58 protein-coding genes (1 of these 58 cut by a window edge) are annotated in these 55618 nt (G+C 71.5%); 24 read left to right on the top strand and 34 right to left on the bottom strand.

The window, feature by feature from the left end; all coding sequences use genetic code 11:
- From HYV93_06105 to HYV93_06085, 5 genes are all read left to right on the top strand, one after another.
- Positions 1-354 carry the end of an ABC transporter permease subunit gene (locus HYV93_06105; GenBank protein ID MBI2525538.1) on the top strand. 414 nt of this gene lie to the left of the window's left edge, so only the last 354 of its 768 coding nucleotides appear in the window; its start codon lies beyond the left edge, outside the window; its stop codon occupies positions 352-354.
- A 4-nt stretch (positions 355-358) separates the two neighbouring features.
- The gene (locus HYV93_06100; GenBank protein MBI2525537.1) at positions 359-1966 is read left to right on the top strand and encodes a GldG family protein; all 1608 of its coding nucleotides are present in this window, start codon (positions 359-361) and stop codon (positions 1964-1966) included.
- Between the two features lie 16 nt (positions 1967-1982).
- Positions 1983-3758, top strand: coding sequence for a DUF4340 domain-containing protein (locus HYV93_06095; protein ID MBI2525536.1), 1776 nt, complete (start codon positions 1983-1985; stop codon positions 3756-3758).
- 65 nt (positions 3759-3823) lie between these two features.
- Entirely contained in the window at positions 3824-4261 is a 438-nt protein-coding gene (locus tag HYV93_06090) for a hypothetical protein (protein ID MBI2525535.1), read from the top strand.
- A gap of 27 nt (positions 4262-4288) precedes the next feature.
- Positions 4289-4957 (top strand): MBL fold metallo-hydrolase, encoded by a 669-nt coding sequence (locus tag HYV93_06085; GenBank protein ID MBI2525534.1) that lies wholly within the window; start codon positions 4289-4291, stop codon positions 4955-4957.
- 329 nt (positions 4958-5286) lie between these two features.
- Here the strand turns inward: HYV93_06085 and HYV93_06080 are convergent, their stop codons facing one another.
- Positions 5287-6045 (bottom strand): SDR family oxidoreductase, encoded by a 759-nt coding sequence (locus HYV93_06080; protein ID MBI2525533.1) that lies wholly within the window; start codon positions 6043-6045, stop codon positions 5287-5289.
- A 9-nt stretch (positions 6046-6054) separates the two neighbouring features.
- Here HYV93_06080 and HYV93_06075 point away from each other — a divergent pair, with 9 nt between their 5' ends.
- On the top strand, positions 6055-6666 hold the full coding sequence (locus HYV93_06075; protein ID MBI2525532.1) for a DUF502 domain-containing protein: 612 nt from the start codon (positions 6055-6057) through the stop codon (positions 6664-6666).
- A 117-nt stretch (positions 6667-6783) separates the two neighbouring features.
- The gene (locus tag HYV93_06070; protein MBI2525531.1) at positions 6784-7317 is read left to right on the top strand and encodes a zf-HC2 domain-containing protein; all 534 of its coding nucleotides are present in this window, start codon (positions 6784-6786) and stop codon (positions 7315-7317) included.
- On the opposite strand, the gene HYV93_06065 is transcribed toward HYV93_06070, so the two are convergent.
- The 6 genes from HYV93_06065 to tolQ are packed head-to-tail and all read right to left on the bottom strand — an operon-like array spanning position 7307 to position 12232.
- Positions 7307-8182, bottom strand: a complete 876-nt coding sequence (locus HYV93_06065) for a tetratricopeptide repeat protein (GenBank protein MBI2525530.1) — start codon at positions 8180-8182, stop codon at positions 7307-7309. The genes HYV93_06070 and HYV93_06065 overlap by 11 nt on opposite strands.
- Positions 8183-8199: 17 nt before the next feature.
- Positions 8200-8811 carry a peptidoglycan-associated lipoprotein Pal gene (pal, locus tag HYV93_06060; protein ID MBI2525529.1) on the bottom strand — a complete coding sequence of 204 codons (612 nt, stop codon included), beginning with the start codon at positions 8809-8811 and terminating at the stop codon, positions 8200-8202.
- Positions 8812-8870: 59 nt separating this feature from the next.
- The gene (gene tolB / locus HYV93_06055) at positions 8871-10202 is read right to left on the bottom strand and encodes a Tol-Pal system beta propeller repeat protein TolB (protein ID MBI2525528.1); all 1332 of its coding nucleotides are present in this window, start codon (positions 10200-10202) and stop codon (positions 8871-8873) included.
- Positions 10203-10204: 2 nt separating this feature from the next.
- Positions 10205-11053 (bottom strand): TonB family protein, encoded by an 849-nt coding sequence (locus tag HYV93_06050; GenBank protein MBI2525527.1) that lies wholly within the window; start codon positions 11051-11053, stop codon positions 10205-10207.
- Positions 11054-11082: 29 nt separating this feature from the next.
- On the bottom strand, positions 11083-11520 hold the full coding sequence (locus HYV93_06045; protein MBI2525526.1) for a biopolymer transporter ExbD: 438 nt from the start codon (positions 11518-11520) through the stop codon (positions 11083-11085).
- Positions 11510-12232, bottom strand: a complete 723-nt coding sequence (gene tolQ / locus HYV93_06040) for a protein TolQ (GenBank protein ID MBI2525525.1) — start codon at positions 12230-12232, stop codon at positions 11510-11512. Before tolQ ends, HYV93_06045 begins: the two co-directional genes overlap by 11 nt.
- Positions 12233-12454: 222 nt before the next feature.
- Here tolQ and HYV93_06035 point away from each other — a divergent pair, with 222 nt between their 5' ends.
- The 4 genes from HYV93_06035 to HYV93_06020 are packed head-to-tail and all read left to right on the top strand — an operon-like array spanning position 12455 to position 15441.
- Positions 12455-13240, top strand: a complete 786-nt coding sequence (locus HYV93_06035; protein MBI2525524.1) for a prolipoprotein diacylglyceryl transferase — start codon at positions 12455-12457, stop codon at positions 13238-13240.
- Between the two features lie 7 nt (positions 13241-13247).
- Positions 13248-14021: an MBL fold metallo-hydrolase gene (locus HYV93_06030; GenBank protein ID MBI2525523.1), complete on the top strand. Its 774-nt coding sequence runs from the start codon at positions 13248-13250 to the stop codon at positions 14019-14021.
- Between the two features lie 14 nt (positions 14022-14035).
- A complete protein-coding gene (locus HYV93_06025) occupies positions 14036-14707 on the top strand; it encodes an endonuclease V (GenBank protein ID MBI2525522.1) in 672 nt (223 codons plus the stop codon).
- Positions 14704-15441 carry a site-specific DNA-methyltransferase gene (locus HYV93_06020; GenBank protein ID MBI2525521.1) on the top strand — a complete coding sequence of 246 codons (738 nt, stop codon included), beginning with the start codon at positions 14704-14706 and terminating at the stop codon, positions 15439-15441. The genes HYV93_06025 and HYV93_06020 overlap by 4 nt, the downstream gene beginning before the upstream one ends.
- On the opposite strand, the gene HYV93_06015 is transcribed toward HYV93_06020, so the two are convergent.
- The 8 genes from HYV93_06015 to HYV93_05980 form a co-directional block, all read right to left on the bottom strand.
- Complete coding sequence (locus HYV93_06015) at positions 15383-15979, bottom strand: ABC transporter substrate-binding protein (GenBank protein ID MBI2525520.1); 597 nt, start codon at positions 15977-15979, stop codon at positions 15383-15385. The genes HYV93_06020 and HYV93_06015 overlap by 59 nt on opposite strands.
- Positions 15980-16338: 359 nt before the next feature.
- Entirely contained in the window at positions 16339-17574 is a 1236-nt protein-coding gene (gene thrC / locus HYV93_06010; GenBank protein ID MBI2525519.1) for a threonine synthase, read from the bottom strand.
- 216 nt (positions 17575-17790) lie between these two features.
- A complete protein-coding gene (locus HYV93_06005; protein ID MBI2525518.1) occupies positions 17791-18783 on the bottom strand; it encodes a glycosyltransferase in 993 nt (330 codons plus the stop codon).
- Positions 18784-18804: 21 nt separating this feature from the next.
- Positions 18805-19062 (bottom strand): type II toxin-antitoxin system RelE/ParE family toxin, encoded by a 258-nt coding sequence (locus HYV93_06000; GenBank protein MBI2525517.1) that lies wholly within the window; start codon positions 19060-19062, stop codon positions 18805-18807.
- Positions 19059-19271, bottom strand: coding sequence for a hypothetical protein (locus tag HYV93_05995; protein MBI2525516.1), 213 nt, complete (start codon positions 19269-19271; stop codon positions 19059-19061). Before HYV93_05995 ends, HYV93_06000 begins: the two co-directional genes overlap by 4 nt.
- Positions 19272-19492: 221 nt before the next feature.
- Positions 19493-20536 carry a hypothetical protein gene (locus tag HYV93_05990; protein ID MBI2525515.1) on the bottom strand — a complete coding sequence of 348 codons (1044 nt, stop codon included), beginning with the start codon at positions 20534-20536 and terminating at the stop codon, positions 19493-19495.
- The gene (locus HYV93_05985) at positions 20533-20967 is read right to left on the bottom strand and encodes a hypothetical protein (protein ID MBI2525514.1); all 435 of its coding nucleotides are present in this window, start codon (positions 20965-20967) and stop codon (positions 20533-20535) included. Before HYV93_05985 ends, HYV93_05990 begins: the two co-directional genes overlap by 4 nt.
- Positions 20968-20975: 8 nt before the next feature.
- Positions 20976-21965 carry an LLM class flavin-dependent oxidoreductase gene (locus HYV93_05980; GenBank protein MBI2525513.1) on the bottom strand — a complete coding sequence of 330 codons (990 nt, stop codon included), beginning with the start codon at positions 21963-21965 and terminating at the stop codon, positions 20976-20978.
- A gap of 361 nt (positions 21966-22326) precedes the next feature.
- Between HYV93_05980 and HYV93_05975 the strand changes: the two genes are divergently transcribed.
- From HYV93_05975 to HYV93_05965, 3 genes are read left to right on the top strand one after another with little or no spacing between them, the layout of a single operon-like run.
- Positions 22327-22719, top strand: coding sequence for a HEPN domain-containing protein (locus HYV93_05975; protein MBI2525512.1), 393 nt, complete (start codon positions 22327-22329; stop codon positions 22717-22719).
- The gene (locus HYV93_05970; protein ID MBI2525511.1) at positions 22700-23026 is read left to right on the top strand and encodes a nucleotidyltransferase domain-containing protein; all 327 of its coding nucleotides are present in this window, start codon (positions 22700-22702) and stop codon (positions 23024-23026) included. Before HYV93_05975 ends, HYV93_05970 begins: the two co-directional genes overlap by 20 nt.
- Before the next feature lie 6 nt (positions 23027-23032).
- Entirely contained in the window at positions 23033-23206 is a 174-nt protein-coding gene (locus tag HYV93_05965) for a hypothetical protein (GenBank protein ID MBI2525510.1), read from the top strand.
- A 419-nt stretch (positions 23207-23625) separates the two neighbouring features.
- Here HYV93_05965 and HYV93_05960 read toward each other — a convergent pair whose 3' ends face one another.
- The 4 genes from HYV93_05960 to HYV93_05945 form a co-directional block, all read right to left on the bottom strand.
- A complete protein-coding gene (locus tag HYV93_05960) occupies positions 23626-24300 on the bottom strand; it encodes a response regulator transcription factor (GenBank protein MBI2525509.1) in 675 nt (224 codons plus the stop codon).
- On the bottom strand, positions 24297-28853 hold the full coding sequence (locus HYV93_05955) for a GAF domain-containing protein (protein ID MBI2525508.1): 4557 nt from the start codon (positions 28851-28853) through the stop codon (positions 24297-24299). The genes HYV93_05960 and HYV93_05955 overlap by 4 nt, the downstream gene beginning before the upstream one ends.
- A gap of 75 nt (positions 28854-28928) precedes the next feature.
- Entirely contained in the window at positions 28929-29852 is a 924-nt protein-coding gene (locus tag HYV93_05950; GenBank protein MBI2525507.1) for a dihydrodipicolinate synthase family protein, read from the bottom strand.
- 18 nt (positions 29853-29870) lie between these two features.
- A complete protein-coding gene (locus HYV93_05945) occupies positions 29871-30194 on the bottom strand; it encodes a lipoprotein (protein MBI2525506.1) in 324 nt (107 codons plus the stop codon).
- Between the two features lie 124 nt (positions 30195-30318).
- Here HYV93_05945 and HYV93_05940 point away from each other — a divergent pair, with 124 nt between their 5' ends.
- The 5 genes from HYV93_05940 (at position 30319) to HYV93_05920 (ending at position 33691) form a co-directional block, all read left to right on the top strand.
- On the top strand, positions 30319-30687 hold the full coding sequence (locus HYV93_05940; GenBank protein MBI2525505.1) for a cupin domain-containing protein: 369 nt from the start codon (positions 30319-30321) through the stop codon (positions 30685-30687).
- A 4-nt stretch (positions 30688-30691) separates the two neighbouring features.
- Entirely contained in the window at positions 30692-32281 is a 1590-nt protein-coding gene (locus HYV93_05935) for an FAD-dependent thymidylate synthase (protein MBI2525504.1), read from the top strand.
- Entirely contained in the window at positions 32278-32856 is a 579-nt protein-coding gene (locus tag HYV93_05930) for a hypothetical protein (protein MBI2525503.1), read from the top strand. The genes HYV93_05935 and HYV93_05930 overlap by 4 nt, the downstream gene beginning before the upstream one ends.
- 197 nt (positions 32857-33053) lie before the next feature.
- Positions 33054-33299 (top strand): type II toxin-antitoxin system PrlF family antitoxin, encoded by a 246-nt coding sequence (locus HYV93_05925; GenBank protein ID MBI2525502.1) that lies wholly within the window; start codon positions 33054-33056, stop codon positions 33297-33299.
- Positions 33296-33691 (top strand): type II toxin-antitoxin system VapC family toxin, encoded by a 396-nt coding sequence (locus HYV93_05920; protein MBI2525501.1) that lies wholly within the window; start codon positions 33296-33298, stop codon positions 33689-33691. The genes HYV93_05925 and HYV93_05920 overlap by 4 nt, the downstream gene beginning before the upstream one ends.
- A 36-nt stretch (positions 33692-33727) precedes the next feature.
- Here the strand turns inward: HYV93_05920 and HYV93_05915 are convergent, their stop codons facing one another.
- The 5 genes from HYV93_05915 to HYV93_05895 all read right to left on the bottom strand — a co-directional run bounded on the left by HYV93_05915 (position 33728) and on the right by HYV93_05895 (position 39023).
- The gene (locus HYV93_05915) at positions 33728-34930 is read right to left on the bottom strand and encodes a M20 family metallopeptidase (GenBank protein MBI2525500.1); all 1203 of its coding nucleotides are present in this window, start codon (positions 34928-34930) and stop codon (positions 33728-33730) included.
- A 59-nt stretch (positions 34931-34989) separates the two neighbouring features.
- A complete protein-coding gene (locus HYV93_05910; protein ID MBI2525499.1) occupies positions 34990-35139 on the bottom strand; it encodes a hypothetical protein in 150 nt (49 codons plus the stop codon).
- Positions 35136-36302 carry a M20 family metallopeptidase gene (locus tag HYV93_05905; GenBank protein MBI2525498.1) on the bottom strand — a complete coding sequence of 389 codons (1167 nt, stop codon included), beginning with the start codon at positions 36300-36302 and terminating at the stop codon, positions 35136-35138. The genes HYV93_05910 and HYV93_05905 overlap by 4 nt, the downstream gene beginning before the upstream one ends.
- Before the next feature lie 156 nt (positions 36303-36458).
- A complete protein-coding gene (locus HYV93_05900; GenBank protein ID MBI2525497.1) occupies positions 36459-37778 on the bottom strand; it encodes a GAF domain-containing protein in 1320 nt (439 codons plus the stop codon).
- Between the two features lie 138 nt (positions 37779-37916).
- Positions 37917-39023 carry a M48 family metallopeptidase gene (locus HYV93_05895; GenBank protein MBI2525496.1) on the bottom strand — a complete coding sequence of 369 codons (1107 nt, stop codon included), beginning with the start codon at positions 39021-39023 and terminating at the stop codon, positions 37917-37919.
- Positions 39024-39087: 64 nt separating this feature from the next.
- Between HYV93_05895 and HYV93_05890 the strand changes: the two genes are divergently transcribed.
- The 4 genes from HYV93_05890 (at position 39088) to HYV93_05875 (ending at position 42868) form a co-directional block, all read left to right on the top strand.
- Positions 39088-40002 carry a MoxR family ATPase gene (locus HYV93_05890; GenBank protein MBI2525495.1) on the top strand — a complete coding sequence of 305 codons (915 nt, stop codon included), beginning with the start codon at positions 39088-39090 and terminating at the stop codon, positions 40000-40002.
- A gap of 18 nt (positions 40003-40020) precedes the next feature.
- Positions 40021-40575, top strand: a complete 555-nt coding sequence (locus tag HYV93_05885) for a hypothetical protein (protein ID MBI2525494.1) — start codon at positions 40021-40023, stop codon at positions 40573-40575.
- 188 nt (positions 40576-40763) lie between these two features.
- Positions 40764-42173 carry a VWA domain-containing protein gene (locus HYV93_05880; protein MBI2525493.1) on the top strand — a complete coding sequence of 470 codons (1410 nt, stop codon included), beginning with the start codon at positions 40764-40766 and terminating at the stop codon, positions 42171-42173.
- Entirely contained in the window at positions 42152-42868 is a 717-nt protein-coding gene (locus HYV93_05875) for a DUF3047 domain-containing protein (protein ID MBI2525492.1), read from the top strand. The genes HYV93_05880 and HYV93_05875 overlap by 22 nt, the downstream gene beginning before the upstream one ends.
- 62 nt (positions 42869-42930) lie before the next feature.
- Here HYV93_05875 and HYV93_05870 read toward each other — a convergent pair whose 3' ends face one another.
- From HYV93_05870 to uvrA, 5 genes are all read right to left on the bottom strand, one after another.
- Complete coding sequence (locus tag HYV93_05870) at positions 42931-43434, bottom strand: OB-fold domain-containing protein (GenBank protein ID MBI2525491.1); 504 nt, start codon at positions 43432-43434, stop codon at positions 42931-42933.
- A gap of 25 nt (positions 43435-43459) precedes the next feature.
- Positions 43460-44674: a hypothetical protein gene (locus HYV93_05865; protein MBI2525490.1), complete on the bottom strand. Its 1215-nt coding sequence runs from the start codon at positions 44672-44674 to the stop codon at positions 43460-43462.
- A gap of 65 nt (positions 44675-44739) precedes the next feature.
- Entirely contained in the window at positions 44740-45954 is a 1215-nt protein-coding gene (locus tag HYV93_05860; protein ID MBI2525489.1) for an MFS transporter, read from the bottom strand.
- A 44-nt stretch (positions 45955-45998) separates the two neighbouring features.
- Complete coding sequence (locus HYV93_05855) at positions 45999-46286, bottom strand: hypothetical protein (protein MBI2525488.1); 288 nt, start codon at positions 46284-46286, stop codon at positions 45999-46001.
- A complete protein-coding gene (gene uvrA, locus HYV93_05850) occupies positions 46283-49093 on the bottom strand; it encodes an excinuclease ABC subunit UvrA (GenBank protein MBI2525487.1) in 2811 nt (936 codons plus the stop codon). The genes HYV93_05855 and uvrA overlap by 4 nt, the downstream gene beginning before the upstream one ends.
- A gap of 124 nt (positions 49094-49217) precedes the next feature.
- Between uvrA and HYV93_05845 the strand changes: the two genes are divergently transcribed.
- Complete coding sequence (locus HYV93_05845) at positions 49218-49622, top strand: hypothetical protein (GenBank protein MBI2525486.1); 405 nt, start codon at positions 49218-49220, stop codon at positions 49620-49622.
- A gap of 77 nt (positions 49623-49699) precedes the next feature.
- On the opposite strand, the gene HYV93_05840 is transcribed toward HYV93_05845, so the two are convergent.
- The 5 genes from HYV93_05840 to HYV93_05820 all read right to left on the bottom strand — a co-directional run.
- A complete protein-coding gene (locus HYV93_05840; GenBank protein ID MBI2525485.1) occupies positions 49700-50401 on the bottom strand; it encodes a urate hydroxylase PuuD in 702 nt (233 codons plus the stop codon).
- 39 nt (positions 50402-50440) lie between these two features.
- A complete protein-coding gene (locus HYV93_05835) occupies positions 50441-50662 on the bottom strand; it encodes a hypothetical protein (GenBank protein ID MBI2525484.1) in 222 nt (73 codons plus the stop codon).
- Positions 50663-50806: 144 nt separating this feature from the next.
- Entirely contained in the window at positions 50807-54820 is a 4014-nt protein-coding gene (locus HYV93_05830; GenBank protein ID MBI2525483.1) for a S8 family serine peptidase, read from the bottom strand.
- Positions 54821-54827: 7 nt separating this feature from the next.
- Positions 54828-55268: a hypothetical protein gene (locus HYV93_05825; protein MBI2525482.1), complete on the bottom strand. Its 441-nt coding sequence runs from the start codon at positions 55266-55268 to the stop codon at positions 54828-54830.
- Between the two features lie 103 nt (positions 55269-55371).
- A partial coding sequence (locus HYV93_05820) for a hypothetical protein (protein MBI2525481.1) occupies positions 55372-55618 on the bottom strand: 247 nt, incomplete at its 5' end.

The following is a 55618-nucleotide window of genomic DNA, read 5'->3' as shown; positions in this document are numbered from 1 at the left end:
CACTTCGCGCGGGTGGAGTGGGGGGCGGTCCTCACCGGCTACCTCGGGCTCCTGCTGCTGGGCGGGACCTTCCTCTCCATCGGCCTCCTGCTGTCGTCGATGACCGAAAACCAGATCGTCGCCGGGTTCGCGACCTTCGGCATCCTGCTCGCGCTGTGGGTCGTCGGCTGGGGGGCGGACTTCGCGGGCGGCACCCTCAGGACCGTGCTGCAGTACGTGGCGATCACCGACCACATGGACAGCTTCAGCAAGGGCGTGCTTGACACGAAAGACGTCGTGTACTACCTGACGGCCACGGCCTTGGCCCTCTTCCTGGCGCTCCGCTCCCTGGAAGCCAAGCGGTGGAACGGATGACGGCATGAGCGTCCTGCGTCGCTGGGCCGCAACCGTCGCCGTCCTCTGCCTCCTCGGGGCGGGCGGGGCGGCCCTGTTCGTGCCGGGGCTCGAGCGGCTCCGGTGGGCCCTCGTGATCGCGGGGGCGGCGTTGCTGCTGCTTTCCCTCGCCCTCAACGCCGGGCAGGTGGGCCGCGCCCTCGGCCACCGCTCCGCCCGCTACGGCGCGGGGCTGGGCGCCATGGTGCTGCTGGCGCTCGGCATCGTCGTGGTCGCCAATGCCCTGTCCATCAAGCACAGCGCGCGCTGGGACCTCACCGAGAACAAGCGTCACAGCGTGTCGCCCCAGACCATCAAGGTGCTGCAAACACTCAAGCTGCCGGTGGAGGCCATCGCCTTCTTCCGCTCGGACACCCCGGGCAAGCGTACCGCCGAGGATCTGTTCAAGCAGTATGCGGCCTACTCCGGCGGGAAGTTCACCTGGCGCATGGAAGACCCCGACCGGGCACCTGGGCTGGCGCGCCGGTACGGGGTCGAGACCTACGGCACCGTCGTGCTGGAGCGCGGCGGCAAGGGGCAGGCCAAGTCGGAGAAGGTCCTGGACGCCGAGGAGGAGAAACTCACCAACGGCCTCGTGAAGGTCACCCGGGACGGCAAGCGCGTGGTCTATGTCGTCAAGGGGCACGGGGAGGCCGACATCGCCAGCGGCGATCGCCCGGGGCTCAGCCAGGCCAGGGAACAGATGGAGAAGGCCAACTACGAGGTCAAGGAGCTGGTCCTCGCCCGCGATCCGAAGATCCCGCAGGACGCGGCCCTGCTCCTGGTCCCGGGGCCGCGCACCGATCTCTTCCCGCAGGAGCTGGAGGCCCTGGACGGCTACATCGGCCGCGGCGGCAAGGTCTTCTTCATGGCCGCGCCCTTCCAGGCGGAGGGGCTGCGGACGTACCTCGCGAAGTACGGCTTCGACCTCGGCGACGACCTCGTCGTCGAGATGAATCCTATCGGCCGGCTCTTCGGCGTGGGTCCCGAGGTCCCCGTCGTCAACCAGTATGACAGCCACCCGATCACGCGGGACCTGGGCGGCGTCATGACCCTGTTCCCGCTCACCCGCTCGGTCGCCGCGGCGAAGACGCCGCCGAAGGGTGTGCAAGTGCAGACCCTCGCGCACTCGAGCGCCCAGTCCTGGGGGGAGACCGACAAGACAGCGCTGCAGCGCGGCGAGGCCAAGCCCGATCCCCAGGACCGGAAGGGGCCGCTCCCGGTGGCCGCCGTCGCGACCATCGAGACACAGCCGGACGCCAAGGCTGGTCCCACGCCCGCGGCGCCGACGGGGGGCGCGGCCGAGGAGCCCAGGCCCGCGCGGGCCCGCCTCGTCGTGGTCGGCACCGCCAACCTGGCCTCCAACCAGTTCCTCGGGACCCAGGGCAACCGCGACTTCTTCCTCAACGTCGTCTCCTGGCTGGCCGAGGAAGAGGACCTGATCTCGGTGCGCGCGAAGGATGTCCGCCAGATCCCCATCATCCTGACCTCCTCGCAGTCCCAGGCCGTTCTGTGGCTGCCGGTCATCGTGCTGCCAGGGGCCGTGATGGTCTGCGGGATCGTCACCGTCGTTCGCCGGCGCCGCTCCAGGTAGTCCGGCGGCTCGGGCCATGAACTGGAAATCCCTCGTCGTCCTGGTCCTGCTCGCCGCCGGCCTCGGCGGCTTCTACTACTACGACACCTACAGGCTGGCACCGGCCCGCGAGAAGGCGGAGAGCGCCAAGGGGCGCCTCTGGCAGGTGGAGCCCAAGGACATCGAGGCGCTCACGCTCAAGCGCAAGGCCGACACGGTCAAGCTCAAGCGCGCGGGGGACGCGGGCTGGGAGATGCTCGAGCCCGTGAAGACCCGCGGCGACCGGAGCACCGTGGACGGGCTGGTGACCACGCTCGCGACGATCCGGGTGGACCGGGAGATCGATTCGGACCCCGGCAAGCTCGGCGAGTTCGGAATCGAGCCGCCCGAGGCCCAGGTCACTCTCGAGGTCAAGGGGCGCTCCGAGCCGCTCGTGCTGCTGGTCGGCGGCAAGAGCCCGACCGGGGCCTGGGTGTACGGCAAGCAGGCGAGCAAGCCCGCGGTGCTCGCCCTGTCGGAGATCGTGGGCCGCGACGTGGCCCGTCCCGTCGCCGACCTGCGCGACAAGACGGTTCTCTCCTTCGAGCGACAGAAGCTGACCGCCGTGGAGCTCGAAGTGGCCGGCGACCGCATGACCGTGGAGGCCCGGGACGCCGGCCAGTGGCAGATCACCAAGCCGCGGGCCCTCAAGGCCGACGCCGACCTGATGGCCGACTTCCTGGACAAGCTGGGCGGGGCCCGCGCCAAGGAGTTCGTGGACGAGGCGCCGAAGTCGCTCCGCCCCTACGGGCTGGACCGACCCGCGACCGTCACGCTCTGGCTCGGGAAGGACAAGGAGCGGTCCTCGAGGACACTTCTCCTCGGCCGGCAGGACAAGGACAAGAAGGGCGTCTACGTGATGCGGCAGGGCGAGCCGGGCGTCCTCCTGGTGGGTGAGGAGCTGTGGACGGCCGTGCCCAAGACGGTGGGCGTCCTGCGCGACAAGGTCGTGGTCGCCTACGCGTACGACAAGGTGGCGAAGGTCTCGCTGGAGCACGCCGGGGACCGGGTCACCATCGAGCGAGAGGGCAGCCAGTGGAAGCTCACGAGCCCCGAGCCGCTCAAGGCCGACCCCGGCGCGGTCAACAGCCTCCTCTGGCGGATCCGTGACCTGCGCGCCAGCGGCTTCCTGGCCGAGGAGGCGAAGGAGATCCCTCGCTATCTCGCCAGGCCGGATGTGACGGTGCGCCTCTGGGAGGACGGGGCGAAGGAGCCCAAGGTGCTGCTCCTGGCCGCCTCGCGCGAGGTCCGCGGCGGGCGCCCGGCCGCCGTCGCTGCGGTGGCCGGGCAGGGGCCGGTGATGCTCGTGGAGGGCAAGGTGCTCGAGGACCTCGCCCGCACCAGCTCCGACCTGCGGGACAAGAGCCTCCTGCCGGCCTTCGAGCTCGCCGACGTCAAGCGGGCGCGGGTGGCGGGCGGCGGCAAGTCGCTCCTGGTGGAACGGAAGGGCGAGGGGGAGTGGAAGGCGCTGGAGCCGTCGAAGGGGGCGGCGAAGGAGGCGCGTGTCTCGGATCTCCTGCTGGCGCTCAAGGCGCTCCGCTGGAAAGAGATTGCCTCCGCCAAGGGAGATGATGCTGCGCGCTACGGGCTGGGCCGGCCCGAGCTCGAGGTGACGCTCTCCGGGGCAAGCGGCGCCGAGATCGCCACGCTCCTCCTGGGGAAGGAGGAGGGCGAGCGCACCTACGCTCGCGTGAAGACATCCCCCGTCATCTACGTCATAGACAGCAAGCTGGCCCGCGACCTCCGCAAGGCCCCGTCAGACATCCCGGGCTGATCGGAACCTCGATCGGGGGCTCCGGGTTCCCAGCTCCGGAGGCTTCCGAGAAGTGGAGGTGCCCCATGCTCAAGCACGCGAGATCAGGAGCCCTTCTCGTCGCCGCGGCGCTGCTGCCGGCCGTGAGCATGGCTCCGACGCCGGCCCCGGCAGACGGGGTCAAGATCATCGAGGGAAGCGGGCACCGGCCTGGCCCGCCGCCGGGCTGGCGCCACGAGCACCGACGGCGTCACACGAGGGGGATCGTCAAGGATCCCCGCCACAGGGTCATCGTCGTCCCGAGGAACTACTACTACGCCCCGAGCTACGTGGCGCCCGTCTATCCCCGCTGGGTGCCCGGATACTGGAGCTACCACTGGGTGCCCCGGTTCTCCACCTCCTACCTCTATGTGCCGGGATTCTACACGGCTGAGGGCGTGTGGGTGGAGAGCCACTACACGCCCCAGGTGACCCAGACAGGTCAGTACCAGCCGGTCTGGGTGGAGGGCTACTGGGCACCCTGAGCCTCCGGGGGATGGTAGGATGAGGGCATGAGCGACACTCTCTACCTCAAGCAGATGGAGCTCGGCCCCATGCAGAACTTCGTCTACCTGGTCGGAGACCCCGTCACGCGCGAATGCGTGGCGGTGGATCCGGCCTGGGAGATCGACGCCGTCCTCGACCGGATGCAGGCCGACGACATGCGGCTCGCGGGCGTGCTCGTGACCCACACCCACCAGGACCACGTGGGAGGCCATCTCTTCGGCCACGATATCCCGGGCGTCGAGCAACTGCTGGCCAAGGCCGCTGTGAAGGTATACGTGCACCGGTCGGAGCGCGAGTTCCTCAAGGGCTTCGGCTCGGACCTCGTGAAGGTGGACGCTGGCGACACGCTGCCGGTGGGCCGCTTCACGCTCACCTTCGTCCACACGCCGGGGCACACACCCGGATCGCAGTGCTTCCTCGTGGACGGGCGGCTCATCTCCGGCGACACACTGTTCATCCGTTCCTGTGGGCGGACGGACCTGCCCGGGAGCGATCCGAAAGAGATGTACTACTCGCTCACCCAGCGGCTGGGGGCGCTGCCAGACGCGACGGTGGTGCTGCCTGGCCACAACTACGGCGGCTCGGCCACGACGATCGGCGACGAGAAACGCCACAACCCGCTGATGCGCTTCTCATCGGTGGCGGAGTTCCTGCGCGTCATGGGCGCCGGCTGATTCTGGCGGGGCCCAGATAGGCGCGCTTCCGCTCGTCATCGTCAACCCCTCGGCCGGAGGAGGCCGCACCGGCGGCCTCTGGCCCGCCCTCCGCGACCGGCTGACTCGCCAGGGCCTCCGCTTCGATCACGCCGAGACCCGCTACTGGGGCGGGCACCTGAGAAACCCAAAGGTCCGGATGCGTCGGACTCACACCGTCGCCGTCGACAGCCCGGAGGCGGTGCCGCTCGAGCTCGACGGCGAGCCCTGGGGCGGCGTGCCGTTCGAGGTCTCCGTGTGCCCTGGCGCGCTCAGGCTCCGCGGCTGAGGCGCGGCGCCCGCATCTGCTGTCAGATCGCGGTGGCGCCGCCGTCCACGAAGAGGACCTGGCCGGTGATGTAGCCAGGGCAGGTGGCGAAGAAGCAGACGGCCGCCGCCACGTCGTCTGGATGGCCGCGGCGGCGCATCGGGATGCGGGCGGTGAGCCGCTCCCGGGGCCCTGCCCGCACGCCCTCGGGGAGGAGCACGACGCCCGGGCCCACCGCGTTGACCTGGATCCGCGGCGCCAGCGCCGCCGCCAGCCCCTTCGTGAGCATCAGGAGGCCTGCCTTGGACACGCCGTAGGGGATGTAGGCCGGCCAGCCGCGCACCGCGCCCACATCCGCGATGTTGACGATGCGCCCGCCCCGGCGCCCCATCGCGCGGGCCGCCGCCTGAGCGCAGAAGAACGCCCCCCTGAGGTTCACCCCGAGGAGCCGCTCCCACTGGGCCGGCGTGGTGTCGGCGAAGGGCGTCCGCACGAAGACGGCCGCGTTGTTGACGAGCAGGTCGAGCCGACCCAGCTGCCGCGCTGCGTCCGTCACGAGGCGCCGGGCCTCGGCGGGCCTGGCGATGTCGGCACGCAGGGCCGCCGCCTGCACCCCGAGGGCATGCAGCTCCGCGACCGTCGCGCGGGCCGCCGGTGCCGATCGGTGGTAGCCGATCGCGACGTCGGCGCCCTGGCGTGCCAGGCCGAGGGCGATGGCGCGGCCCACGCGCACGGCGCCGCCCGTGACGAGCGCCACGGTGCCGGTCAGTTCCTTGACTTGCCCGGACCCCTGTGGTGTCATCAGGCGGAGATGGCCGGCAGCTTCCGCAAGTGGGCCAAGGTCCGGTTCATCACCGGCTTCTTCGTCACCGTTCCCGTCATCGCCACTTCGTCGCTCCTCTACCTGTTCTGGGACGCGATCGACGACTTCTTCTCGCCCGGGTACGCGCGCATGTTCGGCAGGCGCATCCCAGGGCTCGGCTTCCTCACGGCCGTGGTGCTCATCTTCGTCGTGGGAACCGTGGCCACCAACGTGGTCGGGCGGCGCATCCTCATCCGTGTGGAGGGGCTGCTCACGCGCGTCCCGATCTTCCGCCACATCTACCCGACCATCAAGGAGCTGCTCGAGTCCTTCTCGCCGGCCAAGCGCAGCTCGTTCAAGGAAGTGGTGCTGGCCGAGCACCCTCGCAAGGGTGAGTTCGTCTTCGGCTTCGTGACCTCCGAGGTGCTCGTGAACGGTCCCGAGGGCGAGCGGGCGATGGTGACGGTATTCGTGCCCACCAACAACCTCTACCTCGGCGACGTGATCCTGGTGCCGAGGGGCGAGGCACTCACGACCGGGCTCACCATCGAGGAGGGCATCCGCATCATCCTCTCGGCGGGTACCGCGACGCCGGAGCGCCTCCCCCGGGAGCGCCCCTGATCACGCCGGGCCCAGCGGAAGGCCCACGCCCCGTGCCGCTTCCCCTGACCTTAGTTGCGGGGGCGGGAATATGCAAGGGCGGCTGACCGTCTGAGATAGCGAGGTACACTGTCGGTGATGCCCACCCTCGGCTGTCTCTGGTACCGGTCCCGTCTCGAGGCCCATGCGGACGGCGCCCTCCAAGGCCGTGCCGCGCGCGCGGTCTCTGGCCATGTCGGGCGCTGCAGCGCCTGCCAGGCCACGGTGGAGCGCCTCAGCGCCCTTCGCCGCCTTGTCAGCGCGGAGGCCATCGGGGTCGAGGAGCCGGAGTGGTCCGGCTTCTGGCCGGCGGTTCGCCGCCGCATCGCGAGCGAGCCGCCGCGCCCCGTGGCGGAGGTCTGGTGGCTGCCGCTCTGGAAGCCCATCTGGGGGCACCCACGGCTGGCCACGGTGACGGCCGCGCTGGCCGCCTCGCTCCTGACCTTCTCCCTCTGGCCCGGCCGGGAGGGCGAGCTCCCGGCGGCGTGGGCGGATCCTGTGGTGGTGCAGGACGTGAGCACGGCCGACCCTGACGGCAGCGTCATGGTCTACCACACCCCTGACCGCGACGTGACCGTGATCTGGGTCTTCGCTTCCCAGATCGAAGGGCAGACCGGGGCTACTACCCGCTGAGCGCGGCCAGGCGCTCCCTGGCCAGCGGGGCTTCCTCGGACTGGGGGAAGTTCTCGAGGAGGTACTGTAGCCGCAGGCGGGCGACCCTGGGCTGCCTCAGCTCGATCAGTGCCAGCGCCTCCTTGTAGATGGCCGTCGGCACCTTCTCACCTCGTGGGTAGTTCAACACGACCTTCCGGAACTCCTGCACCGCCTGCTGCAGCTCCCGCGCCGCCTTCTCCTTCTGGCCGGCTCCGGCGCTGGCGCGCGCCAGGCTGAAATAGGACTCGCCGACCCAGTACTGCGCCTTGTCCGCGAGCGGAGAGTCCGGGAAGCGCCGCACGAACTCGCGGAAGCCCGAGAGGGCCAGCGGGAAGTTGCCCTTGGTGAAGTCGAGATAGGCCGCCTGGTACGCCTGCTCGGCGGTGGGCTCGCCGCCCGACACCCGCGGTCCCGGGACCGCCGCGGGCGCGGCGAGTTGAGGCACCGCCGGAGTCGGCGGAGCGGCGGGTCGGGCAGCGAGCTGGCGACTCAGCGACTCGAGCCGCTGGGAGATCTCCTCGAGGCGGGCGGCTGCCCCGGCGACCTCGGTGCCCAGCGCGTCGAGCCGGCCCGACAGAGCCCCCAGCTGGCGCTTGCTCTCCGCCGCCTCCTCCCGGGTGCGGCGATCGATCTGGCCCGTCACCGCCTCCGCGTCGCCTCGCGCGCGGTGAACCGCGAGGGTGAGGGCGTTCACTTCCTGGCGGAGCTGGGCCACGTCCTGATGCAGCCCGTCCCCGGTGAGGTCGGCGCATCCCACCGCCAGCAGAGCCAGCGCAGGGAGCCCCGCCCACGCAACGAAGGGGAGCCCGAGGCTCCCCTTCCACGGCTGCAACATCAGGGCCACCGCTCGCTCCTGGCGCGCTATCGGGCCTTCACCAGGAAGTGGGAGCGGCGATTCTTCGACCAGCACGCCTCGTTCTTCTCCGAGCAGCTGGGCCGTTCCTCGCCATACGAGATGATGGTGATCCGGCTGGCCTGGATTCCCTGGGACACGAGGTAGTTCATGGTGGCCTTCGCGCGGCGCTCGCCGAGCGCGAGATTGTACTCGTTGGTGCCGCGCTCGTCACAGTGCCCCTCGATCAGCACCAGGCTGCTCGCCTCCCGCTTGAGCCATGCCGCGTTGCTGTCGAGGATCTTCGCGTCCTCCGGCCTGATGTCGTACTTGTCGAAGGCGAAGTGGATGTCCTTGAGGTTCGGGGTCTCGGCGAACTCGGCGGGCCTGGGCGGCGTCGCTGGTGCCGCCGGGGCGGGACGAGCCGGCGCGACAGCGGACGGCCCTGGTGCCGCCGGGGCGGGACGAGCCGGCGCGACAGCGGACGGCGCTGGTGCCGCCGGGGCGGGACGAGCCGCCGGCGCGGTGGGAGGGGGAGCCGTGGCCGCGGTGGTGGCCGGCCGCTTCGGGCATCCCACGAGGAACAGGGTGAGGATCAGCAGGGGCAGGACCAGGACCATGTGACCCCGTCGTTGCGGCATGATGTCCACTCCTCCTTGTCTACATCCGGTGAACACGCCAAAAATCCCCGGCAATCTTATCACGGAAGGCGGGGAGACCAAGCAGGACTTGTAGCCTCACCCCCTTGAGTGGGCACGGGCTGCGGCTCGGAGCCGTCGGCCAGCATGGTGAAGATGCTCGAGCCGCGAAGGCGGCTCGAGTGGAACGCCAGATGGCGACCATTGGGGGCCCAGGAGGCGCTCTCGTTGTCTCCGGGGCCCGCCGTGAGCCGGCGGACATTGGAGCCGTCAGGGCTCACGGCCCAGAGATCGTGGTTGCCCTGGCGCGAGGTGTAGACGATCGTGTCTCCCCTCGGCGACCAGCGCGGCTGGGTGTTGAAGCCGCCGCCGGTCAGGCGCCTCACATTGGTGCCCTCCGCGTCCATGACGAAGATCTGCGCCCTCCCGGCGCGGTCCGAGGTGAAGGCGATCTCCCGCCCCGTGGGTGACCAGCTCGGCTCGGTGTCGATCCCGCTGTGCGTGGTCAGCCGGCGGAAGGCACCCGTGGCGACGGTGAGGACATAGATCTCCGGGTTGCCGTCCTTCGACAGCGTGAGCGCCACCGAGCGGCCGTCGGGACTCCACGCCGGCGAGATGTTGATGCCGAGGTAGCCCGCGAGGAGCTGCACCGGGCGGCGCTCGAAGGCGAAAAGCCGGTAGAGATAGGGGTAGCCGCCCAGGTAGGACGTGAAGGCCACGGAACGGCTGTCGGGGCTCCACGCGGGGGACAGGTTGACGGAGCGGTTGGCCGTGAGCGGGTGCGGCCCGGCGCCGTCGTAGTCCACCAGGTAGAGCTCCTTCGCTCCAGGGCGCCCGGCCACGTAGGCGATCCTGGTGTCCGCGATGCCCGGCTCCCCCGTGAACTGGAAGACCACCTCGTCGGCGATCTTGTGGGCCAGCCGGCGCGCCTCCGCCACCGGCATCTCGACCTTCTTCGTGGCGATGAGGCGCAGCTCGGGCGAGGTCAGGTCGTAGAGCCTCATCTCGGCCGTCGCGCGGGTGCCGCCGAGGCTCAGGAGCCCGTGCAGTGCCGCATGGGCGCCCGCGGCCGCGGCGCCGGACCACCGCTGGCGCAGCGCCTCGGCATCGCCCACCGGCAGCGGGGCGGGATCGGAGACCACGCTGAACAGCGCCGAGAACCTGAGATCGGCGCCGACCACCTCGGGGACCCGCTTGGCGAGGACGCCAGGATCCGCCCCCGCGACCACGGTGAAGTCAGGGATGAAGATGTTGAGCCGCTTGGCGCCGCTCGCCATGACGTTGAGCAGCACGTCGGGGGCCTGCGAGCGCGCCGGCGGCGGCGAGGCGAGGAGGCTGGCCGCGACCGTCAGGACCGCGGCCGCGAGGGCCAGGAGTGCCCGCACCTCGCGCACGCTCAGCCGCGCCCCGGTCGGAGCTCGAAGCGGAACATCACGCGCAGCGAAGGCTTGCTCCACTCCTGGGGAAGGGGGGGGAAGGGGCTCGCATCCGCGATGGCGCGCAGCGCGGCCTGATCGTAGAAGGCATTGCCCGAGCTCTTCTCGATCGTCGGGGGCCGGATGGAGCCGTCACGCTGGATCTCCACGAAGACGAGCGGCTTCTGCGCCGGCTCGCTGGTCTGCCCCTGCCTCTGCCACCGCTCCTCGACCTTGCCGAGCACTACCCGGAGGTACCACGCATGAGGGAAGTCGGAGACGTCCAGCGTGAGGGCGCCCGTGCCAGTGACCGAGCCCGTGGTCTTGCCGAGGGGCGGAGGCGGCGCCGGACGCGCCTCGGCCGGGGTCTCTCCGGCCCTGGCGGCGATGGGCGGCGCAGGGGAGCGGCGCACCTCGGGCGCGCCGAGGGGCGGCAATTCCCTCTGGCCCGGACGTGGCAACGCGGCTGGGCGTGAGGGCAGCCGCGGCGCCACGGCGGGGCTGTCGGGGAGCTTGACCGGCTCGCGCGCCCGCGCCTCCCGCGGCTCGGGCTCGGGCAGGGTGGAGCGCGACGGCGCCGGCGTGGCCGGGCGCGGCGGCAGCGCCGGCGTGGTGGCCCCGGAGGGAGATCCCACCGCCGCCACCGCGGGGACGAGGTTGACCACGTAGACCTTCTGGCTGCTCCCGACCCCCCAGATCACCCAGACGAACAGCGCTGCGGCGGCGAGTCCGTGGCCGATGGTGGACACGGTGATGGCCAGGTACGGCACTCGCCGGCTGCGGAGGGCGGGACCGGGTTTGACCGGCGCCACCCGAAACGGGTACCGCATCGGAACCCCTCCGGCCGCGCCGGTGGAGATCAGCGTTCCCTCGCCGGTTCGGTTACCATGCCGAGTTTCTCGACTCCGGCCCGGCGCACGCGGTCCATCGTCTCGACCACGAAACCGTACTGGAGCCCCTGGTCCGCCTTGAGGTAGATCGTCTTGTCAGCCCGGCTCTTGAGTACGTCGCGCAGCCTCGGCTCGAGGCCCGCCAGGGGGACCGGCTTGTCGTTGACGAACACGGTACGGTCCTTGGTGAGCGTCAGGACCACCCGCTCCTCCACCGCCGTGGGCTTGGCCGCGCTCTTCGGCAGCGCGACGTCGATCCCGCGGTGCATGAGCGGCGCGGTGAGCATGAAGATGAGGAGGAGGACCAGGATCACGTCCACCAGCGGGATGATGTTGATCTCGGACAGCGTGGCGCCGATCCGGGCTCCGCCGGCACCGTACTCCGACGAGTCGACCTTAATGGCCATCCTTCACGATCCGCGCCGGCTTCGGGGCCGGGCGGGCGAACAGGTTGAGGAGATCCAGGGTGAAGCCCTCCATCTCAGTCGCCCAGCGCTTCACCTGATTGACGAAGTAATTGTAGGCCATGACCGCGGGGATGGCGGCGCCGAGGCCCGCCGCCGTGGCGATGAGCGCCTCGGAGATGCCAGGTGCCACCACGGCCAGGCTCGCCGAGCCCTGCTGCCCGATGCCGTGGAACGCGCTCATCACGCCCCAGACCGTGCCGAAGAGCCCGATGAAGGGCGCGGCGCTCGCCGTCGTGGCGAGGAAGGGCAGGTAGCGCTCCATGCGGGAGACCTCGCCCGAGCCCGCTCGCCGCATGGCCCGCTGGATGGCGTCCACGCGCTCAGCCGGGATTCCCTCCTCGGCTTCCTCGATCACGTGGTCGAGCAGCTCCGCGCCACCGAGGGCTCCACCGGCCTCCTGGCAGCCCGCGATGTAGAGCTGGGCCAGCGGGCTCTCGCGGTGCTTTTTGGCGGCGCCGAAGATGGCCGACAGCCGGCGCCCCTCGCGGAAGACCTTCAGAAAGCGCGCCGACTCCCTGCGGATCTTCCGGAACTCCCACCACTTCTCGACCACGAGGGCCCAGCAGACGATGGAAAAGACGCCGAGGAGCAGGAGCACGAACTTCGCGACGGGACCGGCGTTGAGGACGAGCTCGATGACGCTGGAGTTCAGGCTTCCGTTTCCCGGCACTCAGGGCTCCTTTTCTGTGGCGCACATCGGGGGCGAAGGCTTCCCCTCGATGATACGAAGGCGCACGAAGAGTGTCAATGATTTGACAGCCAAAGCGTCCCGCCGTATAAGAGGGCGGTGACGTCAACGGGCGACCGGAACCGCTGCTGGATGTGACGGACTTCGAGTGATGCCCATTCGCCTCCGCCGAGAGGCCTCGCGCTGATGTTCAGGTCCCCCGGTCCCGTCGCGCTGCAGCTCGGTCCCCTCACGATTCGCTGGTACGGGCTGCTGATGGCCACGGCCATGGCGCTGGGGCTCTGGCTCGCCTACCGGGACGCGAGGCGCCGCGGGCAGGATCCCGAGAGCCTGCTCAAGGCCGCGGAGCTCGCTCTGCTCGGCGCCCTGGTCGGCGCCCGGCTCTACTACGTCGCCTTCAACCTGGACTACTACGCCCAGTTCCCGGCCAAGATCCTCGCGGTCTGGGAAGGGGGGCTCGCCATCCACGGCGGGCTCCTCGGCGGGCTCCTGGTCGGCGGCGGCTATGCGTGGCGGCGCCGGCTGCCCTTGCGCGTCTACACGGACATCGTGGCGCCGAGCCTCGCCCTCGGGCAGGCCATCGGCCGCTGGGGCAACTTCTTCAACGAGGAGGCCTTCGGCACGCCGACCAGCCTGCCCTGGAAGCTGTACATCTCGCCTCCGCACCGCCCGCTGGTCTACGCCCAGAGCGAGTTCTTCCACCCCGCCTTCCTCTACGAGTCCCTCTGGGATCTGGCCGTCTTTGCCCTCCTCGCCTGGCTCCTCCGCGACCGCGTGGCGCGCGCGCCGGGCGCCCTCTTCCTCACCTATCTCGGCCTCTACTCCGCGGGGCGCTTCTTCACCGAGGCCATCCGCACGGATCCCCTGATGCTGGGGCCGCTGCGCGTGGCCCAGCTGGTGAGTCTGCTGGGCGTGGCCGTGGCCCTCGCGGCAGTGCCGCTCATGCTCAGGCGCGCCCGCCCCGCCGCCTGAACGGTCCGTGCACTTCGCCTTCCTCGGAACCTCGGGGGCCGTGCCCTCCCTGCGCCGGGACACGACCTCCCTGGTCTTCGTGGGGCACCCCGAGGTCGTGCTCGTGGATTGCGGGGGCAGTCCGGTGCAGAAGCTCCTCCTGGCCGGGACGACGCCCGCGCGGCTCGAGCGAGTGATCATCACCCATATCCATCCCGACCACGCCTATGGCTTGCCGTCGCTGATCCAGAATCTGCTGCTCATGAAGCGCGCGGCCCCGCTGGCCATCGCGTGCCGCCAGGAGCACGCCGAGCCTCTCCGCGCCCTCCTCGGCGTGTTCGGTCTCCTGGAGCGGCCTGGGATGTTTCCCCTGGCGTGGGAGCCGGTGCCGCCCCGCGAGGGGGCCCTCGTGGCGACCTCCGCCTCCTTCGCCATCACGGCATCGCCCAACGCCCACGGCAGCATGCCGAACCTGGCGCTGCGCTTCGACGTGCACGGGCGCGGTTCCGTCGTCTACTCCTCGGACACCGAGCCCTGTGACGCGGTGGTGGCCTTGTCCCGCGGTGCCCACACGCTGATCCACGAGGCGACCTTCTCGCAGCGCGCCGGCGAGCGCCTCGGCGTTCACTCGACGGCGGCCGAGGCCGGCGAGATCGCGGCGCTGGCAGGTGTCCACCGCCTCCTCCTGACCCACATGGATCCGATCCATCACGACGACGCGGAGGCCCTGGCGGAGGAGGCTCGTTCCCGGTTCACCGGGATCGTGGAGATCGCCGAGGAGCTGGTGCCATACCCGCTGTGAATCCGGGTTCCACCGTGATCCCTGTCCGCCGGGTGCCCACGCTCGCCGTGGCGCGCGCCATCCAGGAGCGGCTGCGCTCGCGGGTGCGCACGACGGGCGGGCCCCGACGGTGGCGCCTCGTGGCCGGCGCCGACCTCGCCTACCGCGGCGACGGCTCGCGCGCCTGGGCCGCGGTGGTCCTCGTGTCACTCCCCGACGGCGCCGTCGTCGAGACGGCGACGGCCTCGCACCGGCCGCGCTTCCCGTACATCCCCGGCTACCTCTCCTTCCGCGAGGGCCCGCTGCTCCTCGAGGCCTTCGCCCGCCTGACGCGGCAACCCGACGTCTGCCTCTTCGACGGGCAGGGGATCGCGCATCCGCGTGGGTGCGGGCTCGCGTCGCACGTGGGAGTGCTCCTCGACCTGCCGAGCGTGGGCTGTGCCAAGTCACGGCTGGTGGGCGAGCACGACGACCCGGGGCCGCGGCGCGGGGACTGGACGCCGCTCACCATCGAGGGACGGACGGTGGGCGCGGTCCTCAGGACGCGCGACGGCGTGCGTCCCATCTACGTCTCGCCGGGCCACCGCATCGGCCTGGCGCGCGCGATCGCCTGCGTCCTCGCGGCGAGCCGGCTGCGGGTGCCCGAGCCCATCCGGCTGGCCGAGCGCGTGGTCAACGAGTGCAAGCGGCTGGACCGCGGGCGGTGAGGCCGCGTTTCGAGAGCGGCGACGGGCGGGGCTGTCTCCTCGTGGGGGACAGCCGCCGCCTTGATGGCATTGCCACCGGCAGCGTCGGGGTGATCTTCACCTCGCCCCCCTACTGGGTGCGGGGCCGGGGCAGGGCCTCCGCCGGGGCATGGGCGCGCAGGCTCGCGGTGGAGTTCGGTGCGGAATGGCGGCGCGTGCTGGCCCCCGATGGCGACCTGTGGCTCGTGATCGGCGATCGCCACGACGGGGTGGAGTGGCTGGGGCTCGACGGCATCGTCGCCGGGTGGCTGCGGCGGACGGGCTGGCGCCTCCAGTCCATGGGCTGCTGGGCGCAGGTGTGCTCGCGGGAGCGCTGGGACAACCGCCTCAACCACGTGCTGCGCTTCCGCAAGGCCGGCCGGGCGGTGCGGCCCGACTCGGCCACGCTCTGCTGGATGCTTCCGCTCCCGCCCTCGCATCGCGAAAGCCTGTGGGACGCCACGCCCGACCCCGTGATCCGCACGGCGCTCGAGCGGAGCCGGAAGCGGGGCCCTGTGCTCGACCCCTTCCTGGGCGCCGGCACGGTCGCGCTCGTCGCGCGGGAGTCCGGCCGCGCGTGGATCGGGGTGGAGCAGGACCCGCGGATGGCGCGGCTGGCGGCGCGGCGGCTCGCGCTCGCGCCAGCCGCTCCGCCGGTCAGGAGGCGCGGCTCCGCATCTTCCGGACCAGCTCCGCGTAGGAGGAGGTCCGGATGATCCCGTCGAACTGGGCGCGGTAGTTGGCGGTGAGGCCGACGCCCTCGACGACCACGTCGTGGATCATCCAGCGCTGGCTGTCGCGGGCCATCAGATAGTCGATGGCGACCTCCTGACCTTGCCGCGTCAGCAGCCGGGTGCGGACCAGCCTCCGCTCGCCCTCTGCGGACTCACCCTCGTACCGGATCGCCTCGCCGCTGTACCGCTCGATCTTGACGAGATACGCGCGCTCGATCAGGTCGCGGAAGAGCGCGGTGAACTCCGCGCGCTCCGTCTCGGAGCGCTCCTCCCAGTGCCCGCCGAGGGTGCGCCGGGCCATCTCCGCCCAGTGAAAGATGCCGTCGGTTGCTTGACGTAGCGCCCGACGCCGCTCCAGAGCCTTGGCCGGGCCCTTCAGGGTGGGGTCCTCGAGTGTCTGGACGACGCGGTCGATGTGGAGCCTGAGCTGGTCGGTCACGGGTCCGGCGTGGGCCCCGGGCGTTCCGGCGAGCGTCACCAGTGCCGCCAGCGCGACAGAGAGAGCAGTTCCGCGTGTCATCTCTTCTGGCCTCCCCGGGGACGATTCGGCCTGCGCGCTGGACAGCCGCCTATCCCGGAGCAAGCCGCGTGCCTGAATCGCGCCCGGGCGGAGATCTTTCGCCACACGAACTCGCGGCCGAACAAGGCTGCCGGCTGCGCCGGGGCACGAAAAGTCTGCGTGCCGGCCAGTAAGTCCTGCGGCGGCTCCAGGAGGCGCGCAGCCGCGCCCCACGCCCGTTTCGACGCGTCCGCGCCGCTGGGGGATTCCTGGCGCCGCGAATTGAGCTTGCCTGCCTCGCCGTGAGGCAGGGCTCAGCTCGCCGGCCTCGCTCCGCTCGGGGAATTCCCTTATCCGCTCGCCTCGCCGTGCGGCACGGCTCAGCTCGCCCTGCCGAGGCGATCGCGGACGAGGCGCCTCAGCGACGCCTCGTCGAAGGCGGTGCCTTGACGGCTCGGCGGCGGAGCTTCGGTCTTGAGCCCCGTCTCGCTCACGATGACGCAGATCGCGGCGTCGGGGTCCACGGCCTTCTCCGCCAGCAGGCGCTCGAGCACCGCAAGGGTGGCGACCCCGGTGGGTCCCGCCCAGATGCCCTCGGTCCGCGCCAGCAGCGCCTGGGCGCGGAGGATCTCCTCGTCCTCGGCATCGCCAGCCACACCGCCCGTCTCGCGGAGGATCCGAAGCACCCACTCGCCCTTGCGCCCGGGGTTCCCCGCGGCGAGCCCCTCCGCCACCGTGTAGCCGATCTTGAGCGGCTGGAGCGCGCGTTGCTCGCGCCAGGCGGAGGCGACGGCGTTGGCGCGCGTGGCTTGAGCGGCCACCATCAGCGGCCGACGCGCGATCCAGCCCAGCCGCTCCATCTCGCAGAAGCCACGGTGGGCGGCAATGAACGTCTCGCCCACGGCCACGGGCGCGACGACCACGTCGGGCACCTGCCAGCCCCGCTGCTCGGCGATCTCGTAGGCGATGGTCTTCTTGCCCTCGTGCTTGTAGGCGTTGCGCGAGGCCCCGCAGTCGAAGAAGAGGCGGTCCTCCACGAGCCGGTCCCAGATCGTGATGAGGTCGTCGTAGACGCCCTGGTAGATGACGAGGTCGGTGGCCGTGGCGGCCATGTGCAGGAGCTTGGGCGCCGAGGCCTTCTCGTAGGCGAAGACCAGCGAGCGCAGCCCCGCCCGCGCCGAGTAGGCGGCGACGGAGGAGCCCGCATTGCCGCTGCTCACGACGGACGTCGCGCCGAACCCGAACTGCAGCGCCGCGGCGACGGCCGTGGTCGAGGAGCGGTCCTTCACGGTGCCCGTGGGGTTCGGTCCCTCGAACTTCACGAGAAGCCGCCGCACCCCCAGATGGCGGGCGAGCGCCGGGCACTCGAGCAACGGCGTCTGGCCCTCGCCGAGCGTCAACCGGTGCGCGGGGTCGGCGATGGGCAGGACGGGCGCGTAGCGCCAAAGGCCGGTGCCGGAAAAGACGCCCGGCCCGCGCCTGGCGAGGGCAGTCTCGTCGTAGGCCAGCTCGAGCAGCCCGCCGCAGAAGGCGCACTGCAGCCGGTAGCCCAGCGCGGCGGCCATGCCGCAGTCGATGCAGCGGAGCTCGCTGGCGAACGACTCCGGCTCGCTCACGCGCGTGGTCCGTCTGGGAGATCCGAAGACAGAGGGCCGGGCGGGGCCGGGGGTCCTCCCCGCGGAACACGCTGAGTCGCCACCCGCGGCCACGTCTCGTAACGAGCCACGAGATCGAGGTCTTCGGCTCCGGCATCGCGCAGAAGCCACGGTTCCGCGGGGAGGGCCCCCGGCCCCACCCGGCGGCGCCTGTCAACGAACCTCAGAGACAGCACCCTACCGCTTCCCGAAGCGCTGCTCGACGACGTCGATGATCTCCTCGATGCGGTGGCGGAGGGTGTGCTCGCCCAGCGCGCGTTTGAGCGCCGCATGCCCGATCTCACGGGCCTCGTCGGGATGGGCGAGGTGGTAGTCGAGGAACCGGCGCAGCTCGGCGAGGTCCCGGTAGGCCAGCACTTCCTTGCCCGGGGTGAAGAGATGCGGCAGCTCGTCCTTCAGATCCACCACCTGGCAGGCGCTGCTGGCGGCCAGCTCGAAGGCGCGGCTGTTGACGCCCACGATGTCGTTCATGGGGTGGTGATGGTTCAGCGAGAGCGTGGCCCCCGAGTAGACGGCGAGCTTCGCGCGCCCCCAGACGGGCCCGCCCCCGGCCATGGACCGCACGGCCGGGGAGGCGGCGCCGTGCCAGCCGGCGCCCCAGAGCCGCAACGGGTAGCCTGCCAGCTCGCGGACGAACCGCTCACGGTACGGGTAGTGGCTCCCCACGAAGGCCACCGGGGAGGCGAGCGTGCGCTCCTCCTCCGCCGTGAGCGTCACCGGGTGGTGCATCTCGGGCACGCAGTAGAGCGGGAGGTAGTGGAGGTTCCTGAGCCCCACCGCCTGGAGCGCCCGGAGCGCGTAGCGCTCCTTCGTGAAGAAGAGATCGTAGGCTTCGATGCACTCGAAGGGGATCATCCAGAGCGGGTTGTCGGGGAAGAAGTTGAGGAAGAGGGTGTCCACCTTCGCCTTCACCCGCCGGATCACGCCAGGGGTGATGGGGCCCCCCTTGACCACCAGCACGAGGGAGGGGCGCCACGCGGCGCATTCCCGCTCGAGGCGCCTGAGGATCCAGAGCTGGTAGGCGGCCTTGGTGCCCCGGTTCTTGTAGAGCGCGTTGTCGCGCCGGTAGGCGAAGGTCCGGACCTCGTGCCCGAGCCCCCCGAGCGCGTCGCGGAAGTCGACGACCATGTGCTCGGGGCGCTCGAAGGGCAGCACGATGAGCCAGCGCATCGGCGAGAGCGTATCACAATCTCAGCGATACACGTCCCGCCGGTGGCCGATCCTGGTCACTTCCACGACGCGGGTCACGTCGTCGACCCGATACACGACGCGGTAGTCGCCAACCCGCACCCGGAACAGGTCGGCCATGCCGCGAAGCTTGACGGAGCCCCGAGGGCGGGGATCAGCGCCCAGGGAGGCGATGACGCGGTCGGCACGCCGGAGCGCGTGGTCGGGAAGGGCTTCAAGCTCTCGCCTGGCCGAGGGCTTGATGAGGACGGCGTAGGTCACAGCCGCCCGGTTTTCCTGAGATGCGCGCGCACCTTCTCATACGGAATGCTCTTCTCGCTGGCCCGCCCGAGAGACACTGCGACGTCGAGGAGATCCTCGCGGGTGCGGCGGTCCCGGAGCAGTCGGCCGAGCACGGCCTCGCGGGATGCGCGAGGCAAGGTGCGAAAGGCCGCCCAGAACACCTCGGCGGTTGCTTCACGCGCCGTCATGCGTCATCACCTCCTCGATGGGATCGTAGCATGAGCGGGCCGACGAGCGCGTGGATGAACGGGCTGAAGAACACACAGCCAAGCCCAAGAACCTCTGGGGTAAGCCGCTGGCCCGTCCCGGGAGATCTCCAGGGCCCGCGCTTCCCCGTCCTTGCCAAGATCAACGGGGTCGAGGAGAGAAAGATCGGGCGGGCACGCACCACACGTCCGCGAGCCCGGTGCTACCGCGCTTGCCTGAAGCGCGCGGCGAGGAGGGGGTCGGCCAGCGCCGCGGTCGCCACCATGGCGGCGTCGGCACCGGCGGCGAGCATGTCGCGGGCGCGTTCCACGGTGGTGATGCCGCCCACGGCCAGGATGGTGCGGTTCCAGGCGCCGGCCTTGCGCCACGCGATCAGCTCCTCCACCTGCACGCGGCAGTGCTCGTAGATGGCGGCCCCCGAGACACCCGCCAGCTCGCGCCCGGCACCGGGGAAGGCCGGGACGCCGTCCTCCTTGACGACCCGCCGCTGCAGGCCGTTGACCAGGATGAAGCCGTCGAGCCACGGGGCCAGCCGCGTCGCCAGCTCGTGAAGAGTACGCGGGCTCGGCGTGGCGCCGAGCTTGGCGATCACCGGATGGCTGCCGAGGGTCTGCCGCACCCGCCCCACGATCCGGGCGGAGAGCTCCTTGTCCTCGAAGATCATGCGCGGGTGCTCTCCCATGGTGTTGGGGCAGGAGAGGTGGACCTCCACCACGTCGGCGCCCGCTTCGGCCGCCCACTGGGCGCAGCGCGCGTAGTCCTCCGCGAGCTGCTCCCCGTCGCCGCCCGGCATGGGCGTGCCCGCCACGCTGACGATGAGCAGCTGGCCCTCGCCGAGCCGGGAGCGGGCGCGCTTGACGTCGGCCCGCCACACCTCGGGATCGGCCGAGGGCAGCCCCAGCGACACGGCCCAGGTGATGGCCGCCGGGTCGGGGTTCCGGGGCGCCCGGGCTTCCGCCACCGAGGGCTCGCCGAGCCGGCAGAAGAGGAGATTGGGCTGGACGAAGGCCTGGCGCGCGACCGTGCGCACCGTCTTGTAGGTGAGGAGCCCGTAGCCCAGGCGCGCATAGGCCTGGATCCACTGCGCGTTGGGCAGGGGCCCCGCAGAGATGCCCACGGCGCACTCGATCGTCCGGCCGAAGAGGAACACCGGCGGCCCTGCGGGCAGCCGGCGCGGGCGAGCCGGGAGCTTCGGGGAATGCGCCGTGTTCCAGGCGAACGAGCGCCCCGGGCGATAGGCGATCATGGGGCGGCCTCGAGGGAGTCGAAGCTCCACTCGGCAAGCGGGGTCAGGGAGTCGAGATCGGGGTGGAACGCCACGCCGTAGCCTGGCGCCTGCAGCGAGCCCACCGCGAGCGCGCCCCCGTCGATCCGGAGAGAGGCCTCGGCCTCGCCGCCGGAGAGGTAGGCCTCGTGGGCCGCGCGGATCGAGGCGAGCTGGTCGGCCACGTTGTCCCGGAAGCTCTTGGCCGGGTCCTTGTCGAACCACTTCGGAGGGAGGTTGTCGGCAGCGAAGCCGCCGTCTCGGCGCTCGTCCGCGGCCTCGACCTCCACTGCCAGGTGGAGCAGTGGGAAGCGGGTCAGCGTCACGGCGCCGTAGCGAAACGGCAGGCGCGTGCGGAGGTTGCGCACGTGGCACGATGCCGCCTTGAGCGCGAGCCCGATGGCCGCTGTCATGCGGAGGGCTACCGGAAAGCCGGCATGACCTCGCGGGCGAGGAGGTCGAGCTCCCGCATGATGTGCGCATGCGGCATCCCGGGGAAGAAGAGGCGGCAGATCAGGTGGGTCATCCCGTACTCCGTGACGAAGGGCCGGAGCGCCTGGACGACGCGGTCGGGGCTTCCGATGAGGAAGCGGTCCTTCATCACGGTGTCGAGGTTGGTGGCGATGGAGGCGTCGATGAAGGGGTGCTTCCAGCCGCCGGCGTACTCCTTGCGGTAGGACACCATGATGTGCCGCTCGGCCAGCTCCCGCGCCTCCCGGTCCGTGTCCGCGATGATGACGTCGCGGGTCAGCGGCCACTCCGTGATGGGCGCGGTGAGCCCGGCCCGGGCGCGGTTGTCGAGGAACCGCTTCTTGCCGGCGACGAGCCGCGGCAATTCGGCCGTGGGTCCGGGGATCCAGTTGTCGCCGAGCGTGGCCGCTCGCCGCAGCGTGAGCTCGCCCCAGCCGCCGATCCAGAGGGGCGGGTGCGGCCTCTGGACGGGCCTGGGCTCGAGCCGCCCCTCCACCTGGTAGCACCTCCCCTTGAAGGAGAGCCAGTCCTGGGTCCACAGCCCCTTCATCACCGCGAGCTGCTCCTCGAAGCGCGCGCCGCGCTTCTCCATCTCGGCGCCGTACAGCGCGAACTCGTCCGGCTTGTAGCCGATGGCGACGCCGAGCACGACGCGGCCGCCGGACATGACGTCGAGCATCGCGACGTCCTCGGCCAGCCGTGCGGGGTGGTAGAAGGGCGCCACCAGGATGTCGGTGCCGAGGGTCACGCGGGAGGTGCGGGTGGCGAAGCCGGCCAGCACGGTCAGCGGCGAGGGCCAGTAGTGGTCCTGGACGGAGTGGTGCTCCTCCATCCAGATCGAGTCGAAGCCGAGGTCCTCGCCGCGGACCACCTCCTCGAGGGCCTCCCGGTAGAACTGCCCGCCCTCGATGGGGATGAAGCCGATCCTGAGCCTGGCCATGCGCGGTCCTTTCGACGGTCTGTCCGGTGCAGTGCGGCCCACTGTGCCCCCGGATCCGGCGGGGTCCACCAGGGCGCGAGGCCCAGGTCGTCGCAGATGATCCGGGCGGCATTATACCCCGGCAGCCCCGTGATGGTCCCGCCCCGGCGGACTCCGCCGCCGCAGAGATCGAGACTCGGCGCGGGCATCCGGCTGCCGCCCGCTTCCGGGAACGGGCGCTCGTGCCGAGCCTGCCCCGGTCCCATCCGATTGGCGCCGAGGTCGCCCGCGACGGGGTTGGGGCCGCGACGTTCATGGCGGCTACACGCTGAGCCTGCCGCGGGTTAAGATGGCCGGGACCGCTAACGGGAGGCGTGTGCAGATGGCAGAACGCTCGCGGGACTGGCTGAGGCAGGCCGAAGCCGACCTTCGCCACGCCCATCACGCCAGGGAGGACAAGGACTACGACTGGGCGGCGTTCGCCTCCCACCAAGCGGCGGAGAAGGCGATCAAGGCGCTGTTCCAGAAGCTTCACCTCGATGCCTGGGGCCACACCCTGAGTGTGCTTCTCGCGAGTCTGCCCGGGCCGGCTCGACCGGACGAGGCGCTGATGGACCACGCGAAGGAGCTGGACAAGCACTACATCCCGACGCGGTATCCGAACGGCTTCGAGCGGGGTGCGCCGGCCGACCTCTACACCCGCGGCGAGGCCGACAGGGCCATCGCCCTCGCGGAGGGGATCCTTGGCTTCTGTCGTGATCAAATCCGTCGATGAAGCCGGGGTGCGCCGAGCGGTGGACGCCTATGCGGCGGATATCCTCCGGACACGTCCGGACGTGGAGGAGATCATCGTGTTCGGCTCGTTCGCGAAGGGGACCTGGGCCCCGGGCAGCGACGTCGATCTCTTCATTGTCCTGACGGCCTCAGTCAGGCCGCCTCGCGACAGGATTCCCGACCTCCTGCCCGGGGCATTCCCGGTGGGAGTCGACATCTTTCCTTACACGCGCGATGAGATGGCTGACCTGGAGCCCTCGCCCCTCCTCGACGCCGTGCGAGCGAGCCGCTGGCGATACCGGCGCTGAACCGGGATGCTGCTCGCGCGTCTCCGCCGGCTGACCTTCTTCCTCGTGGCTCTCGCGCCCTCGGTCTGCACGGGCCAAGATTCCGTCGGAGGCGAGCCGTGGGCCAACCGGAACCGTGGCATCGCCCCGCCCTGCCTCTTCCTCTACACGTGCGCCGCCTGGCTTCAGGAGCCGGACTGACCCGCCGGGCACTCTTGCCCTGCGCCGCGACTTGCAGTCGAAGAAGTCGTTCGTGTAGTAGTCGGCCGGCGCCCTGGTCTGGATGTTGCCGTAGGTCTTCTGCAGGCCCAGCAGGGTGTCCCAGTCCGCCGCCGCCATCCAGCCGGCGGGCTTCCCCTTGGTGTTGGCCGTGTACATGAGCTGCACGGTGTCCTTCCACTGCGAGAGGTTCAGCGCGATGACGCCCGCCTTGGGGAACATCTCCACGAGGATCTTCGCCGCCTCCTCGGGGTGCCTGGCGGCCTCCGTCCACGCCTTGCTGCTGGCGCGCACCGTCCGGCAGCTGAGGTCCTTCTCGCCGAGGTACTTGGTGTGGATCAAGAGCCCCTGGCTGAGCGCGTTGACGCCGAAGTCCACGTACCGAATGTCGGCTGCAGACCTCACGACTGCGGGCGCGGCGGCCCCTCCACCGGTACGAGGCCCCGCTCGAGCGCGTAGCGCACGAGGTCCGTCTGGCGGCGCAGGTTGAGCTTGCGCATGAGGTTGGCCCGGTGGGTCTCCACGGTGCGCGGGCTGATGGCCAGCCGGGCTGCGGCCTGCGTGCTGCTCAGCCCCTCGACGGTGAGGTGCAGGATCTCGCGCTCCCGGGGCGTGAGGGTGTCGTAGGGTTCCGGGGGGGTGGCCTGGGCACGCTCCACGTAGGCCTCGATGGCGCGCTCGGAGAGCGGCGGGCTGAGGTAACGCCCGCCTGCCGTCGCCTCGCGGATGGCCCGCACGAGGTCGGCTGCGCCCGCCTCCTTGAGCACGTAGCCGGCGGCGCCGTTCTTGAGCGCCTCCAGCACATAGGCCTCGTTGGCGTACATGGAGAGGATCACCACGCGGGTGTGCGGGAAGCGACGCCGGACCTCGCGAGTGACCTGGAGCCCGGTGAGCCCAGGCATCATCACGTCGGCGACCAGCACCGCCGGTCGGAGCTGCTCCACGAGCCTGACGGCCTCGACCCCGTCGGCCGCTTCCCCGACGACGGTGAGATCGGGCTCGGCCTCGAGGAGGACGCGCACGCCCTGCCGCACGATGCCGTGATCATCCGCCAGCACGATCGTCGTCGGGCTCATGGCGACCCCTGCCCCGCGCTCACCCGGGCCCCCAGGGGCAGCTCCGCCGCCACGAGGGTGCCGAGCCCGCGGCGGGAGTCGACGGCGAGGCGGCCGCCCAGCACGGCGGCCCGCTCGCGCATCCCGCCGAGCCCGCTGGACAGCCCGGAGGCCGGGGCGCTGTCGGCGTCGAAGCCCTTCCCCTCATCGTGGACGTGGATGTGGAGGAGCTCTCCGGTGGTCCAGAGCTGCACCGAGACCTCGTCCACCGCGGCGTGCCGGGCGGCGTTGGTCAGGGCTTCCTGGACGATACGATACACGGCCGTCTCGAGCTCCGGGGGAAAGCGTTGCCCCTCGAGGCCCCCGTGCCTGAAGGCGACGCGGACCCGCGTGTGGGCGGTGTACCGGTCGAGCAGCCACAGGAGCGCGGGCACGAGGCCGAGGTCGTCGAGCATCGGGGGCCGCAGATCGAGGGAGAGATCCCGCAGCCGGCCGATGAGATCGGTGAGCAGGACCTGCGCCCCGCGAAGTCGCGCTCGGGCCGGCTCGTCAGCCAGGCGCGCGCTCGCCTCCAGGTTGAGCTTCAGCCCGATCAGCACCTGGCCGACCTCGTCGTGCAGCTCGCGGGCGATGCGCCGGCGCTCCGCCTCCTGTGCTTCCACGATCCGGCCGGTCAGCCGCTGCAGCTCGCCATGGGCGGTGCGCACCTGATCGTGCAGCCGGGCCTGCTGGATGGCCACGGCCAGCGGGTCGGTCACCTCGCGGGCGATCTCCACGTGCTCGGGGGTGAACCCGCGAGCCCCGTCGACGGCCAGGCTCACGGCCCCCACCAGCTCCCCCGAGAACAGCATGGGCACCGTGAGGTAAGAGCGGATCCCCGGGGGCTCTGCGCTGACGACTGCCTCGGTGAGATGGGGCCGGCCCTCCCTGAGCGCCTCCATGTGGCGGACCAGCGGGGTCCAGATGCACGGGCCTGCGCCCTGCCGGGCGTGGCCGCCGTCGTAGGTGGCGAGCACGGTGGGCTCGCTCCGGCCGGGATGGAGGACGGCGACGCTCCCGTGCTGGCACGGGATGAGCTGGGCGACCCCGCGCAGCGCCGCCTCGGCGATGGCCTCCGGCGACTGCGTCGCGAGGATGGCCCACTCCAGCTCGTGGAGCATCTCCAGTCGCTTCGTGCGCTGGCGCAGGGCGTCCTCGACGTCCTTCCGGGCGGTGATGTCCTCGGTGCTTCCCTCGAAGGCGACGGGGCGTCCCTCCCCGTCGCGCACAGTCCGGGCGTTGATCCGGAACCAGCCGATGGAGCCGTCGAAGCGGCGCTGCCGCACCTCGAAGTCGCGGAGCTGGCCCTCCCGGAGGGCGACCGCGTGACCGCGCGGGCGCGCCTGCGGATCCACGAAGAAATCGTCGATGGGGATGCGCCGCGCGGTCTCGAGATCGGGCAGCCTCAACCCGTGCAGACCGGCGGCGTTGAGATCCAGGATCTGGCCGTCAGGCGTCGTGCGGAAGAGCCCGATGGGCGTGTGGTCGAAGAGACCCCGGTAGCGCGCCTCGGAGGCCTGCGCTTCGGCCAGGGCTGCCTGCTCCCGCCGGTGGAACTGGGCATTCCGGATGGCGATGGCGGCCTGGTCGGCCAGGAGCGCGATCAGCTCCCTGTCCTCGGTGCCGAAATGGCGGGGCTCGCCGAAGAGGATGGCGAGCACCCCGGCCACGCGGTCCCCGTCGGTGAGGGGGAGGCCCGCGTAGCCGTGCAATCCGAGCTCACGGGCGAAGCGCGGGTTCAGCCAGCGGGGATCGACCTGGCAGTCCACGATGTACTCGGGCGTCCGGGTCTCCAGGATCTGGCCGGCGATGCCACCCCCGAAGGGGATCAGGGAGATCTCCAGCAGCCGCTGCTCGGCCTCGGGCTCGACGCCGAAGCTCTCCGCGGGCCTGAGGACGCGCGCGTCGGGATCGGCGATCCAGACCCGCGCCGTTCGGGCCCCCAGCAGCGTGACGGCGGCTCCTGCCACGGCCCTGAACACCTCCGGGCCCTCGCGGGCCGACGTGATGAGGGCGGTGAGCTGGCTGAGCGTCTGGAGTCTCCGCGCGCGCTCCGTCGCCTGGGCGTAGAGGCGGCAATTCCGGATGGCTGCCCCCGCGTGGTCGGCCAGCCGCGACAGGATGGACTCGTCCCGGTCGCTGAACGGACGGGGGGCGAGGTTGTACACATAGAGGAGTCCCTCGATGGCCTCGTCGATACTGATGGGCACCACGAGCACTGCCACGGTGCCGGCGGTCCGCACTGACTCGGCGAACTCCTGGTCGATCCGGGGATCGCTCAGGTAGTCGTCGGTCCTGAAGGGGCGGCCGGTCAGCAGCACCTGCCCTCCGGCGCCCTTGCCTGGAACGATCCGTGTCGCGCCGTGGCCTCTCGGCCGGGGCTCGGTCCAGCGCCGGTACACCATTTCCCCCGAGGCCGGGTCCCGGAGCGAGATGGAGGCGGCATCGGCCCGGCAGAGCTCCCTGGCGCCCTCGACCACCCGCTGGAGGATGCTGTCCAGCTCGAGCGAGGCGTTGACGGAACGGGCGATCTCGGACAGCACCTCCGCCTCCCGCCGCCGCCGCCCCGCCTCCTCGTGGACGCGCGCGTTCTCCAGCGCCAGCGCCGCCTGGTCGGCGAAGGCCTCCAGCAGCGCGATCTCCGCCGGAGCGAAATCCCGGGCGGCCGCGTCTCCGATGATGAGCGCACCGATGGTCTCGCCCTTGACCCTCATCGGGACGGCCAGGCCGGAGCAGATCCCGGAGTCCGCCAGCCTTCGGTGCAGGTCGTCGTCCAGCGGGATGTCGGGATCGGAGCGCACGTCGCGGGTCCAGACGGGGCGGCCCGCGGCCACGGCGCGCCCTGCCACCCCCGTGCCTGCCGGCTGCGCGTGCCCCGGCTCGAAGAACGGCGCTGCCGGGCCGGCGGCGGCCAGCACGACGAGGGAGCCGTCGGCAGCCAGGCGCCTGATCACGACGTAACGGGCACCGAGGACCGACGGCACACCTGCCACGATCCGCTCGGCGATCTCCGTCACGTCGAGACTTTCCGTGAGCGCCCGGGCCACCCGGGCCAGCTCCGCGGCCTCCCGCTGGCGGCGCGCCGTTTCTGCGAAGAGCCCCGCGTTCCGGAGGGCCAGGGCCGCCTGGTCGGCAAAGGCCGACAGCATCAGCCGCTCCTGCTCGGTGAAGCTCCGCCCGGGCAGATCCGCCAGGACCAGCGCCCCCACCGTCTCGCCGTGGGCCTTGAGCGGCACGGCAATCGCCGCGCGACCGCCGTCGAGCTCGACCCATGCCCTGAGCCAGCCGGGCACGACGAGGCGCGGATCAGCGAGGATGTCGGCGCACCACATGGGCCGGCCCTCGGCCACGGCCAGGCCGGCCAGTCCCACGCCCACCGGAGCGGCCTGCCCGAGCCATCGGCTGGCATCCAGCTCGCCCGCCGCGGCCACGCAGACGAGAGCGCCCGTGGCCGGCTCGAAGCGATGGAGCATCGAGCGCCTGACCCCGAAGAACGGAAGCAGTGTGGAGACCACGCGGCGCGCCGCCTCGGCGACGTCCAGCGTGCCGGTCAGCTCGCGCCCGATGGCCGCGAGCGCGGCGGTGGCCTGCTCCGCGCGCCGGCGCTCGCTGATGTCCCGCAGGCAGTAGGAGAGGTAGGCGTCGGTCTTGAGATCGACGAACGCGCACGAGATGTCGACGGGCACGACGTGGCCGTCCTTGGCGCGGAGCTCGGACTCGACGTGGAGCAGCCGCTCCGTCTCGGCCTTGCGCCAGATCACCGGCCACCGCGCGCTCGAGCCCTGTTCGTGGAGCCGGCCGATGGGCATGCCGCGGAGCTCGTCACGCGAGTAGCCGCAGAGGTGCGTGGCGGCGGCATTCGCGTCGGCGATGCGCCCGGTCGCGTCCACCCAGAACATCGCCTCCCGGGAGTGCTCGATGGAGGCCTCGGTGCGGATGAGACGCCGGCGCTCCACCTGGAGATAGGAGAGCAGGAGCCCGAGGAGGACGGTACTCAGCGGGTAGAAGATGGTCACCGGAATCGCGAAACGCTCGAGCAGGCGCCAGGCGAGCGCGACGTCTGGAATGGCGAACGTCCACAGCAGGCCTGAGACGGAGAGCGCCCAGCCCAGCAGCAGGAACCGGCCGATCCCGAACTCGGCGACCCGGTCGCCCCAGCGCCGGTGGACCAGGGCCCCGATGAGCGCCGCCGTGACGATCGCCCCCACGCCGGGAACGACGCCGATCCCCCCCAGCGCCAGGCGGAATGCCACTGCGATGGCAGCAGCCACCGCCGCCGAGCCCGGGCCGTTGAACACCCCGGCCATGCCGATGATGACCACGCGCTGGCCAAGGATCACCCCCGGCATCACCTCGATGCCCATGGCCATGCCGGCCACCGCGATGCCACCGAAGGCGGCACCGCTGACGAGGGTGTAGGCGGCCGGGCGGGCGCGCCGGAGGGAGGACCAGAGGAGGCCGTAGATGCAGGCCAGGGAGAGGAGGAGCGCCAGATTCTCGGTGAGCCCCTTCATGAGTCCCGAGAGAGGAATCATGGCAGTCGCCTCAGCGGGGCAGGGAATGGGAGCCGCGGACCGTGGTGGGCAGGAGCGCCGGAATCGGGTCCGGCACTACAGCTCCCCGGCTTCCTCCAGCGCCCACTTCAGCCGCTGGCAATCCTCCGGGCCCACGGGGAGGAGGGGCGGCCGCATGTGGCCGTGGGCGAGGATGCCCTGGATCACCAGCACCTCCTTGGCGCGGGCCCGGTAGTCGCGTACCGGCGCTGCGAAGACGGCGTCCACGAGCTTCTGGATCCTGTCGCCCTTGGCGCGGGCCGTGGCCCAGTCGCCGCGCATGGCCGCCTCATACACGTCCACGTGGGTCCTCGTGGTGACGGCACAGGCGCCCAGCAGCGCCCCCTCGGCGCCGAGGAGGTAGGACTCCCAGATGAAGTTGTCGTTGCCCGTCAGCACCGTGATGGACCGCGGCGCTCGGCGCGCCACCGTGACGATCTCGCGGAAGCGCTTGGCGTCGAAGAGCGCCTCCTTGATGGCGACGACCTGCGGGATCTCCATGAGCCGGGCCAGCGTCTCGTCGTCGAAGTTCGTCCCTCCCAGCGCGGGTTGCAGCGTGAAGAGGATCATGGGCAGGCCCACCTCGTCGGCCACGGCCTTGTGGTAGTGGTACGGCACCTCGGACGACAGGGGCTGTCCCAGGTAGGCGGTGATCGGGAAGACCAGGAGGCAGTCGGCACCGGCCTCGCGGTACTCCTTGGCGTACTTGACGGCCTGGGCCGTGAAGGAGGCGCCGAGACCCGCCACGATGGGGACGCCGCGCCCGGACAGCTCCTCCTTGTAGATGCGCAGCACGGAGAGCCTCTCGTCGTGCCAGAGGTGCAGGCCCTCGCCCGTGTCCACGTTGACGGCCACGGCCTTGATGCCCTGCGCGGCGATCCAGCGGATGTACTTGCGGAGGCCCGGCTCGTCGATCTCGGCGTCCTGCGTCATCGGCAGGACCGTGGCGGGGATGACGCCCTTGAGGTCGATGCCGCTCATGGGGAGATCTCCTGCCGGCTACTTGAGCCGCCTCATGTCCTCGGGAAAGTTCGACGTGAACGAGTAGGACTTCACGGTGCCGTCGGCCGCGAAGCGCACCGACAGGTCCTTGCTGATCTCGGCGCCCGCTTCCCGCTGGCCGAAGAACCAGCGCCATGTCTGGTCGCCGCTGTCGAGCCCCACCTGGTAGGGCTCGCCGAACATGCGTCGCAGCGCTGCCTTGTCGGTCTTGCCCACGACGATCATGAGGGGCTCGGGCGAGGGGAATTCCTGGCCGGCCCTCAACGCGAAGCACCCGGCCAGGATGAGCGCGAGCAGGGCGAGGAGGAGCGGCCGCCGCATGGCGCGGATTATCCCATGCCCCCGACGGCGGGGTCAACGCGAGGGGGAGGAGACTTGACTTGCCTCGGCGGGATGGCTAGGGTCTTAGCCACCCCGAGGCCCGATGACAAGGAGGCCCACCGCCATGACAGTTCCCGTGATGACAGGCTACGCAACCCTCACGACGCTGCCCGAGGAGAAGATCGGCGACAAGATCACCCGCAAGATCCTCGTGGGCGAGAAGGAGATGGTCGTCTTCTGGACGATGAAAGCCGGCGCCCGCGCCGCCGTGCATCAGCACCCCCACGAGCAGATCTTCTGGATGCTCTCGGGCCGGATGGAGTTCAGCCTGGGAGGCGAGCGGCGTACCTGCGTGGCGGGAGACCTGTGCGTCATTCCCGGCAACACGCCCCACGAGGCCTACTTTCCCGAGGACACGGAGGTCGTCGACATCTTCGCCCCGCCCCGCGAGGACATGTTCACCGGCGGGGACACGTACCTCGGGCGCGGCTGAGCCCATCCCGGTGGAGACCTTCACCGCCGAGGAGCGCGCGCGCCTCGCGCCGTACTTCACGAATCTCGACGGGCCGGTCTTCGCGCTGGTCAACCTGCCGGAGGTCGTGAAAGGGGCGCTCTTCGCCCGCTACTCGCGCTCGGCCAAGTCGCTGCGCCGGCTCTTCCTCGACGAGTTCCTCGAGCAGGCGGCCCCGGCCGCCGCCACGGCCTCCGTCGGCACCACGCGCGCGGAGGCCCTCTACGAGCGCGTCCTCAGCGACTACGGCGACGACTCCGTGGCGCAGCTGGGCGGCGTGCATCTTGCCTGCGAGGGCGCCTCGAACCTTCTCACCAAGGTGCTCGAGTGGGGGCGGCTCATGGCCTACCTCGAGCAGTCCACGCGCTACGTGCCGCACACGGACCGGCCGGGTGGGGCCTGGAAGTACCGCGTGCCCGCCGAGCTGGAGGGCCACCCGCTGCGGGCGCGCTACGTGGAGACGCTGGACCGGGCCTTCGAGACCTATGCGCGCTGGATCGAGCCCATGCGCGAGTACTGGAGCCAGCGCTTCCCGCCGCCGGCCGGCGAGAGCGAGGCCACGTACCGGATGACCATCCGCGCCAGGGCGCTGGACTCCCTCCGCGGACTTCTGCCGGCGGCCACCCGCTCCAACGTGGGCATCTTCGGCACCGGGCAGGCCTGGGAGGCCCTGCTGCTCAGGATGCGGGCCCACCCCCTGCGCGAGGTGCAGGAGTACGCCGAGATGATGCTCGCGGAGCTGCGCAAGGTGATCCCCGCCTTCCTCCAGCGGTTCGAGCGCCCCGAGCGCGGCGGCGTCTGGAGCCAGTACCTCCGCGACACGCGCGAGGCCACGGAGGCGGCGACCCGTGCGCTCCTCGCCGGGATCGCGCCGGAGCCGCGCCCGGAGGTCACGCTCACCGACTGGGATCCCGAGGGCGAGGTCAAGGTGGTCGCGGCGGCGCTCTACGCGGCATCGCAGCTTCCGGACGATCAGCTCCTCGCCCTGGCGCACACGCTCACCACGGAGGAGCGCCGGCGTGTCCTCGCGGCCTATGTCGGCCGCCGCGAGAACCGCCGTCACAAGCCTGGCCGGGCCTTCGAGCGCACCGCCTACCGCTTCGACGTGCTCGGCGACTACGGCGCCTTCCGGGATCTCCAGCGCCACCGGCTGCTCACCCTGGAATGGCAGCCGCTGTCCCCGCGCCACGGCTACGTGGTCGCCGACGGCATCGAGGAGGCGGGCGCGCTCCCCGACTGGCGGCGCGTCATGGAGGAGTCGGCCGCCCTGCACGACGCGCTGGTCGACGCCGGGCTCGCCACCGTCGCGCCCTACGCCGTCGCCATGGCCTACCGCGTGCGCTTCTACATGGAGATGAACGCGCGGGAAGCGATGCACCTGATCGAGCTGCGCACGGCGGCCCAGGGGCATCCCGCCTATCGCCGCATCTGCCAGGCCATGCATCGCCTCATCGCCGAGCAGGCGGGGCACCGTGCCCTGGCCGCCGCCATGCGCTACGCTGACCACTCCGGGGGCGAGGAGGGACGGCTCGGCGCCGAGCGCGCCGCCGAGAAGCGGCGCGAGGCCGCCCGGTGAGCCTGCGCCCCGAGCAGATCACGGCGCGCCAGTACCTCGACCAGAAGGGGAGCCGGCTGACCGCGGCCCAGCTCCGGGATCGTGTCGGCGCGGCCTTCGCGGCGATCGAGGAGGCGCTCGGTTCGGTGGAGGAAGAAGCGGCGCGCGGCCGCGCCATCGCCGGCGCGTGGAGCGTGCAGGAGATCGTGGATCACCTGGTGGAAACCCACCGCCCGAGCATCGCCGAGCTGCGCGATCTCTTGAGTGGGCGGCGGCCCGAAGGCCCGCCCATTCCGGCGGGGCTCCAGTCGGCGGACCCGATGGGCCGCCGCTGGCCCGATCTCCTGCGCGATCTGAGGGGGCTGCACGCCGAGATCCTGGGCGCCCTCGTCGCGGTGCCCGACGGCTACACGACGGACGCCCGCGCGCCCCTCATCATGGTCGTCAACACCAGGGCGGCCGACGGGAGCGAGAAGCCGCTTCACTGGATCGAGGAGCTGGACTGGAAGGCCTATGCGATCGTCTTCCGCCTCCACGTCCTCGACCACCTCGGCCAGATCAAGAAGACGCTCGGCGCCGCGCGCGCAGGAAGCTGAGGGCGCCTCGCGCGGGTTGCTGCACACTCCGATACGTCTTCGCGTGGGAGCGGCCTGCCCGTGCGCCTTCGCGAACTCTTCCCTGGCCTTGCGGAGCTCCTCCGGGGGGGCCCGCTGGTCCAGCGCCGTCATGGCCCGTGTCTGCTGCACCTGTGGTATCCTTACGCGGAGTAAGGATTCCTCAAGGAGGTAATGCGATGCCGACCTCGACGATCACCCGCAAGGGGCAGGTGACGATTCCCAAGCGGATCCGCGACGTGCTCCGGCTGAAGCCCGGTGATCAGGTCGACTTCGTGGTCGAGGACGATGGCCGGGTGGTGCTGCGGGCCGCGACGCTGCACGTGAGCGAGCTCAAGGGGCTCCTCTATCGGCCGGGCCGCCGGCCGGTGACGCTCTCGGAGATGGATCAGGCCATCGTCGGGCACCACCGCCGGCGGCCATGACGGGACTGGATACGAACGTCCTGCTCCGGTATCTGACGCAGGACGATCCCGCGCAGTTCCGGCGCGCCGCCGCGCTCATCGACGAGGTGGTGGCCCGCGGCGAGCGTTGCGCGATCGGCGTGGTCATGTGCTGCGAGCTGGTCTGGGTGCTGCGGGACAAGTACAGGGCCGATCGTGCGACGGTCGCCGGTGTCCTGGAAGCGATCCTCCGGACGACGCACTTCGTCGTCGAGGACAAGGATCTGGTCCGCCGGGCGCTGGAGGACTATCGCCGGGGGCCCGGGGACTTCGCCGATTACCTCATGGGGTGGCGCAACCGACGGGCTGGCTGCGAGTCCACCGCCACGTTCGATGGGGCCCTGAAGGGGAGCGATCTCTTCGTCCTGCTCTGAAGAGCCGCTGGCCGGGCCGCTGCCGCCTTGGGCCTGCTACCCCTGCGCCTTCGCGAACTCCTCCTTGGCTTTGCGGAGCGCCTCGGGATCGGCCAGCAGGTCCACCGCCGTCATGGCCAGCGTCTTGGCAGCCGCCACCATCCCCGCCCGGGCCAGGGGCGACTTCGCCCACTCGGCGAACTCGCGCGAGTGGCCGGGCACGCCGTCGGGCGAGATGCGGATGTACGGGTGAATGGTCGGCAGGGCCTGGCTCACGTTGCCGCAGTCGGTGGAGCCGTAGCCGGCCTGGCCGTCGTCGGGATCCACGGGGAAGGCGATGCGCTCCAGGTTCTTGCCGAAGAGGGCCGCCATGGTGAAGTTGGGCTTGAGCGGGTCGTGGATGACGGGGTCGGGGGTGACCGCGACCGTGCAGCCGGTGGCCGTGGCGGCGCCCGTGGCGCAGCCCTCGAAGCGGCGCAGCAGCTCCTGGCAGTAGTCGCGCGTGGGCGCCCGCAGGTAGAACTCGGCCGCCGTGTACTCGGGGATGATGTTGGCCTGGTCACCGCCCTTGGTGATGACGCCGTGAATGCGGGCGTCCGGGCGGACCTGCTGGCGCATCATGTCCAGCGAGACGAAGAGCTGGATCATGGCGTTGAGCGCGTTGACCCCGCGCCAGGGCCAGGACGAGGCGTGCGCCGCCCGCCCGGAGAACTCGCACGTCACCTTGACGATACCGAGGCTCGGCCGCCAGATCTGCGTCCCGGGACGCCCGTGGATCATCATGGCGGCATCCACGTCCTTGAAGACGCCGGCCTCCATGAGGCGCACCTTGCCCGCCCCGCCCTCCTCGGCGGGGGTGCCGATGACCTGGATGCGCCCGGGGAAGGGGAGCGGCCGGAGCGCGGCGGCGAGCGCGGCCCCCGCGCCCGCCCCGGAGGTGGCGATGACGTTGTGGCCGCAGGCGTGCCCGATATTGGGCAGGGCGTCGTACTCCGCCATGATGGCGATGGTGGGGCCGGGCCCCTGACCGGGGATGGTCGCGCGGAAGGCCGTGGGCAGCCCGCCCACTCCGCGCTCCACCGCGGCGCCCTGTTTCTCGAGGAATGCCGTGAGCCAGGCCGCCGCCTTCTCCTCCTTGAAGCAGAGCTCGGGATTGTCGTGGATCCGATGGCTCAGCTGCTCGAGGTCGTCGGCCAGCCACTCCACGGTCTCCACGATCTTGCGCTTGGCCGCTTCCAGCGTGTCGCTCATCACTGCCATCGTTGTCTCCTCGGGTCCGTCCCTCGGCCGGGGTGGGGCCCCGCCGTGGGATCTCGTCGTCAGATTGGCAAGCGGTCGATGGTCCACTCGAGCGCATCGGCCGCGCCGCCGTCGCCCCCTGAGCTGGGTGATGATCCTCCGTCGCGTCTCCATCGGCCGAGTCTGTCGATATCGTCCCGGGCGATGTCGGCGTCGTCGTGGAAGATCACCGGGCGAACTCCTCCTTGGCGGCCCGCACCCTGGCGGGATCGGCCAGCAGATCGAGCGCCGTCATGGCCATCGTCTTGGCGGCGGCCAGCATGCCGGCGCGGGCCAGGGGTGTGACGGCGGCGTCGGCGAAGTCGCGCGTGTGGATGGCCGTGCCTGCGGGCGCGATGCCGATCATCGGCTGGATGGCCGGGATCACCTGGCTCACGTTGCCGATGTCGGAGGAGCCCAAGCGATCGGGCATCGGCTCCCCCTCGGTGAGGCCCACCGCGGCCATGTTGGCGGCGAAGAGATCCAGCAGCGTCTGGTTGCGCTTCATGGGCTCGTAGACAGTGTCGGAGTGCTGGGTGACCTTCAGGCCGGCCCCGGCTGCCCTGGCCGCGCCCTCGGCGCAGGCCACGACACGTCGGTAGAGATCCCACATGCCGTCGATGCGAGGGGCGCGCACGTAGAACGTGGCGGCGGCGTACTCGGGGATGATGTTGGCCGCCGCGCCGCCATTGGTGATGATGCCGTGGACGCGGCAGTCCGGGCGCACCTGCTGGCGCAGCATGCTGATGGCGTTGAAGGTCTGGATGCAGGCGTCCAGCGCGTTGATCCCCGCCCATGGGTCGGCCGACGCATGCGAGGCCCGGCCGGTGTACTCGAAGGTGACGCGCACGATGCCGAGGAGATCCGAATGGAGCAGGGTGCGGTCGAAGCCGTGGATCATCATGGCGCAGTCCACGTCCTTGAAGGCCCCGGCCTCGATGAGCCGGACCTTTCCTGCCCCGCCCTCCTCGGCGGGCGTGCCGATGACCTGGACGCGCCCTCCGGGAAGCCTGTCCTTGACCGCGGCCAGCGCGGCGCCCGCGCCGACGCCGGAGGTGGCGATGACGTTGTGGCCGCAGGCGTGCCCGATGCCGGGCAGCGCGTCGTACTCGCAGAGGATGGCGATGGTCGGGCCGCTGCCTGCCTCGATGGTCGCGCGGAACGCCGTGGCGATACCGCCCACTCCGGTCTCGACCCCGAAGCCCTTGGCGGCGAGGAACTCGCCGAGCCATGCGCACGCCTGCGTCTCCTGGAAGCCGAGCTCCGGGGCGTCGTGGATCCGGTGCGAGAGGGCTTCGAGCTCGTTGCCCAGGCGGTCCACCGCCTGAGCGATCGCGTCCTTGATGGCGCTCATGAGGGCCTCCGGATGGGTTGAGGGTCGGGTGCCGGGAACAGGGCCGAGCCTACCACAGCACCCCCGGGGCTGCTACGGCGACTGGACGCAGAGGAGGAAGAAGGTCGGGCTGTCGGGGCCGGTCTCACGCTCGGCGAGGCAGCGGGTGCGCGGCGGCTAGGCGCGGGGCGCGCGCTCCACACGCCTGAGGCTCACGGGGAGCTCGACGACGAAGAGGGCGCCGCCGCCCGGGAGGTTCTCGGCCCAGAGCCTGCCGCCGTGTTCCTTCACGATGCCGTAGGAGACGCTGAGGCCGAGCCCGCGCCCCTCGTCGGGCCCCTTGGTCGTGAAGAACGGATTGAAGATGCGCGGCAGGTGCTCCGGGGCGATGCCGGGTCCGTCGTCGGCGACCTCGACCCTCACCCCGCGCGGCAGGGGCGCGAGGCGCACGCCGAGCGTGCCGCACCCGTGCGCGGCCGCCATGGCGTGGCGGGCGTTGTCCACCAGGTGGGCCAGGACCTGACGGAGCTGGGCCGCATCGCCCCAGATGACCGGCGCCTCCCCGAGCTCGAGCCGGATGGCGATGCCCGCGGCCTCGAGCCGCGGCGCCTCCTGGCCGAGCAGACTCCTGATCTCCGTCGCCACGCAGCACGGGGAGCGGTGGGCGGGGCTCGGCTCGGCGAACCGACGGAGATCCTTCACGATCCTCGCGGCGCGCCTGGCGGCCGCGTCGATGACGGCGAGTCCTTGCAGGACCGCGGCCGCCGTCGGCTCACCCTGGACCAGCACGTGCACCTGGCCGAGGATGATCGTGAGCGGGTTGTTGATCTCGTGGGCGACTCCCGCGGCCAGCCCGTCCACTGCCGAGAGCCGCTCGGCCCGTACCGTGGCGCTCCGGGTGCGTTCGAGCTCCTGGAGCTGGTGGCGCGACTCCGAGTGGAGGCGGGCGTTGTCCAGCGCCAGGCCGACCTGGTCGGCCACGCACTCGAGGAGATGGAGCTCGGCGCTGCTGAAGCGGTGTTCCGTCCGCCGGCCCAGGGAGAGCGTACCGAGGATGCGGTGGCGGGCCCGGATCGGCACGCAGACGAAGGCGCGGATCGCGTCGGCCGCGACGGCCTCGCGCGCCGCAGGCAGGAGATCCTTTGCCCGGGCGACCTCCCGCAGCCGCCGCGGGATCCCGGAGGCCGCCACGCCGCCGATGAGCCCGGCTCCCATGGGCAGGACGCGGTTGATCTCGCGCAGGCGCTCGGACAGTCCACGGTCCCCCTGGAGCACCAGGTGCGCCCCGTCGGCGGAGACCAGGTGGAGGCTCGATATCTCGTAGCCCGTGACCTGGGTCACGGCCTCCAGGGACCGCTCGAGCACCTGCTCCAGATCCAGCGACGAGTTCACGGCCTCTCCGACGGCCCGGAGCACGCGCAGGTGACGGATCAGCGTGGGCAAGGGCCGTCCCGAACCTCCGTCGGTCTCGATGATGGCTTCGGCCGTCAGCGGCATCGCGCCCTCCCTGTAGGAAGACCCGAGAGCAAGTCCGGTGCCACGGGCCGCGCACGGCAAAGGCCCGTCCCGAAAGGAGGTCCGACGTCTCGGCCCGGGGCGACCGTTGCTGGGGAGACGGCACAGGGCGGGACAGTGTCAGCCGGGCGATCCCGGGCCCGCCTGCGCCCGCGCCACCCGGCGGCCGATGGAGGGGTGCGAGTGGAGAAGGAACTCCTTCAGCGGATGTGGCTCGCGCTCGGCCAGGTTCAGGGTGCCGAGCCGCTCCATGGCCGAGATGAAGGCCGGCGCGTTGCCGGTGGTTCGCAGGGCAAAGTCGTCGGCCTGCCGCTCCACGCGCCGGGACCAGCTGTTGCCCAGCGGCAGCGCGAGCAGGCTCAGGGCCAGGACGATGAGGGCGAGGAGCGGCAGCCCCGCCAGATCGGCCGGGCCCCGGAGCGCGAGCGCCGCGGCTCCAGTTCTGAGGGCGATGTCAGCCGCGAGGAAGGTTGCCAAGGTCAGCGCGCTCTGGACCAGCAGGCCCCGCCAGATGTCGGCGTGGGCGTGGTGGCCCAGCTCGTGGGCGAGCACCGCCTCGATCTCGTCCGGGGTGAACCCGGCCAGGAGGGTGTCGAAGAGGATGATGCGGCGGGTCCGGCCGAGGCCGGTCACGGCCGCATTCGCGGTGCGGCTCTTGCGCGACTGGTCGGCGACCCAGACGCCGATCACCGGCACCCCGGCCCTCGCGCCGAGCCTCACCAGCCGATCGCGGAGCGCCGGGTCGGGCAGAGGCTCGAGGCGGTAGAAGAGCGGCACGAGCCACACGGGGGCCACGAGCGTCAGCACTGTCGACATCGCCAGGAAGGCGAGTGTGCTCCAGAGCCACCACCACGGGCTCGCGCGCAGGAGAGCGTAGACGATCTCGGCCGCGGCCAGGCCGAGCGTCGCGCCGAGCGCCGCCACCTTGACGGCGTCGAGCGCCCACTGGCGAAGCCCCTGGTGGAGCAGTCCGAAGCGCCGCGGCAGCCAGAACCCGGCGAGCCAGGCCAGCGGGAGCGTGGCCAGGCGGTAGCTGCCGCCGAGCACGAGGAGCGCGGCCGCCAGCTGCAGCCACCAGCGTGGCGTCAGTGCCGCGACGGCGTCTGCGAGCCGGGCGGCCCAGCCGCAGGACAAGAGCGCGGCGAGGTAGGCCGCGCCCAGGCCCAGGCGCGCCGCCGCGAGCCAGAGCTGCACGCGGTGATAGACGCGCGCTCGCTCCTGATCCATCATCGCCACTCCACGACGCAGCCCTTATGCTAGACTGAACCGCAATTCACTCACAGGAGCCGCCATGTTTCAATCGGTCGAGGATGTCCAGGAGCACTTCAGGGATGCCCGTTACATCGCCAACCGCCGCATCTCCACGGTAGTGTACCTGGCCGAGCGCATGGGCCGCCCCGTGCTCATCGAAGGGCCCGCCGGGGTGGGCAAGACCGAGCTGGCCAAGACCCTGGCCGAGATCACCGGGCGCCGGCTGATCCGGCTCCAGTGTTACGAGGGGCTCGACGAGGGCAAGGCACTCTACGAGTGGAAGTACGCCAAGCAGCTCCTCTACACCCAGCTGCTCAAGGACCGGATCGGCGAGCTGATCGCGGATGCCCCGTCGCTGCCGGACGCGGTGGCGCGGATCTCGGGCCAGGACGACGCCTTCTTCTCCCATCGCTTTCTCTCGGCGCGCCCGCTGCTGCAGGCCATCGAGTCGGCGGATCCGGTGGTGCTCCTCGTGGACGAGATCGACAAGGCCGAGCCGGAGTTCGAGGCCTTCCTCCTGGAGGTGCTGTCCGATTTCCAGGTGTCCGTGCCCGAGCTCGGCACGATCAAGGCGACCAACATCCCGCTGGTGGTGCTGACGTCGAACAACGCGCGCGAGCTGTCCGACGGGCTCAAGCGCCGGTGCCTGCACCTGTTCATCGACTTCCCGCCGCCGGACGAGGAGCTGGCCATCATCCGCCTGAAGGTGCCGGAGGTCCCCGAGCGGCTGGCCCGCGCCGTGGTGGCTGTCGTGAACAAGATCCGCGTGCTCGAGCTGCGCAAGGCCCCGTCGGTGTCCGAGAGTCTCGACTGGGCGCGCTCGCTGGTCATCCTGAACGCCGACGCCATGGACCGGGAGCTCGTCGAGTCCACCCTCACGATGCTCGTCAAGCACGAGAAGGACCTGGAGCGGGTCCGGGGCGCCCTCGACAAGGTCCTCGCCGACCTCCCCTGAGGTTCAGGCGAGATAATAATGGCCCCGGACACTCTCACCGAATTCAGGGAGCTCTGGTTCCCCTCGCCGCGGATCCGCCTGCCCGAGCTGGCGCCCGCGGGGCCCGTGTTCATCGAAGGCGGGCGCTGCATCTCCGGCGCCCTCGGGGAGTACACCAAGCTCTGGATCTGGGCGGCGGGGCGCTGGCACTTCTACTACGTCCAACCCGGGCCGCGCGACTTCTTCGCGGCCGTCATGCCCGAGGCCGTCCCGCACCTGCTCCATCCCGGGGAGATGACGGTGGAGACCGTCCGCCAGGGGTCCTCCTACAAGGTGGTGCTCGGCCTCCGGTGCGCCGAGGGGCCGGTGCGCGTCCTGCACCTGGTCGGGGACGCGCCGGACGTGACCCGGGCGGTGGAGCAGGAGGAGGAGCCCCCCTCGGAGCCGCTGGGCTGGAAGCTCAAGATCGTCCACCTGATCTCGCGCGGCTCGTTCCACGGGCTGCTGCGCCTCGAGGACGGGCGGCTCTGCCCCATCAGCCGCGACGGCAACGAGGACGTGTTCAAGTCCTCCTGGGTCACCTTCTCGCGGTGAGCGACGCCGCCCCGATGAGCGCTTGCGCGAAGAGGCCAAACCGCCAAACCGAAGTGAGTCACGTTCAGGCGAGATGGAGAGAGGGCCAGAGGCCCGAAGAGGCCCCCGGTGGCGACGCCGCCCCGATGAGCGCTTGCGCGAAGAGGCCAAACCGCCAAACCGAAGTCATCCACATTCAAGCAAGATAAATGGACCAGCGCATTCTCGAGTTCATCGGCGATCTCCGGCGGGCGGAGCTGCGCATCTCGCCCAGCGAGGCGCTGGATGCGCTGGCGGCCTCGGCCGAGATCGGGCTGGAGGACCGCGACACCTTCCGGACGGCGCTGGCGACGACCCTCGTCAAGGAGTCACGGGACCTGCCGACCTTCGATCGCCTCTTCGACCTGTACTTCCTCGACCTCGAGGCGCTCGGCGCCGGGCTCAAGAAGGCGCTGGGGCCCGAGGATCCCCGGATGCGCGAGCTGCTGGACCGGCTGGCGGCCGAGGATGGGCTCCGGATGGACGAGCTCACCGAGCTGATGCTGCGCGGCGAGGGGGCCGACATGGAGATGGCCATCCGCCAGGGCGGCGAGGGCACCGGCCTCGAGCGGCTCATGTACTTCCTGCAGATCGGGTACTTTTCGCGCCGCATCTACGACAAGTTCGACTGGGAGAGCATCGAGCGCGACCTGGCGCGCATCATGCGCCTCCTGGAGGCGCGGGGGCTCGACCCGGGGCAGCTCGCCCGCATCCGCAACTACCTCGACCTCCGCCTGGAGGCGTTCCGCCGGATGATCCGGCAGCACGTGGAGCGCGAGCTGGAACGCCGCGCCTACCGCCAGGGCGAGAAGCTCACGCGCGAGGTGCTGTCAGACAAGCCCCTCTTCGCCCTCTCCCCCGACGAGGTGGCGCAGATGAAGGCGGTGGTGGCGCGGCTGGCGCGCAAGATCAAGGACGCCCTCGCGCTGCGGCAGCGACAGGAGGAGAAGGGCCGGCTGGACTCCCGGCGGACCATCCGGCAGAGCCTGCAGTACGGGGGCGTGCCCATGGAGGTCCGCTTCCGGCGGCGGCACCGGGAGAAGCCCAAGCTGGTCACCCTCTGCGATGTCTCCGACTCGGTGCGGAACGCCTCGCGGTTCATGCTCCAGCTCGTCTGGAGCCTGCAGGAGTGCTTCTCCCGGGTCCGCTCGTACGTGTTCGTGTCCGAGATCGCCGAGGTGACGCAGGCCTTCAACACCTACACCGTGGACCGGGCCATCGAGTGGGCGCTCAGGTCCTCCTCCGTGGACTACCACTGCCGCTCCGACTTCGGCTACGCCTTCAGCCGCTTCTGCCGGACGGAGCTGGAGTCGCTGGACCGCAAGACCACGGTGCTCGTCCTGGGAGATGCCCGCAACAACTACAACGACCCGCAGGCGTGGGCCGTGCGTCAGATCCGCGAGCGTGTGAAAGGCATCATCTGGCTCAACCCGGAGGGGCAGTGGGGCTGGGGCATCGGCGACAGCGTCCTGCCGCTCTACGCCCCGTCCTGCGACATCGTCAAGGAGTGCCGCACCGTGGGGCAGCTGGTGCAGGTGGTGGACCAGCTCGTGCACTCGTGGTGGCGCCGGGGCCGCTAGGCGCTCCCGGTCCGAGCCTCTCCCCCCGGCACCGGCGCGGCGTCCGCCTCCTCGGCCTGGCGCTCCTCGCCCTCCTCGCCTCTCCAGCCGTGGCCGGGGCCGCCGGCGGCTGCGTCGCCGTGGACGACTTCTCGACGGCGAAGCTCGGCGTGTTCCCGGCCGCGTGGAGGCCGCGCGATGACGCCGCCCGGGAGGTGTACACCGTCGAGGAGGAGCCGGGGCGGCGCTTCCTGCGCGCCCGCTCCCGCGGGCTCGGGGTCCAGGCGGCCCGGCCCTTCGAGTGGGACCTGGCCGCGTACCCGGTGCTCTCGTGGCAGTGGCGCCCGCTGCGATTCCCGGCGGGCTCCGACGAGCGGGTGGCCCGGACCAACGACAGCGCGCTGGCCGTCTACGCCGTCTTCCCCCACACCCCGGTCTCCGTGAAATCGCTGAAGTACATCTGGAGCGCCGTCGTGTCCGCCGGCGAGCAGCTCAGCTCGAGCAACGGGCTCACCCGGGTCCGCGTGCTGAGAAACGGCGCTCGCGGCCAGGGGAAGTGGCTCGAGGAGCGGGTCAACGTGCTGGAGGACTACCGCAGCCTCTTCAAGGAGGCGGAGGTGCCGAAACCGGCGGGCATCGCCGTCCTGACGGACTCGGACGACACGCAGAGCAGCGCGCAAGGAGACTATGCCCGGTTCCGCGTCTGCCGCCCGTGACCCGAGGCGCTCGCCGACCGAGGCTCCCCTGACGCGTGACGGGCGGCCGGCGGCCCGGTGGGCTACCCCGGAAGGCGCCAGATGGGCCCCTCGGGGGGCTCGTCCGTCAGGACGAACTGCGGCAGGGCGAAGTCCTCCGCGAGGTCCTGGAAGACCACGCGGACGCGCTTGCCGATGGCCACGCTGGCCTCGGCCTCCGGGCGGAAGTCGGCCGTCACGAGGTTGGCGACGATCCTGAGCGCCTCGTGCTCGGTGGGCTGGCCGCGCTGCTCGTCGAGCTCCACGAGCACCACGGGGTAGGGCGCCCAGTCCTTGAACCCGGGCTGGATGGCGTGGACGACGATCTCGTAGGAGTGGATGGCGCCGCGCCCGCTCACCTCCCGCCACGCCCACTGAAGGCACGCGCACCAGGGGCAGCCGTGGCTCGGCGGGTAGCGCATGAGACCGCAGGCCGTGCAGGCGCGCAGCATCAGCCGGTGCGAGCGCGCCAGCCGGAAGTGCTCCCGCCACTCGGAGTCGTTCTCCGGGATCACCAGGCTCATCCCCCGGTACTCGACGTTCGGCATCGCGCGCCTCGCGCCTCCGCCTGGCTCAGCTGCGGAGGATCAGGGCCGAGCCCGTGGAGGGCACGGCCCAGCCCAGGTTCATGGCGATCCGGGCATCCTTGACCTGCCGGCACCGCCCCGGCGAGTAGTCGTAGGTGTGCCGGCCCTCGGCCGCGCCCGGGCAGGAGTCGTCCGCGCGTCCCCGGAGCTGGCGCACGTTCTCGATGACCATGGACATGCCATGGGTGTAGCCCTCGCAGAGGTGCCCCCCCGCGGTGTTGTTGGGGCGGCGGCCGCCCAGCTCGATGATGCCGCTCGACACGTAGGCGCCGCCCTCGCCCTTGGGGCAGAAGCCGTACTCCTCGAGCTGGAGCATGGTCGTGAAGGTGAAGGCGTCGTAGGAGCCGGTGACGTCCACGTCCTCGGGCCGGATGCCCGCCTGGCCGAAGACGATGTCCCGGGCATGGTAGCCGGCGACCCGGGTCGTGGGCCCGTGGGCCCAGTGGAAGTCGGTGCGCGGCTTGGACACGCGTCCGGCCACCCCCAGGACGTGCACGGGCCGCTGCCGCAGATCGCGCGCGCGCTCCGCCGAGGTGACGATGAGGCAGGTGGCGTTGTCGGTCTCGAGGCAGCAGTCCAGCAGGTGCAGCGGCTTGACGATCCAGCGCGAGGCCAGCACCTCCTCCACCGTGACGCGGTCCTTCAGCAGCGCCTTGGGGTTCTGCGAGGCGTGCCGGCTGTGCGCCACGCGGACATGGGCGACCTGCGCCGAAGTGGTGCCGTACTCGTACATGTGACGCATGAAGGTCAGCGCGAACTTCTGCCCCGCGCTGGTCATGCCGAAGGGCCGGAGCGCCAGGTCCAGCGCCCGCACGGGCTGGGCGGCGCGCGGGCCCGTCCCGCCGATGCGGAAGTCCGAGTAGCCGTTCATGGAGCGGAACAGGGCCACCGTGCGGCACATGCCCGCCTCGATGGCGCCCATGGCGAGCCCGACCAGCGCCTCCGTGGAGGAACCGCCCCCCACCACGTCCATGTAGAAGTCGAGCCGGATGCCGAGGTCGGGCGCCACCCAGTCGGAGGGCGTGGAGTCCCCGCTCTGGTAGGACATCATGCCGTCGACGTCGGCCGGGCCGAGCCCGGCGTCTGCCATGGCTGTGCGGATCGCCTCCACGGCCATGGCCCGGGTGCTGCGGCCAGAGTGCCGGCTGTACTCCGTCTCCCCGACACCGACGATGCAGTACCTGTCGCTGAGCGATCCCATGCCTCTGCCTCCGATGGAGCGGGGAAGGGGGGCGCCGGCGGGCCGCCGCACGCCCGCCCAGGATATCACGGGGTGCGGGCGGGGAACGCGGTCGCCTCCCGCCGGCGAGCGCCGCGCGGTGCGGGCGGCCGGGCGCAGGCGAGCAAGGCGAGGGCGAGGACGTTGAACCCGGCGGAGAGCCACCAGGCGGGTTCATAGCCGCCCGTGCGGTCGTAGATCCACCCGGCTCCGACGGGACCGACCGCGGCCAGAGGCGCGGCGAGGGTGAAGAGGAGGCCCACCAGGGAGCCCGAGTGCTCGCGGCCGAAGAAGTCGGAGACGATGGCCGGGAAGAGCGCCGAGATGGCGCCGTACGAGAAGCCGAACACCACGGCGGCCGCATAGAGGGCGGGCAGGGCGTGGCTCGGGGGGAAGGCCGCGAAGGCGATGGCCTGCAGCGCGAACCCGGCGCCCAGCGCGGCCCGCCGTCCGATACGATCCGAGAGCGCCCCCAGGAGGACCCGTCCCGCCACCGCTGCGATGCCGAGCGCGCTCACCAGCGTGGCGGCCAGGAGCGCCGGCACCCCGAGGTCCTTCGCGAAGGGGACCAGGTGGACCAGGGGGACGAAGACCGGCACCCAGGTGGCCGCGAAGACGGCCCACACCATCCAGAAGGCTCCCGTGCGCGTCGCCTCTCTCATGCTGAAGCCGCGCCCCTGGCCGCCAGCTCGTGTCGCCGCGATCCCCGGCGGGCGTCCGTCGGGGGCGAGCCCCAGCGACTCGGGATCCGAACGCATGACCACGGCCACGAGGTTGAGCGCCACCAGGATCACGATGCCGAAGGCGACGTAGGCCCAGCGCCAGCCCACGCGGCTGACGAGGAGATGGGCGATGGGCGGCAAGGCGAAGGTACCCAGGCTGCCGCCGGCAGTGGCGATGCCGATGGCCAGGCCGCGCTGCTCGACGAACCAGCGCACGATCGTGGCACTGCACGGAACATAGGCCGTGGACATGCCCAGCGCCGCCACGATGCCGTACAGGACGAAGGGATGCCAGATCGCGCTCACCTGGCTCATCGCCACCAATCCGAGGCCGAGGAAGCCTCCGCCCAGCGCGATCACGGCCCGTGGCCCCAGCCTGTCGGTGAGGCGCCCGGAGAGGACGCCGCAGCCGCTGTAGACGAAGGCGTAGAGCGAGAAGGCGCCGGCCAGACTCGCGCGGCTCCAGCCGAACTCGTCGAGCAGCGCCGCGAAGAAGACGCCGAAGGCGTACTGCGCGCCGTAGGCGAGGAAGAGAACCACGAACGCCCCCCCTACGACGACCCACCCGTAGAACAGGGGCCGGGTCACTGGGCAGGGGCGACGGGCGGACGCGCCGGCGGGAGGGAGGAGGACACCGGGTCTGGCCCGGCGCCGCGAGCACCGGACTTCCGCGTGTCGAGGATCGGCTGCATCTCGCCGGCCGGCGCCGTGGCCTCGACGCCGATGAGGCGGTTGAGCCGCTCCCGCGCCAGCAGCGCCCGGCGGAGGCGGCTCCGCCGAGAGCCCGGGGAGATCCAGGAGTAGCTGTACGAGTAGAAGAGGAAGCCGGAGACGAGGATGCCGACGGCCTCGAGGACGTGATAGGGGTTCACGCGCCGCGGGCCGCCGCGCTCCGGCCGTTGGGTCGGGGGAGGAGGTCGCGGAGGAACTTGCCCGTGTAGGAGCCGTCCGTCTGGGCCACCTGCTCCGGCGTGCCCTCGGCGATGATGGCGCCGCCGGCCTCGCCGCCCTCCGGTCCCAGGTCGATGACCCAGTCCGCGGACTTGACCACGTCCAGGTGATGCTCGACGACGAGCACGGTGTTGCCGGCGTCCACCAGGCGGTTGAGCACCCCGAGCAGCTTCCGGACGTCGTCGAGGTGGAGGCCCGTGGTGGGCTCGTCCAGGATGAAGAGGTGATCGGCGCTCTGGCGGGTCCCCAGCTCGGCGGCGATCTTGAGGCGCTGCGCCTCGCCGCCGGACAGGGTCGGTGCGGGCTGGCCGAGCCGGAGATAGCCGAGCCCCACCTCCTGGAGCAGCCCGAGGCGCCGCGCCAGCACCGGGTGCATCGCGAAGAAGTCCACCGCCTCGTCCACCGTGAGCTGGAGCACCTGGGCGATGTCCCGGCCCTTGCAGGTGACCTGGAGCACCTCGGGGCGGTAGCGGCGGCCGTCGCAGTCGGCACAGGTCACGTACACGTCCTCGAAGAAGTACATCTCGAGCTTCTGGGCGCCCGCGCCCTCGCAGCTCTCGCAGCGCCCCCCCGCCACGTTGAAGGAGAAGGCGCCGGCGCCGAGGCCGAGCGTCCGGGCCCGGGGCAGCGCGGTGAACACCTTCCGGATCTCGTCGAAGGCCTTGATGTAGGTCACCGGGTTGGAGCGCGGCGTGCGGCCGATCGGCTGCTGGTCGATGAGACGGACGCCCTTGAGGTACTCGAGCCCGCGCACCTCGTCGTGCTCGCCCGGCGGCTTGAAGTCCTGCTTGAAGTGCCGGGCCACCGCCCGGTAGAGCGTGTCGTGCACGAGGCTGGACTTGCCCGAGCCGGAGACGCCCGTGACGCAGGTGAGGGTGTGGAGCGGGAGCCGGACCGTCAGGTGCTTCAGGTTGTGGGCGCGCGCGCCGCGGAGCGTGAGGGCGCGCCGCCCCTCGCGGCGGATCAGCGGCACGGCGATCGTCTCACGGCCGGTGAGGTAGCGGGCCGTCAGCGAGCGGGGGTCCTCCAGGAACCGGGCCTGGGGGCCCGCGAAGACCACGCTGCCCCCGCGGTCCCCCGAGCCCGGCCCCATCTCGACCACGTGGTCGGCGGAGGCGATGAAGGAGCGGTCGTGCTCGACGACGACCACCGTGTTGCCGGCAGCCGCCAGCTCGCCGCACACCTCCGCCAGGCGCCCGGTGTCCCGCGCGTGGAGCCCGATGGACGGCTCGTCCAGGATGTAGAGCGTCCCCACGAGCTGCGCCCCCAGCTGGTTGGCGAGGTTGATCCGCTGGGCCTCTCCGCCCGACAGCGTGCGCGTCTGGCGCGCCAGGGTGAGGTAGCCGAGCCCCACGCGCAGGAGGAAGGAGAGCTTGGCGCGCAGCGGCCGGAGGACCTCCCGCGCCACCGTCTCCTCGCGGGCCGGCAGCCGCAGGCTGTCGAGGAGGCCCGCCAGGTCCTCCACGGTCCGCTCGCAGAGCTGGGCGATGGTGGCGCCGCCGACGCGGACGTTCAGGGCCTCGGGCCTGAGCCGGGCGCCGGCGCAGCGCGGGCACGGCGACTGGCTGCGATAGCGGGACAGGAAGACGCGGACGTGCAGCTTGTAGCGGTAGGACTCGACCTCCTCGAAGAAGCCCTGGATGCCCGGGAAGCCCCTGGCGCCGGCCTGGACCCACTCGCGGTCCTCGGCCGGCAGCTCCCCGTAGGGCCGCGAGGTGTCCACGCCGCGCCTGCGCGCCGCCCTGAGGAGCTGCTTCTGGTAGCGCTGGCCGGAGGGATGCGACCACGGCTCGACGGCGCCCTGAGCGAGGCTCAGCGTCCGGTCGGGCACCACCCGGTGCTCGTCGTAGCGGAGGATGTTGCCGAACCCCTTGCACTCGGGGCAGGCCCCCAGCGGGTGATTGAACGAGAAGAGCAGCGGCTGCGGCCGGGTGACGGGCGTCTCGCACGACGGACACCGGAACTCCCGGCTGACGCCGACCACGGCCCGGCCCAGCACGTCCACCTCGGCCCGCCCCTCGCCCTCGGCCAGCGCTGCCTCCAGCGACTCGGTGAGGCGATGGCGCGCGTCGGCCCCCAGCGTGACGCGGTCCAGCACCACCTGGATCCGCTGCCCCGCCGCCGCCGGCGGCAGGCCGGTGGGCCGGCCCGCCGCGTCGGTCAGCTCCATCACCGCGTCGCCGATCTTCACCCGGGCGAAGCCGCGCCGGAGCAGCGCGGCCAGCGCCTCCGGCGGCGTCGAGCCCGCCGCGGCGGAGAGCGGAAAGCAGACGAGGGCGCGGGCGTCCGGGTGCTCGCGGATGAGGGCCTCGGCCACGCTCTCGGCGGAGTCGCTGCGCGCCTCGCTGCCGCAGCGGGGGCAGTGCACGCGCCCGATGCGCGCGAAGAGGAGGCGCAGGTAGTCGTGCAGCTCGGTGGCGGTCCCCACGGTGGAGCGGGCGGTGCGGACCGGGTTCTTCTGCTCGATGGCGATGGCGGGGCGGATGTGCTCGATGCGGTCCACGTCGGGACGGTCCAGCCGCTCGATGAACATGCGCGCGTAGGTGGAGAGGGACTCCACGTAGCGCCACTGCCCCTCGGCGAAGAGCGTGTCGAATGCGAGGGAGGACTTGCCCGAGCCGGACACGCCGGTGATCACCGTCACGCGGTCGTGGGGGATGTCCAGCGAGATGTTCTTCAGATTGTTCTGCCTGGCTCCCTCGATGCGGAGCCAAGAGGGCTGCGGCATTCGAGACGGTCCTCCTGAGGTCGTCAGTGTACCCCAATCCGGGCATGCTCGCGCGTGACGCGCCCGCGCGCGCTCGCTTGACAGCGAGCGCTGCCCTCGCTAGCGTCCGTCGGCGGTGGGTATCGTGGCGGGAGGACATCGAGGGAGGAGCGCGCGCGCGACGGTCGGACTCCTGTGCGCCGTCTCGCTCCTGCTGGCCGCCTGCGGGGAGGAGCCGACGCCGGCGCCCCCCAGCGGCTCAGCCGTCCCTCAGCCGGCCCCGGGCGCTCCGGGGGCGCTGCGCGCCGGAGATCCCGAGAAAGGGCGGCAGGTGTGGCTCGCCCAGTGCGTGCAGTGTCACCACCGGGATCCCGAGAAGGTCGGGCCCGTGGGGCCGGCGGTGAAGGGCGCCTCCGCGGCGTTGCTGGAAGCCCGCGTGCTGCGGGCGGGCTACCCGCCGGGCTACACCCCGAAGCGGACCTCCAGGGTCATGCTGCCGCGACCCGATCTGGCCGGCAGCGTCGCCGACCTGGCGGCCTTCCTCCGGTAGCCCCGCGGCGGGTCGGCGCGTCCGGCATCGAGCGGGGGAGGGCGCCCCCTCCCCCGCCCCCGCAGGGCGGGGGCCTGCTAGCGCATCATCTCGAACCAGAGATAGAAGATCGCGGCCAGGATGAAGCCCGCCCAGAGCGTGCCCTTCACCGTGCCGAGGGGCTTCGTGGTCGCCGTGCCCGGCTTGCCCGCCAGCGCGTTGATCTCCACCGCGGCCATGATGACGAGCACCACGATCCAGAAGGCGGCGCCCGACCGCGGCACGGTCGGAGTGGGGAGATGCGTGGCGGCGCCCATGTAGAAGAGCATGGGGATCGAGAAGAGCGTGTTGGTGCGCGAGGCGAGCCCCGCGCGGGCGCCGGCGGGGGCGGCCGCGGGATTCGCGGGCTTGCCCGCCCCCGTGTCGAGGGCGTTCTGGATCACGATCTTCTGCTTGGGCCAGATCACGAACCAGACATTCGCCCACATGATGGAGCCCAGCAGCCCGCCGAGCAGGATGGCCCAGCCGTAGGAGCCCGCGAAGAAGCCGCCCCGGCCGATCCGGTCCAGGATGATCAGCCAGCCGGAGAGGAAGGTGAACATCGCGCCCCACCGGAACCACCAGAGGGCGCGCGGCACCAGCTTCTGGATGGCGCCCGCGCGCACCGGCGCCTCGGTCTCCGCGAAGAACGGGGTCTGGACAAAGTTGAAGTAGTAGAGCAGGCCGATCCAGGTGATACCGGCCAGGAAGTGGATCCACCTCAGGAGGAACAGCACGCCTTCGCCGCTTGTCAGTGCCATAGATGCCTCCCGGAGAGGGGTTCGCTGTGCGTCCGCTCGCTACTCGGCCTCGTCCTCCTCCTCGTCCTCGTCCTCGTCGTCCTCGTCGAAATCGTCGTCGAGGTCATCCTCGTCGTCGAAGTCGTCGTCGAGGTCGTCCTCGTCGTCCTCCAGCTCGTCGTCGAGGTCATCCTCGCCCTCGACGCCCTCTGCGCCGTCGTCGGGGTGGCTGCGCAGCAGATGCTCCTCGTCGCCCCATGGCGTCGTGGCCATCCATGCCATGAATGGTCCCTCCGGGCGGCTCCCGTCTTGACTTGTATTAGAGATGAGGCCCGCACCGCCGGCCTTTGTCCGGCGGGATTATAGCAGACCGATTTCGGGTGTCCACGCCAATCTGGCGGCGGCGCGCGGGGCGGCGCCCCCGGCTCATTCGAGCGCCCGCACGGCATTACGCAGCTCGATCAGGTGCGCGCGCTTGACCACCGTCTGCCCCGTCGTGAGGGTGGGGTCCGTGTAGGTGGGGCTGGCGCTCCCCGCCGCCGCATAGGCCTGGGCCAGGGCCGTGCGGAGCTCGAGGACATGGACGGCGCTGATCGCCGTCGCGCCGGCGACGAGCGTCGGATCGGTCCAGCTGAACGGCGAGAGCCCGAGGTGGGCGCGGAGCGCGCCGATCGCCGAGCGAAGGTCGGTGATGTGGGCGGCCTTGACGAGGGTGCTCGTCGCCGTCACCGCAGGGTCGGTGAACTCCTGCGAGAAGGTCGTCGTGACGGACCGGGCCGCATCGAGCGTGACGGTGCACGACGGCGCGGTCCCGCTGCAGGCGCCCCCCCACCGGGAGAAGGCCGCGCCGGCCGGCGCCGTGGCCGTCAGCGTCACCACCGTGCCGGCGGCGTACGTCCACGCGCAGGTGGAGCCGCACGTGATGCCCAGCGGGTTGCTCACCACGGTGCCGTCGGCGGAGCCGGCCATGGCCACCGTCAACGTGAAGAAACTCAGGTCGAACGCCGCCGTCACGGCCGCCGCGGCCGTCACGGTGATGGTGCAGGGGCCGGTGCCGCTGCATCCCGCCCCGCTCCACCCGGCGAAGGTGGAGTTCGCGGCCGGCGTCGCCGTCAGCGTCACCGCTGTCCCGCTGGCGTAGCTCGCCGCGCAGGCAGCGCCGCAGCTGATTCCCGCGGGGCTGCTGGTGACCGTGCCGCCCCCGGCCCCGGCCTTCGTGACCATCAGGGGGAAGGTCACCAGCGTGAAGGTGGCGGTGACGGAGGTCGCGGCGGTGAGCGTCACGGTGCAGGCACCGGTGCCGGTGCAGCCGCCACCGCTCCAGCCGGTGAAGGCGGAGGCGGCCGCCGGCGTCGGCGTCAACGTCACCGCTGTCCCGCTGGCGTAGCTCGCCGCGCACGTGACGCCGCAGCTGATTCCCGCGGGGCTGCTCGTGACCGTGCCGCTGCCGGTGCCCGTCCTCGTCACCGTCAGGGAGAAGGTCAGCAGTGTGAAGGTGGCGGTGACGGAGGTCGCGGCGGTGAGCGTCACGGTGCAGGCACCGGTGCCGGTGCAGCCGCCGCCGCTCCAGCCGGTGAAGGTGGAGTCCGCGGCCGGTGCGGCGGTCAACGTCACCGCTGTCCCGCTGGCGTAGCTCGCCGCGCAGGTGGCACCGCAGCTGATCCCCGCGGGACTGCTCGCGACCGTGCCGCTGCCGGTGCCCGTCTTGGCCACCGTGAGCGTCGGGGTCGAGGTGAAGCCGAACGCCAGGTTCAGCGTGCCGCCCGGGCCCGTCCAGTAGGACGACACCTGGACGAGGTACTCCGTGCCCGCGGCCAGCGCCACCTCCGCCTGCGAGGTGAGATTGCCGGACGCGACGTCGTCGTTGCAGCCGCCGGCCACCTCGGCGAGTGTCGAGGCCAGATGCACCGACAGTACCGTGTCGTAGCTACTCCCGCTCGTGCTGATGCTGGCGGTGCCCGCCGCGCTCGGGGCGAAACGGTACCAGATCGTGTGCCCGTCCGCCAGGCCCGTGCAGGAGTGCACCGGGTCATCCGCCGCCGACGTGTAGCTCTGCGTGTCGCGGGTGTCCGAGAACGAGTTGCTGGAGATGGCGATGGGAGAGGCCCGCTCGTCTCCGGCCAGCGGCGCCACCGAGACGAAGTCCACCGAGAGCGCCAGCGTGCCCCCGTCCGTGCTCCCGTACGCCGACACCTCGATCAGATAGGTGGTGCCCGCCACCAGATTGCCGACCACGCGCGACGTGAGGTCGGCGGGCGGGGCGTAGTCGTCCTGACAGGCCCCGGGCACTTCCGCGAGCGTGGAGGCCACGTGGACGGAGAGGACCGTGTCGTAGCTGCTGCCAAACGTGTTGGCAGTGAGCTGGCCCGAGGTGCTCGGCGTGTACTGGTACCAGATCGTGTGCCCGTCGGCCTGGCCCGTGCACGAGTGGGCGGGGTCGTCCGCGGCAGATGTGTAGCTGGCGGTGTCCCTCGTCTCGGAGAAGGAGCTGGTGGAGATGACGATGGGGCTGGAACGCGTGTCGCCCGTCAGCCCGAGGGGGTTGAACGTCGCCGTCACGGTCGTGGTGGCGGTGAGGGTCACCACGCAGGAGCCCGTGCCGCTGCATCCCCCGCCGCTCCAGCCGGCGAAGGTCGAGCCCGTGGCGGCCGTCGCCGTGAGCGTCACCAGGGTGCCGCTGGCGAAGGGCGCCGAGCAGGTCGTGCCGCAGCTGATGCCGGCCGGGCTGCTGGTCACCGTCCCGCTGCCCGTTCCCGCCCGGACCACGGCCAGCGAGACGCCGCCCAGGTTGAACGTGGCCGTGACCGTGGTGTTCCCCGTCAGAGTCACGCTGCAGGTGCCCGTGCCGCTGCACCCGCCGCCGCTCCAGCCCCCGAACGTCGACCCGGCCGCTGGCGTCGCAGTGAGCGTGACCGTCGCGCCCCCCGCGAAGCCGGCCGCGCAGGTCGCGCCGCAGCTGATGCCCGCCGGGCTGCTCGCCACCGTGCCGCTGCCGGTCCCGGCCTTCGACACCGTCAGGGTTGCGCCCGCCGCGATGAACTGGGGCAGCGCCGCCGCGACGCGGATGCGCGGCTTCGTCACGCTCCCCCCCGAGCGCGTGTCCGTGATCGACTGCCCCGTGTCCTGCAGCGCCGTGAGGAGCGCGGTGACGGAGGCCGTCGGAGCGGCCTGCTTCAGGATCGCGAAGGCGCCCGCGACGTGCGGCGCCGCCATGGAGGTGCCGTTCCAGCTGGCGAAGCCGCCACCGGGCACGGAGGAGTTGATGGACGACCCGGGCGCGAAGAGGGACAGGATCGTGCCGGCGTTCGAGAAGCTCGACACCTGGTCGGTCTTGGTCGTCGATCCGACGCTCACCGCCGAGGAGATGCAGGCGGGCTTGCCGAGCTGGCTGCGGCTCCCGTCATTCCCCGCGGAGATCACGGTGGCGATCCCCACGGACCGAAGGTTGTCGATGATCGGCTTCCGGCTGTCGTCGTCGCAGTTCGTGGAGTTGAGTCCGCCGCCGAGGCTCATGTTCACGGACGCGAAGTTGTGGCTGGAGCGGAGGTTGTACACACGCTCGAGCCCCGCGATCTGATCGCTGCTGTAGCTGAGCACACAGGGGGGGGCCGAGGATCCGCAGTTGCTGGCACTGTCGAAGCGCGAGAAGACCTGGACCGCCATGAGGTTCGCGCCCCGGGCGACACCGGAGAAGGATTGTCCCGCCCCGGCGCCGTTTCCCGCGGCGATGCCGGCGACATGCGTGCCGTGGTCGCACCCCGAGACGGAGCAGTTACGTCCGGCCCCGGCACCTGTTTGCTGCGTGCCTCCGTTCGGGCACACGGTCGTGGCTCCATCCTGAGCCACGTTCCGAGAGTAGCAGGCCTCTTCGACCACCTTGCCGGCGAGAAAGGGATGGGTGGAGTCCACGCCCGTGTCGAGGATCGCGATCACCCGCCCGGTGCCGTCATATCCCTGGGCCCAAGCCTGGTCGGCCTCGACGAGGGGAGCGCTCTGGGCCAGCGCGGGAGGGGCGAGCTCGTCCTCGACGACACGCGCGACGTGGAAACTCTGCGCCTCGAGCTCCGCCAGGGCGGCCCGGTCCACCTCGAGGGCGAGAAACGGCACCGTCTCGTACTTGTGGACGAGGCGGGTGCTGGTGTGCAGGAGCTTCGACAGGACGGTCGACTGGACCGAGGTGATGTCGCCCCGCTGGGCGAGGGCGCTGGCCCGGCTGGGGTGATGCCCCTCCGCCGTGAACGGGGCCGCCGGCATGCGGAGCCTGACGATGACGCGGGCGCGACCCCCGGTATCCACCGTCTGGCGCACCCGGTCCTCAGCGATTCCGTCGCCGCCGGCGGATGAGGACGGCGTCGGGGAGCGGAGGACGAGAGCGAGCAGGACCAGGACGCCGGCCACTCCGGCGCCAAGCCTCAGCCAGGAGGTGCCCGTCATGGCCACGGGCGGCTCATCGAGGCTGCCCGGATGGCCCCGCGGGCGCGGCGCCGCCGCCGGGCGCGGCCAGCTCGTCGCCGCTCACCCTGACGACGAGATCGCTCATCTGCTCCAGCGCGGCCAGCGCATCCCGACGGATCTCCAGGGCGAGGAACGGGGTCGTCGAGTACATGCGCGCGACCGTGAAGCGCGTGCCGGCGAGCCGCGCCAGGACGGCCCGCTGGCCTGCGGCGATCGCTGATCGCTGGGCCGCCACCGCCGCGGGGCCCGGCAGCTCGCCCTCGGGCCTGAACTCCGCGGGGAGGCGCAGCCGCACGATCACGCGCGCGCTGCCGCGCTGGATCTCCGTCCTCACGGTGGGGTCGATCACCGCCGGCGACACGCCCTGGGCCATGGCGCCGCACCCCGCGGCGAGATGGAGCAGCACGACCGGGACCACGAGCCTCACGGTCACCGCTGGCCCCGAGCGGGCTCACTCATGGAAGGCCTCCCGCCCGATAGTAGCAGCCGGGAAGCCCTCCTGTGCACGCGGATCCGGGCCAGCCTCGCAGGTCGGCCTACTGCAGCGTCAGCAGGACGAGGATCTCCCCCTGGCCCTCGGCGAACGGCTCCAGCGCTTTCCCCAGGACGGTGCCCGGGCGATGCATCGCGATCCCCGACACACTCACGGGCGTGGATCGCATGGCGTGGCCCGACGTCGGGCTCGTGACGAGCAGGTCGCCGACGGCGATGGCCCCGTGCGTCGCATCCACCTTCACCCGGACGCGGCCGCTGTGGGCCACCATCACCTTGTTCTCCCCCGCC

Source organism: Candidatus Rokuibacteriota bacterium, from assembly GCA_016188005.1.
In the GTDB taxonomy this organism is placed as follows: Bacteria; Methylomirabilota; Methylomirabilia; order Rokubacteriales; family CSP1-6; genus UBA12499.
This window is presented reverse-complemented; position numbering and strand designations above follow the sequence as displayed.

Excerpts from the sequence above, each read along its gene's own strand:
- HYV93_06100 (MBI2525537.1), top strand. The coding sequence starts at position 359 with ATGAGCGTCCTGCGTCGCTGGGCCGCAACCGTCGCCGTCCTCTGCCTC.
- HYV93_06095 (MBI2525536.1), top strand. The coding sequence starts at position 1,983 with ATGAACTGGAAATCCCTCGTCGTCCTGGTCCTGCTCGCCGCCGGCCTC.
- HYV93_06090 (MBI2525535.1), top strand. The coding sequence starts at position 3,824 with ATGCTCAAGCACGCGAGATCAGGAGCCCTTCTCGTCGCCGCGGCGCTG.
- HYV93_06085 (MBI2525534.1), top strand. The coding sequence starts at position 4,289 with ATGAGCGACACTCTCTACCTCAAGCAGATGGAGCTCGGCCCCATGCAG.
- HYV93_06080 (MBI2525533.1), bottom strand. The coding sequence starts at position 6,045 with ATGACACCACAGGGGTCCGGGCAAGTCAAGGAACTGACCGGCACCGTG.
- HYV93_06075 (MBI2525532.1), top strand. The coding sequence starts at position 6,055 with ATGGCCGGCAGCTTCCGCAAGTGGGCCAAGGTCCGGTTCATCACCGGC.
- HYV93_06070 (MBI2525531.1), top strand. The coding sequence starts at position 6,784 with ATGCCCACCCTCGGCTGTCTCTGGTACCGGTCCCGTCTCGAGGCCCAT.
- pal (MBI2525529.1), bottom strand. The coding sequence starts at position 8,811 with ATGCCGCAACGACGGGGTCACATGGTCCTGGTCCTGCCCCTGCTGATC.
- HYV93_06050 (MBI2525527.1), bottom strand. The coding sequence starts at position 11,053 with ATGCGGTACCCGTTTCGGGTGGCGCCGGTCAAACCCGGTCCCGCCCTC.
- HYV93_06045 (MBI2525526.1), bottom strand. The coding sequence starts at position 11,520 with ATGGCCATTAAGGTCGACTCGTCGGAGTACGGTGCCGGCGGAGCCCGG.
- HYV93_06035 (MBI2525524.1), top strand. The coding sequence starts at position 12,455 with ATGTTCAGGTCCCCCGGTCCCGTCGCGCTGCAGCTCGGTCCCCTCACG.
- HYV93_06015 (MBI2525520.1), bottom strand. The coding sequence starts at position 15,979 with ATGACACGCGGAACTGCTCTCTCTGTCGCGCTGGCGGCACTGGTGACG.
- HYV93_06005 (MBI2525518.1), bottom strand. The coding sequence starts at position 18,783 with ATGCGCTGGCTCATCGTGCTGCCCTTCGAGCGCCCCGAGCACATGGTC.
- HYV93_05995 (MBI2525516.1), bottom strand. The coding sequence starts at position 19,271 with ATGACGGCGCGTGAAGCAACCGCCGAGGTGTTCTGGGCGGCCTTTCGC.
- HYV93_05990 (MBI2525515.1), bottom strand. The coding sequence starts at position 20,536 with ATGATCGCCTATCGCCCGGGGCGCTCGTTCGCCTGGAACACGGCGCAT.
- HYV93_05985 (MBI2525514.1), bottom strand. The coding sequence starts at position 20,967 with ATGACAGCGGCCATCGGGCTCGCGCTCAAGGCGGCATCGTGCCACGTG.
- HYV93_05980 (MBI2525513.1), bottom strand. The coding sequence starts at position 21,965 with ATGGCCAGGCTCAGGATCGGCTTCATCCCCATCGAGGGCGGGCAGTTC.
- HYV93_05975 (MBI2525512.1), top strand. The coding sequence starts at position 22,327 with ATGGCAGAACGCTCGCGGGACTGGCTGAGGCAGGCCGAAGCCGACCTT.
- HYV93_05965 (MBI2525510.1), top strand. The coding sequence starts at position 23,033 with ATGCTGCTCGCGCGTCTCCGCCGGCTGACCTTCTTCCTCGTGGCTCTC.
- HYV93_05960 (MBI2525509.1), bottom strand. The coding sequence starts at position 24,300 with ATGAGCCCGACGACGATCGTGCTGGCGGATGATCACGGCATCGTGCGG.
- HYV93_05955 (MBI2525508.1), bottom strand. The coding sequence starts at position 28,853 with ATGATTCCTCTCTCGGGACTCATGAAGGGGCTCACCGAGAATCTGGCG.
- HYV93_05950 (MBI2525507.1), bottom strand. The coding sequence starts at position 29,852 with ATGAGCGGCATCGACCTCAAGGGCGTCATCCCCGCCACGGTCCTGCCG.
- HYV93_05945 (MBI2525506.1), bottom strand. The coding sequence starts at position 30,194 with ATGCGGCGGCCGCTCCTCCTCGCCCTGCTCGCGCTCATCCTGGCCGGG.
- HYV93_05940 (MBI2525505.1), top strand. The coding sequence starts at position 30,319 with ATGACAGTTCCCGTGATGACAGGCTACGCAACCCTCACGACGCTGCCC.
- HYV93_05925 (MBI2525502.1), top strand. The coding sequence starts at position 33,054 with ATGCCGACCTCGACGATCACCCGCAAGGGGCAGGTGACGATTCCCAAG.
- HYV93_05920 (MBI2525501.1), top strand. The coding sequence starts at position 33,296 with ATGACGGGACTGGATACGAACGTCCTGCTCCGGTATCTGACGCAGGAC.
- HYV93_05915 (MBI2525500.1), bottom strand. The coding sequence starts at position 34,930 with ATGGCAGTGATGAGCGACACGCTGGAAGCGGCCAAGCGCAAGATCGTG.
- HYV93_05905 (MBI2525498.1), bottom strand. The coding sequence starts at position 36,302 with ATGAGCGCCATCAAGGACGCGATCGCTCAGGCGGTGGACCGCCTGGGC.
- HYV93_05900 (MBI2525497.1), bottom strand. The coding sequence starts at position 37,778 with ATGCCGCTGACGGCCGAAGCCATCATCGAGACCGACGGAGGTTCGGGA.
- HYV93_05895 (MBI2525496.1), bottom strand. The coding sequence starts at position 39,023 with ATGGATCAGGAGCGAGCGCGCGTCTATCACCGCGTGCAGCTCTGGCTC.
- HYV93_05890 (MBI2525495.1), top strand. The coding sequence starts at position 39,088 with ATGTTTCAATCGGTCGAGGATGTCCAGGAGCACTTCAGGGATGCCCGT.
- HYV93_05885 (MBI2525494.1), top strand. The coding sequence starts at position 40,021 with ATGGCCCCGGACACTCTCACCGAATTCAGGGAGCTCTGGTTCCCCTCG.
- HYV93_05880 (MBI2525493.1), top strand. The coding sequence starts at position 40,764 with ATGGACCAGCGCATTCTCGAGTTCATCGGCGATCTCCGGCGGGCGGAG.
- HYV93_05870 (MBI2525491.1), bottom strand. The coding sequence starts at position 43,434 with ATGCCGAACGTCGAGTACCGGGGGATGAGCCTGGTGATCCCGGAGAAC.
- HYV93_05865 (MBI2525490.1), bottom strand. The coding sequence starts at position 44,674 with ATGGGATCGCTCAGCGACAGGTACTGCATCGTCGGTGTCGGGGAGACG.
- uvrA (MBI2525487.1), bottom strand. The coding sequence starts at position 49,093 with ATGCCGCAGCCCTCTTGGCTCCGCATCGAGGGAGCCAGGCAGAACAAT.
- HYV93_05840 (MBI2525485.1), bottom strand. The coding sequence starts at position 50,401 with ATGGCACTGACAAGCGGCGAAGGCGTGCTGTTCCTCCTGAGGTGGATC.
- HYV93_05835 (MBI2525484.1), bottom strand. The coding sequence starts at position 50,662 with ATGGCATGGATGGCCACGACGCCATGGGGCGACGAGGAGCATCTGCTG.